51 protein-coding genes, 1 tRNA gene and 3 pseudogenes (1 of these 55 only partly in view) are annotated in these 55,581 nt (G+C 73.3%); 22 read left to right on the top strand and 33 right to left on the bottom strand.

Annotated features, from left to right (window positions below; all coding sequences use genetic code 11):
* A protein-coding gene (locus tag ACLF5H_RS28660; RefSeq protein ID WP_421678887.1) for a hypothetical protein crosses the window boundary here: on the top strand, positions 1 to 510 show its 3' portion. The gene continues 15 nt to the left of window position 1, outside the view; 510 of the gene's 525 nt are visible here — the last part of the coding sequence; its start codon lies off the left edge, out of view; the stop codon is at positions 508 to 510.
* Between the two features lie 22 nt (positions 511 to 532).
* Here the strand turns inward: ACLF5H_RS28660 and hemC are convergent, their stop codons facing one another.
* The 4 genes from hemC to ACLF5H_RS28640 form a co-directional block, all read right to left on the bottom strand.
* The gene (gene hemC / locus ACLF5H_RS28655) at positions 533 to 1,474 is read right to left on the bottom strand and encodes a hydroxymethylbilane synthase (protein ID WP_421678886.1); all 942 of its coding nucleotides are present in this window, start codon (positions 1,472 to 1,474) and stop codon (positions 533 to 535) included.
* Between the two features lie 18 nt (positions 1,475 to 1,492).
* Entirely contained in the window at positions 1,493 to 2,473 is a 981-nt protein-coding gene (locus tag ACLF5H_RS28650) for an ATP-dependent DNA ligase (protein WP_421679145.1), read from the bottom strand.
* Between the two features lie 106 nt (positions 2,474 to 2,579).
* Positions 2,580 to 3,356: a DUF2690 domain-containing protein gene (locus ACLF5H_RS28645; RefSeq protein WP_421678885.1), complete on the bottom strand. Its 777-nt coding sequence runs from the start codon at positions 3,354 to 3,356 to the stop codon at positions 2,580 to 2,582.
* A 191-nt stretch (positions 3,357 to 3,547) separates the two neighbouring features.
* Positions 3,548 to 3,928, bottom strand: a complete 381-nt coding sequence (locus tag ACLF5H_RS28640) for an SH3 domain-containing protein (protein WP_421678884.1) — start codon at positions 3,926 to 3,928, stop codon at positions 3,548 to 3,550.
* 342 nt (positions 3,929 to 4,270) lie between these two features.
* On the opposite strand from ACLF5H_RS28640, the gene ACLF5H_RS28635 reads away from it, so the two are divergent.
* On the top strand, positions 4,271 to 4,738 hold the full coding sequence (locus ACLF5H_RS28635; protein WP_421678883.1) for a peroxiredoxin: 468 nt from the start codon (positions 4,271 to 4,273) through the stop codon (positions 4,736 to 4,738).
* A gap of 57 nt (positions 4,739 to 4,795) precedes the next feature.
* Positions 4,796 to 7,141 carry a SpoIIE family protein phosphatase gene (locus tag ACLF5H_RS28630; RefSeq protein WP_421678882.1) on the top strand — a complete coding sequence of 782 codons (2,346 nt, stop codon included), beginning with the start codon at positions 4,796 to 4,798 and terminating at the stop codon, positions 7,139 to 7,141.
* Between the two features lie 7 nt (positions 7,142 to 7,148).
* Here the strand turns inward: ACLF5H_RS28630 and ACLF5H_RS28625 are convergent, their stop codons facing one another.
* From ACLF5H_RS28625 to ACLF5H_RS28615, 3 genes are all read right to left on the bottom strand, one after another.
* A complete protein-coding gene (locus ACLF5H_RS28625; RefSeq protein ID WP_421678881.1) occupies positions 7,149 to 7,583 on the bottom strand; it encodes a cupin domain-containing protein in 435 nt (144 codons plus the stop codon).
* Between the two features lie 118 nt (positions 7,584 to 7,701).
* Positions 7,702 to 8,337: a DNA polymerase ligase N-terminal domain-containing protein gene (locus ACLF5H_RS28620; protein WP_421678880.1), complete on the bottom strand. Its 636-nt coding sequence runs from the start codon at positions 8,335 to 8,337 to the stop codon at positions 7,702 to 7,704.
* 59 nt (positions 8,338 to 8,396) lie between these two features.
* Positions 8,397 to 9,227 (bottom strand): aldo/keto reductase, encoded by an 831-nt coding sequence (locus ACLF5H_RS28615; RefSeq protein ID WP_421678879.1) that lies wholly within the window; start codon positions 9,225 to 9,227, stop codon positions 8,397 to 8,399.
* A 135-nt stretch (positions 9,228 to 9,362) separates the two neighbouring features.
* Between ACLF5H_RS28615 and ACLF5H_RS28610 the strand changes: the two genes are divergently transcribed.
* Complete coding sequence (locus tag ACLF5H_RS28610; RefSeq protein ID WP_421678878.1) at positions 9,363 to 10,415, top strand: TauD/TfdA dioxygenase family protein; 1,053 nt, start codon at positions 9,363 to 9,365, stop codon at positions 10,413 to 10,415.
* Positions 10,416 to 10,430: 15 nt separating this feature from the next.
* Here ACLF5H_RS28610 and ACLF5H_RS28605 read toward each other — a convergent pair whose 3' ends face one another.
* From ACLF5H_RS28605 to ACLF5H_RS28580, 6 genes and pseudogenes are all read right to left on the bottom strand, one after another.
* Positions 10,431 to 11,462: an LLM class flavin-dependent oxidoreductase gene (locus ACLF5H_RS28605; protein ID WP_421678877.1), complete on the bottom strand. Its 1,032-nt coding sequence runs from the start codon at positions 11,460 to 11,462 to the stop codon at positions 10,431 to 10,433.
* 103 nt (positions 11,463 to 11,565) lie between these two features.
* Positions 11,566 to 13,065 carry a metallophosphoesterase family protein gene (locus ACLF5H_RS28600; protein ID WP_421678876.1) on the bottom strand — a complete coding sequence of 500 codons (1,500 nt, stop codon included), beginning with the start codon at positions 13,063 to 13,065 and terminating at the stop codon, positions 11,566 to 11,568.
* Between the two features lie 53 nt (positions 13,066 to 13,118).
* On the bottom strand, positions 13,119 to 14,099 hold the full coding sequence (locus tag ACLF5H_RS28595; protein ID WP_421678875.1) for an alpha/beta fold hydrolase: 981 nt from the start codon (positions 14,097 to 14,099) through the stop codon (positions 13,119 to 13,121).
* 52 nt (positions 14,100 to 14,151) lie between these two features.
* Positions 14,152 to 14,301: a hypothetical protein gene (locus ACLF5H_RS28590; protein WP_421679164.1), complete on the bottom strand. Its 150-nt coding sequence runs from the start codon at positions 14,299 to 14,301 to the stop codon at positions 14,152 to 14,154.
* Positions 14,302 to 14,307: 6 nt separating this feature from the next.
* Positions 14,308 to 14,478, bottom strand: a pseudogene (locus ACLF5H_RS28585) (serine hydrolase); the annotation flags it as partial.
* A gap of 151 nt (positions 14,479 to 14,629) precedes the next feature.
* Positions 14,630 to 15,097: pseudogene (locus ACLF5H_RS28580) on the bottom strand (serine hydrolase); the annotation flags it as partial.
* Between the two features lie 401 nt (positions 15,098 to 15,498).
* Here ACLF5H_RS28580 and ACLF5H_RS28575 point away from each other — a divergent pair.
* Entirely contained in the window at positions 15,499 to 17,820 is a 2,322-nt protein-coding gene (locus tag ACLF5H_RS28575) for a M4 family metallopeptidase (protein ID WP_421679144.1), read from the top strand.
* A gap of 78 nt (positions 17,821 to 17,898) precedes the next feature.
* Here ACLF5H_RS28575 and ACLF5H_RS28570 read toward each other — a convergent pair whose 3' ends face one another.
* From ACLF5H_RS28570 to ACLF5H_RS28560, 3 genes are all read right to left on the bottom strand, one after another.
* Positions 17,899 to 19,098, bottom strand: coding sequence for a glycoside hydrolase family 64 protein (locus tag ACLF5H_RS28570; RefSeq protein ID WP_421678874.1), 1,200 nt, complete (start codon positions 19,096 to 19,098; stop codon positions 17,899 to 17,901).
* Positions 19,099 to 19,321: 223 nt separating this feature from the next.
* The gene (locus ACLF5H_RS28565) at positions 19,322 to 20,077 is read right to left on the bottom strand and encodes a dienelactone hydrolase family protein (RefSeq protein WP_421678873.1); all 756 of its coding nucleotides are present in this window, start codon (positions 20,075 to 20,077) and stop codon (positions 19,322 to 19,324) included.
* A 99-nt stretch (positions 20,078 to 20,176) separates the two neighbouring features.
* On the bottom strand, positions 20,177 to 20,797 hold the full coding sequence (locus ACLF5H_RS28560; protein WP_421678872.1) for an L-threonylcarbamoyladenylate synthase: 621 nt from the start codon (positions 20,795 to 20,797) through the stop codon (positions 20,177 to 20,179).
* Between the two features lie 351 nt (positions 20,798 to 21,148).
* On the opposite strand from ACLF5H_RS28560, the gene ACLF5H_RS28555 reads away from it, so the two are divergent.
* Complete coding sequence (locus ACLF5H_RS28555) at positions 21,149 to 22,690, top strand: helix-turn-helix domain-containing protein (RefSeq protein WP_421678871.1); 1,542 nt, start codon at positions 21,149 to 21,151, stop codon at positions 22,688 to 22,690.
* 197 nt (positions 22,691 to 22,887) lie between these two features.
* On the opposite strand, the gene ACLF5H_RS28550 is transcribed toward ACLF5H_RS28555, so the two are convergent.
* Positions 22,888 to 23,367 carry a hypothetical protein gene (locus tag ACLF5H_RS28550; RefSeq protein WP_421678870.1) on the bottom strand — a complete coding sequence of 160 codons (480 nt, stop codon included), beginning with the start codon at positions 23,365 to 23,367 and terminating at the stop codon, positions 22,888 to 22,890.
* Positions 23,368 to 23,672: 305 nt separating this feature from the next.
* Between ACLF5H_RS28550 and ACLF5H_RS28545 the strand changes: the two genes are divergently transcribed.
* Both ACLF5H_RS28545 and ACLF5H_RS28540 read left to right on the top strand, forming a co-directional pair.
* Positions 23,673 to 25,022: a transaminase gene (locus ACLF5H_RS28545; protein WP_421678869.1), complete on the top strand. Its 1,350-nt coding sequence runs from the start codon at positions 23,673 to 23,675 to the stop codon at positions 25,020 to 25,022.
* A gap of 22 nt (positions 25,023 to 25,044) precedes the next feature.
* Positions 25,045 to 25,485, top strand: coding sequence for an Lrp/AsnC family transcriptional regulator (locus ACLF5H_RS28540; RefSeq protein WP_361683029.1), 441 nt, complete (start codon positions 25,045 to 25,047; stop codon positions 25,483 to 25,485).
* Positions 25,486 to 25,558: 73 nt separating this feature from the next.
* Here ACLF5H_RS28540 and ACLF5H_RS28535 read toward each other — a convergent pair whose 3' ends face one another.
* The gene (locus tag ACLF5H_RS28535; protein ID WP_421678868.1) at positions 25,559 to 26,671 is read right to left on the bottom strand and encodes a PP2C family protein-serine/threonine phosphatase; all 1,113 of its coding nucleotides are present in this window, start codon (positions 26,669 to 26,671) and stop codon (positions 25,559 to 25,561) included.
* 271 nt (positions 26,672 to 26,942) lie between these two features.
* Here ACLF5H_RS28535 and ACLF5H_RS28530 point away from each other — a divergent pair, with 271 nt between their 5' ends.
* The 5 genes from ACLF5H_RS28530 (at position 26,943) to ACLF5H_RS28510 (ending at position 31,282) form a co-directional block, all read left to right on the top strand.
* Entirely contained in the window at positions 26,943 to 27,851 is a 909-nt protein-coding gene (locus ACLF5H_RS28530) for a GNAT family N-acetyltransferase (protein WP_421678867.1), read from the top strand.
* Positions 27,852 to 28,021: 170 nt separating this feature from the next.
* Positions 28,022 to 28,579 (top strand): EF-hand domain-containing protein, encoded by a 558-nt coding sequence (locus ACLF5H_RS28525; protein ID WP_421678866.1) that lies wholly within the window; start codon positions 28,022 to 28,024, stop codon positions 28,577 to 28,579.
* Entirely contained in the window at positions 28,576 to 29,676 is a 1,101-nt protein-coding gene (locus ACLF5H_RS28520; RefSeq protein ID WP_421678865.1) for an isocitrate/isopropylmalate family dehydrogenase, read from the top strand. Before ACLF5H_RS28525 ends, ACLF5H_RS28520 begins: the two co-directional genes overlap by 4 nt.
* Positions 29,673 to 30,317: a cysteine hydrolase family protein gene (locus tag ACLF5H_RS28515; protein ID WP_421678864.1), complete on the top strand. Its 645-nt coding sequence runs from the start codon at positions 29,673 to 29,675 to the stop codon at positions 30,315 to 30,317. The genes ACLF5H_RS28520 and ACLF5H_RS28515 overlap by 4 nt, the downstream gene beginning before the upstream one ends.
* A complete protein-coding gene (locus ACLF5H_RS28510) occupies positions 30,296 to 31,282 on the top strand; it encodes a class I SAM-dependent methyltransferase (RefSeq protein ID WP_421678863.1) in 987 nt (328 codons plus the stop codon). The genes ACLF5H_RS28515 and ACLF5H_RS28510 overlap by 22 nt, the downstream gene beginning before the upstream one ends.
* Here ACLF5H_RS28510 and ACLF5H_RS28505 read toward each other — a convergent pair.
* The 5 genes from ACLF5H_RS28505 to ACLF5H_RS28485 form a co-directional block, all read right to left on the bottom strand.
* Entirely contained in the window at positions 31,230 to 32,117 is an 888-nt protein-coding gene (locus ACLF5H_RS28505) for a Gfo/Idh/MocA family protein (RefSeq protein WP_421678862.1), read from the bottom strand. The genes ACLF5H_RS28510 and ACLF5H_RS28505 overlap by 53 nt on opposite strands.
* A gap of 35 nt (positions 32,118 to 32,152) precedes the next feature.
* Positions 32,153 to 33,136, bottom strand: a complete 984-nt coding sequence (tgmB, locus tag ACLF5H_RS28500) for an ATP-grasp ribosomal peptide maturase (protein ID WP_421678861.1) — start codon at positions 33,134 to 33,136, stop codon at positions 32,153 to 32,155.
* An 18-nt stretch (positions 33,137 to 33,154) separates the two neighbouring features.
* Positions 33,155 to 33,346, bottom strand: coding sequence for a putative ATP-grasp-modified RiPP (tgmA, locus tag ACLF5H_RS28495; protein ID WP_046416733.1), 192 nt, complete (start codon positions 33,344 to 33,346; stop codon positions 33,155 to 33,157).
* A 118-nt stretch (positions 33,347 to 33,464) separates the two neighbouring features.
* The gene (locus tag ACLF5H_RS28490; RefSeq protein ID WP_421679143.1) at positions 33,465 to 34,256 is read right to left on the bottom strand and encodes a fructosamine kinase family protein; all 792 of its coding nucleotides are present in this window, start codon (positions 34,254 to 34,256) and stop codon (positions 33,465 to 33,467) included.
* A gap of 231 nt (positions 34,257 to 34,487) precedes the next feature.
* Complete coding sequence (locus ACLF5H_RS28485) at positions 34,488 to 35,366, bottom strand: SCO6745 family protein (RefSeq protein ID WP_421678860.1); 879 nt, start codon at positions 35,364 to 35,366, stop codon at positions 34,488 to 34,490.
* A gap of 334 nt (positions 35,367 to 35,700) precedes the next feature.
* Here ACLF5H_RS28485 and ACLF5H_RS28480 point away from each other — a divergent pair, with 334 nt between their 5' ends.
* Complete coding sequence (locus ACLF5H_RS28480; protein WP_421678859.1) at positions 35,701 to 36,342, top strand: hypothetical protein; 642 nt, start codon at positions 35,701 to 35,703, stop codon at positions 36,340 to 36,342.
* A 161-nt stretch (positions 36,343 to 36,503) separates the two neighbouring features.
* Positions 36,504 to 37,166: a class F sortase gene (locus tag ACLF5H_RS28475; RefSeq protein ID WP_421678858.1), complete on the top strand. Its 663-nt coding sequence runs from the start codon at positions 36,504 to 36,506 to the stop codon at positions 37,164 to 37,166.
* A 21-nt stretch (positions 37,167 to 37,187) separates the two neighbouring features.
* Here ACLF5H_RS28475 and ACLF5H_RS28470 read toward each other — a convergent pair whose 3' ends face one another.
* From ACLF5H_RS28470 to ACLF5H_RS28455, 4 genes are all read right to left on the bottom strand, one after another.
* Positions 37,188 to 37,712 carry a MepB family protein gene (locus ACLF5H_RS28470; RefSeq protein ID WP_421678857.1) on the bottom strand — a complete coding sequence of 175 codons (525 nt, stop codon included), beginning with the start codon at positions 37,710 to 37,712 and terminating at the stop codon, positions 37,188 to 37,190.
* A 126-nt stretch (positions 37,713 to 37,838) separates the two neighbouring features.
* The gene (locus ACLF5H_RS28465; RefSeq protein ID WP_421678856.1) at positions 37,839 to 39,002 is read right to left on the bottom strand and encodes a GDSL-type esterase/lipase family protein; all 1,164 of its coding nucleotides are present in this window, start codon (positions 39,000 to 39,002) and stop codon (positions 37,839 to 37,841) included.
* Between the two features lie 34 nt (positions 39,003 to 39,036).
* On the bottom strand, positions 39,037 to 39,606 hold the full coding sequence (locus ACLF5H_RS28460; RefSeq protein WP_346081176.1) for a TetR/AcrR family transcriptional regulator: 570 nt from the start codon (positions 39,604 to 39,606) through the stop codon (positions 39,037 to 39,039).
* Between the two features lie 171 nt (positions 39,607 to 39,777).
* On the bottom strand, positions 39,778 to 41,223 hold the full coding sequence (locus ACLF5H_RS28455) for a glyceraldehyde-3-phosphate dehydrogenase (protein ID WP_421678855.1): 1,446 nt from the start codon (positions 41,221 to 41,223) through the stop codon (positions 39,778 to 39,780).
* A gap of 266 nt (positions 41,224 to 41,489) precedes the next feature.
* Here ACLF5H_RS28455 and ACLF5H_RS28450 point away from each other — a divergent pair, with 266 nt between their 5' ends.
* The 4 genes from ACLF5H_RS28450 to ACLF5H_RS28435 all read left to right on the top strand — a co-directional run bounded on the left by ACLF5H_RS28450 (position 41,490) and on the right by ACLF5H_RS28435 (position 45,253).
* A complete protein-coding gene (locus tag ACLF5H_RS28450; RefSeq protein ID WP_421678854.1) occupies positions 41,490 to 42,698 on the top strand; it encodes a hypothetical protein in 1,209 nt (402 codons plus the stop codon).
* A gap of 106 nt (positions 42,699 to 42,804) precedes the next feature.
* On the top strand, positions 42,805 to 43,125 hold the full coding sequence (locus tag ACLF5H_RS28445) for a hypothetical protein (protein WP_421678853.1): 321 nt from the start codon (positions 42,805 to 42,807) through the stop codon (positions 43,123 to 43,125).
* 151 nt (positions 43,126 to 43,276) lie between these two features.
* On the top strand, positions 43,277 to 44,104 hold the full coding sequence (locus ACLF5H_RS28440; RefSeq protein ID WP_421678852.1) for a PP2C family protein-serine/threonine phosphatase: 828 nt from the start codon (positions 43,277 to 43,279) through the stop codon (positions 44,102 to 44,104).
* 72 nt (positions 44,105 to 44,176) lie between these two features.
* Positions 44,177 to 45,253, top strand: coding sequence for an MASE1 domain-containing protein (locus ACLF5H_RS28435; RefSeq protein ID WP_421678851.1), 1,077 nt, complete (start codon positions 44,177 to 44,179; stop codon positions 45,251 to 45,253).
* Between the two features lie 62 nt (positions 45,254 to 45,315).
* On the opposite strand, the gene ACLF5H_RS28430 is transcribed toward ACLF5H_RS28435, so the two are convergent.
* A complete protein-coding gene (locus ACLF5H_RS28430) occupies positions 45,316 to 45,522 on the bottom strand; it encodes a hypothetical protein (protein WP_421678850.1) in 207 nt (68 codons plus the stop codon).
* Between the two features lie 137 nt (positions 45,523 to 45,659).
* Between ACLF5H_RS28430 and selA the strand changes: the two genes are divergently transcribed.
* On the top strand, positions 45,660 to 47,135 hold the full coding sequence (selA, locus tag ACLF5H_RS28425; protein WP_421678849.1) for an L-seryl-tRNA(Sec) selenium transferase: 1,476 nt from the start codon (positions 45,660 to 45,662) through the stop codon (positions 47,133 to 47,135).
* Positions 47,135 to 47,605: pseudogene (locus tag ACLF5H_RS28420) on the top strand (GTP-binding protein); the annotation flags it as partial. The gene selA and the pseudogene ACLF5H_RS28420, both read left to right, overlap by 1 nt.
* 845 nt (positions 47,606 to 48,450) lie before the next feature.
* Here the strand turns inward: ACLF5H_RS28420 and ACLF5H_RS28415 are convergent.
* Both ACLF5H_RS28415 and ACLF5H_RS28410 read right to left on the bottom strand, forming a co-directional pair.
* Positions 48,451 to 48,738: a hypothetical protein gene (locus ACLF5H_RS28415; RefSeq protein WP_421678848.1), complete on the bottom strand. Its 288-nt coding sequence runs from the start codon at positions 48,736 to 48,738 to the stop codon at positions 48,451 to 48,453.
* A 102-nt stretch (positions 48,739 to 48,840) separates the two neighbouring features.
* A tRNA-Sec gene (locus ACLF5H_RS28410) sits at positions 48,841 to 48,933 on the bottom strand.
* A gap of 34 nt (positions 48,934 to 48,967) precedes the next feature.
* Here ACLF5H_RS28410 and selD point away from each other — a divergent pair.
* Positions 48,968 to 49,987 (top strand): selenide, water dikinase SelD, encoded by a 1,020-nt coding sequence (gene selD / locus ACLF5H_RS28405; RefSeq protein ID WP_421678847.1) that lies wholly within the window; start codon positions 48,968 to 48,970, stop codon positions 49,985 to 49,987.
* 18 nt (positions 49,988 to 50,005) lie between these two features.
* On the opposite strand, the gene fdh is transcribed toward selD, so the two are convergent.
* The 3 genes from fdh to ACLF5H_RS28390 all read right to left on the bottom strand — a co-directional run bounded on the left by fdh (position 50,006) and on the right by ACLF5H_RS28390 (position 55,415).
* Positions 50,006 to 53,266 (bottom strand): formate dehydrogenase, encoded by a 3,261-nt coding sequence (fdh, locus tag ACLF5H_RS28400; protein ID WP_421678846.1) that lies wholly within the window; start codon positions 53,264 to 53,266, stop codon positions 50,006 to 50,008.
* Positions 53,267 to 53,394: 128 nt separating this feature from the next.
* Positions 53,395 to 54,414 carry an NrfD/PsrC family molybdoenzyme membrane anchor subunit gene (gene nrfD / locus ACLF5H_RS28395; protein ID WP_421678845.1) on the bottom strand — a complete coding sequence of 340 codons (1,020 nt, stop codon included), beginning with the start codon at positions 54,412 to 54,414 and terminating at the stop codon, positions 53,395 to 53,397.
* Complete coding sequence (locus tag ACLF5H_RS28390; protein ID WP_421678844.1) at positions 54,411 to 55,415, bottom strand: 4Fe-4S dicluster domain-containing protein; 1,005 nt, start codon at positions 55,413 to 55,415, stop codon at positions 54,411 to 54,413. The genes nrfD and ACLF5H_RS28390 overlap by 4 nt, the downstream gene beginning before the upstream one ends.
* Positions 55,416 to 55,581: the final 166 nt, after the last annotated feature.

The raw sequence follows: 55,581 nt of genomic DNA, 5'->3' as shown, positions 1-55,581 counted from the left end.
GTGGTCGGTGACTGGCAGGAGTACGAGGAGCATGCCGGTCTGCGGGTCCGCGTCCACCGCCTGGAGGCCGCCGAACCCCCGCGCGGACGCGACGACGCCGCGGCCGGTCTGACGTACTTCAGTGTCCGGGTGACGATCGAGAACCGCGGCACGCGGCACTTCGGCATCCACCTGGAGGACGGCCAACTCGACGTGCGGGTCGGACCGGACGGCGAGGGCGCGTTCATCGACTGGCGCAACTCGCAGTTCATCGAGGGCTTCGACGTCTATCCGCTGCGCCGGGCCACCGCCGTCCTCTACGCCGCCGCCCCCGAGGCCGCGCTCACCCATGTGGACATCCAGGTGCAGCTGCGGGTGGACGAGGAGTGGGCCGAGCGCCGGCTGTGGGCGGGCGGCACCGGCGTCCAGGAGGCGGGCGCGCAGCCCGCCCCCGTGGGCTCCGCGCAGGGCGACCTGGCCCACCAGGTCAGCGCCTTCCTGAAGGAGCAGACGGAGCCCGGCACCGCCTGAGCCCCGGCCGCCCCCGCCCCGCTCAGTGCGGGATGCCGTCGATGATCTCCCGCGCGCCCTGCCGCAGCAGCGCCACCGCCACCGAGGTGCCGAGCGTGGCCGGGTCGAGTCGGCCCGCCCATTCGTGGGCGTTCAGCCGGGTCTTGCCGTCGGGCGTGAACACACAGGCCCGCAGGGAGAGTTCACCGCCCGCGTCCACCCGCGCGTACCCGGAGATCGGGCTGTTGCAGTGCCCCTGGAGCACATGCAGGAACATCCGCTCGGCCGCCGCCTCCCGGTGGGTGTCCGGGTCGCCGAGCCCGCTGACCGCGTCGATCAGCGCGGTGTCGTCCTCCCGGCACTGCAGGGCGAGGATGCCCGCGCCGATCGGCGGCATCATCGTCTCCGGGGACAGCACCTCGCTGATCACATCGGTGCGCCCGATGCGCTCAAGACCGGCCACCGCGAGCAGCAGCGCGTCCGCCTCGCCGTCGGCCAGCTTCTGGAGCCTGCGGTTGGCGTTGCCGCGGAACGGCACGCACTCCAGATGTGGGTGGGTGGCGGCCAGTTGGGCGATCTTGCGCACCGCGGAGGTGCCGATCCGGGTGCCGGGCGGCAGCTCGTCCAGGGTGAGACCGCCCGGATGCACCAGCGCGTCGCGGATGTCGTCCCGCTTCAGGAACGCGGCGAACACCGTCCCGGCGGGCAGCGGCCGGTCGGCGGGCACGTCCTTCACACAGTGCACCGCGAGATCCGCCGCCCCGGCCAGCAGGGCCGCGTCCACCTCCTTGGTGAACGCCCCCTTGCCCTCGACCTGGGCCAGATCGCCGAGCCATTTGTCGCCGGTGGTCTTCACGGGAACGACCTCGGTGCGCACACCCGGGTGCAGGGCGGCCAACTCGGCGCGGACCCGCTCCACTTGGGCCAGGGCCATGGGCGAGTCACGGGAGACGATTCGGATCAGTTCGGGAACCGGCATGCGCACACGATAGACCCACGCGCCTCATGCCAGGTCCCGGGGCAGGTCCGCCGCCGAGTCCCGCGGGGAGAGATCGGGCCGCAGCCTTAGCCAGGACGGCTGACGCAGCAGCCCGGACCGGGTACGGGTGCTGTAGGCGACCTCGCCGACCAGCCGGGGCAGCACCCAGCGCGCGCCCGGGACCCGGGGCACCGGCTCGAAGGGGCAGCGCCCGCTCGCCGCGTCCGCGAGCAGTTCCGAAAGCCGGGTCCGCTCCGCCTCGCTCCAGCCGGTGCCCACCCCGCCGACGTACCGCAGCCGCCCGGCCGTGTCCCGCTGGCCCACCAGCACCGCGCCGGGCAGCCCGGCCAGCCGCCCCTTGCCGGGCAGCCAGCCGCCCACGATCACGTCCTCGGCGCGCAGGTTGCGGATCTTGATCCAGGCGCGTGAGCGCACCCCCGGCTCGTACACCGAGTCGAGCCGCTTGCACACCAGGCCCTCAAGCCCGTGCTCCCGGGTGGCCGCGAGCGCCTGCCTGCCGTGCCCGGTCACCGCGCCGGGCGTCGACCAGTACGGCCCGGACAGCCCCAGCTCCAGCAGCCGGGCCCGGCGTCGCGCGTACGGCTCGCGCAGCAGCGGCTCGCCCAGGTACGGCACGTCGAACAGCACCAGATGCACCGGCACCTGCGCGGACCGGCGCGCGGCCCGGGCGGGCGCGTGGGCGAGGCCCATCCGGCTCTGGAGCAGCTGGAAGTCGGCCCGGCCGTCCGCGTCCAGCGCCAGCACCTCCCCGTCGAGGATCGCCGGGGAGGTGCCCAGCGCGGCGCCCAGCGGCGCCAGTTCGGGATACGCCCCGGTGATCTCCTCGCCCGAACGGGCGCGCAGCACCAGCGTGCCGTCCCCGGGCAGATAGACCATCACCCGCTGCCCGTCCTGCTTGGTCTCGTACGCCCAGCGCGCGTCCTGCGCGGCGGGCGGCAGCGAGCCGGGGGTGGCGAGCATCGGCGCGATGAACGGCAGGGCGATGGCGGTCACGGCAGAAGATGTCGACCGATCCGGGCCCCGCCACGCGCCTTCGGCCCCCGGTTCCCCTGAACGGGGTGCCCGGCACAGCCGCCGCCCGGCCGGTGCGTCAGTCCACCGGCGCCGGTGGACCGTCCGCGTCCAGCCCCGTGCATGCCACCTTCCCGCCCACCTCGGCACACGCCTCCACGCCCCGGGGCGAACCCACCGACAGCATCGGGCTGTTGACGCCGGTCACATCATCGGCCGGATAGCTCGCGGAGAGGATGTCGTCGCCCGCGCGCACCGACACCTCCCGGGCCAGCCGCCCGCGCACCCGCACCTCCGACCAGGCGGTACGGCAGGACGGCGAGTAGCGCAGCCGTACGGCATAGGCGTGGTCGGCGACCCTGCTCCTGGTCTGCGCGTCCCGGGCGCACACCGAGGTGTCGGGCAACTCGCCCTGGCAGGACGTCCCGTGGCAGCGCGGCACCTCGCTCAGGGGCTGGACCACCGGCGCGGACCCGGGGCGCCCGGACAGGGCCACGGCCGCGGCCACCGCCGCGGCCGCGCCGAGCAGCGCGAGCACGGACACCGGGATCCACAGCGGGAGCCAGGGTGAGCGGCGGCCGGAGTGCTCCTCGGGCGGCTCCGGGGGCGCGGGCTCGTCGGCCGCCTCCCACAGCGCGAGCACGGCCGTGGCATCGGCCTCGGCCAGCCGGCACAGGGCCTCCACCGCGGGCCGCGGCGGTCGCTTGCCGCTCGAAAGATAGCGGTGCCAGGCGGACTTGCTGTAGGGGGTGCGCGCGGCCAGCGCCGCCAGGCTCAGACCGGTACGGGCCTTCAGCTCGCGCAGTCTCACCGCCAGCGACTCGTCCGGCGCGGTCGATCCTTGGGGGTGCCGCATCGTGCGTTCCTCGACTCCCGTTCCCCTATGGGCGTTTCGCCCCTGATGCCGGGATGGCTTCCCTGTCGGACGGCCGCTGCAACACCGGACGAGGTATGGGCCGGGTCAAGTGCCCTCATGCCGAAGGCCTGTTCGGGACGCGGCTCCCGGACAGGCCCTCGGCGGTCAGTGGGTGGTGCGGCGGACGCCCGTCAGCACCAGGGGACGTACCGGCTGGTGGTCACGTAGTGGGCGGAGACGTAGCCCCGGCGCTGGGGGAGCCGGTACCAGACGTGGTTGCCGTGCACCCGGGAGCCGTAGGTCCGGCAGCTGACCGTGATGAGCCGGTCGGTGTGCCGGCTGCCGACCACCCGGTAGCCGGTGCCCGGGCCGGAGCGGACGTTGAGCCGGATGCCGCGGGTGGCGACCAGGCCGTTGTGGTACGGGTGGGTACGGACGGGATGCTGGGCGGCGACGGCGGCCACCGGATGCGCGGTGACGGTGCTCGCCGCGGCGGCACCGGCCGTCGCGGGGAACAGTGCGAGCACCGCGGCCGCGGCCGGCAGAACGCTCTTGAGGACCCGACGGATCATGGAAACCTCCGGCTGTCGATCTCGTGACCACGAACCGTGATCACGCCGCCCAGCCTTGCCGTGCGAACCCCTCACCATGCTGTTTCCGTGTCCCCTGGGACGGCGCGGGACGTCCCGGGGGCGGCCGCCGGGGCCTGATCTCGCGGGAGGCGCGCGGCCGGGCGGACGTGCCGGAGCGACTCGGTCCGTGCCGTTCGCGCCATCGGGACGAAAGAGTCGGGGGTGCGCTGTCCGCGTCGCGGAGCGGGAGCCGATGCGGCGGAAGCAGTTCCGTGAAAGGGCCACCCGGCGGCATACCGTCCGGTAATATGCGGCGGCAGGCCACCAGAGGAGGAACCGGTCATGAGCGAGCGCGTCGAGGTCGGGGACAAGGTGGAGGACTTCGCTCTCCCCGACGAGTCCGGGACGGTCCGAAGCCTCGGCGAACTGCTCGCCGACGGGCCCGTGGTCCTCTTCTTCTACCCCGCCGCCCTCACCCCGGGCTGCACCGCCGAGGCCTGCCACTTCCGGGACCTCGCCGCCGAGTTCGCCGCGCTCGGCGCCCGGCCCGTCGGGATCAGCGGCGACGGCGTCGACAAGCAGCGGGAGTTCGTCGGACGGCACACGCTCGGCATGCCGCTCCTGTCCGACGCCGACGGCACGGTGCGCGAGCGGTTCGGAGTCAAGCGCGGCTTCACCCTCGCCCCCACCAAGCGCGTCACCTTCGTCATCGCCGAGGACCGCACCGTGGTGGAGATCGTCCGCAGCGAGCTGCGCATGAACACCCACGCCGACAAGGCCCTCGCCGCCCTGCGCGCCCACCGGGCCTGACCCGGCTCGCGGCCCCCGCGCTTGAGGAGCCGCGACAATCGGATCATTCTGGGCCTTATGGACCGTGTCGCCGCCGTGGCGATCATCGACACTCGGGGCTGGGTGACCGGGTGGAGCGAGGGTGCGCGACTGCTCACGGGCCACCCGGCCGAGGCCGTCGTGGGCCGCCCCGCGGCGGACCTGCTCGCCGCAAAACCTCCCGCGGAAGCCCTCGCCGCGCGGACGGGGACGCGGCACGGCACCGTCGCCCTGCGGCACCGCGACGGCCACCGCCTCGACCTCGCCGTCACCGCCTGCCCCCTCGACGGCGGCGACGGGCGGCCCGCGGGCTATGCCGTGACGGCCGAACCGCCCGGGGACACGCTCGCCGCACAGGCCTTCGAGCAGGCGTCCATGTCGATGTCCGTCTTCGACCTCCAGCAGCGCTATCTGCGCCTCAACGACGCCGCCTGCAAGGTCATCGGCGTCCCCGAGGAGGGGCTGACCGGCCGGTTCTTCCTCGACACCGTGGCCGACACCGAGTCCAACCGGGGCTTCCTGCGCCATCTGCGCGAGGTCGCCGAGACCGGTCTGCCCGTGCGCTACGAGAGCTTCGCCGCCGCGCCCGCGCTGAACCGGGAGCACTTCTGGAGCCTGGAGATGTGGCCGCTGCGCGACGCCTCAGGTACACAGACCGCGGTCGCCCTGGCCGCCTACGACAACAACGAGCAGTACTGGGCCAGACGCCGGCTCGCCCTGCTCAACGAGGCCGCCGCCCATATCGGCACCACGCTCGACGTGGTGCGCACCGCCGAGGAACTGATCGAGATCCTCGTCCCGCGCTACGCCGACTTCGCGACCGTCGACCTGCTCGACTGGGTGCTCGGCGCCGACGAGCCCCCCATGGTCGCCGCGGACGACGTCGAGCTGCACCGTGTCGCCTACAAATCCACCCGGCCCGGCAGCCCCGGGGTGGCCGTCCGGGTCGGCGAGACCCAGATCTACCGGCCCCCCGCGCCGCCGGCCCGCGCGCTGCGCGAGGGCCACGCGATCCTCAGCCAGGCGGGCGAACCGGGATTCCGGGCCTGGCTCGCGGACCGCAACGAGCGCGCGCCCCGGGGCGCCCGCTTCCGGGAGGGCGTGCACTCCATGATCGCCGTACCGCTGCGCGCCCGCGGCACCACCCTGGGTGTCGCGGTCTGCGTGCGGCTGCTCCACCCGGAGGACTACGGTCCCGACGACGCCGTCTTCGCCGAGGAACTGGCCAGCCGCGCCGCCGTCTGCATCGACAACGCCCGCCGCTTCGCCCGGGAACGCAGCACCGCCCTCGCCCTCCAGCACAGCCTGCTGCCGAGCGGACTGCCCGGACAGGCCGCGCTCGACGTGGCTCACCGCTATCTGCCGTGCGGCTCACAGGCCGGGATCGGCGGCGACTGGTTCGATGTCATCCCGCTCTCCGGGGGCCGGGTCGGACTGGTCGTCGGCGATGTGGTGGGGCACGGCATCAGCTCCTCGGCCACCATGGGCCGGCTGCGCACCGCCGTGCGCACCCTCGCCGATGTCGATCTGCCGCCCGACGAACTCCTCACCCACCTCGACGACCTGGTGACCCACCTGGCCGCCGAGAACGGCCGCGAGGAGGTCGCCGAGATCGGCGCCACCTGCGTGTACGCCGTCTACGACCCCGTCTCGCGCCGGCTCACGCTCGCCACCGCCGGCCATCCGGCCCCGTTCCTGGTCCTGCCCGGCGGCGACGGCGCCGAACTCGTGCCCATGACCGCGGGGCCGCCCCTCGGCATCGGTGGACTGCCCTTCGAGGCGACGGAGTTGGAGCTGCCCGAGGGCTCCGTGGTGGCCCTGTTCACCGATGGCCTGGTCGCCCACCGCGCCGGGCGCCCGGACGGCGCCGACGACGAACTGCGCCGCGCCGTCGGGGCGTCCGCCGACTCCCTCGACGCCCTCGCCGACGGCATCCTCAAGGCCGTACTGCCCGACCAGCCCGGCGACGACGTGGCCCTGCTGCTGGTACGCACCCGCGCCCTCGGCGCCGACCGGGTCGCCACCTGGGACGTCCCCGCCCACCCCGCCCAGGTCGCCGTCGTGCGGGGGGCCGTCGGCGAGCAACTGGCCGCCTGGGGGCTGGAGGAGACCGCGTTCGTCACCGAACTCGTCGTCAGCGAACTCGTCACCAACGCCATCCGCTACGGCGAACCCCCCATCCAGCTACGGCTGATCCGCGACCGCGCCCTCATCTGCGAGGTGTCCGACACCAGTTCCACCTCCCCGCACCTGCGCCGGGCGCACGCCTACGACGAGGGCGGCCGGGGACTGCTGCTGGTCGCGCAGCTCACCCAGCGCTGGGGGAGCAGGCAGACGGCCGCGGGCAAGACCATCTGGGCCGAACAGCCGCTCCCCGACGCCTGATCGCCCCCTACTGGAAGGCGCAGCCCGGGTTCGGCGCGTCCTCGGCGAACGGGGCGCCGTGCGGCAGCACGTACAGCACATCGAGCACCACCGGGGTGTCCCCGAGGTTGCGGCCTATGTGCACGTTCCCCGCTCCGGCCGGCTCCTGTATCGGCGCGCCCGCTCCGTACACCCCGTCCGGGGCGCAGGAGGAGTCGAAGTGGCTCAGGGTGCCCTGGCGCACCACGCCGTACAGCGGTCCGTCGTGGTAGTGCCAGCCGGTGCTCTGCCCGGGCGGCACGGTGATCTCCCGCAGGGTGTAGTCGGTGTTCCCGACGGTCCGTTCACTGATCGTGCGGGCCGTCACCCCGGGACCCGCCGGGGTCGCCCCCGCGGGCCCGCAGATGAGTACGGTGGCGGCGGTGACGGCGCCGATCAGGGCGCCGCGCGGTGCTCTGCGCATGGGGATGCCTCCGGGGCAGCGAGGGATGTCGGCGCGAACATAGGCTCCTCGCACACCTGTTGGGGCCGGAATCGGGGAATCCGGATTGCCGGCGCTCCTTGGGCCGGCCCTCGCCCGGTCAGCGTGCGCCGCCGTCCGCCGCGACCTGGGCGAGGGTGCGCCCGGTGCGCACCGAACGGGCCCGCCGGGGGTCGGGGGACCCGTGCCCGGCCCGGTGCGCCGCGCCTTTGCGGACCAGCAGCCAGTGATCCTCCCCGTCCCGGCCCCGGAAGCGGGTCAGGGCGTACTCGCCGCGCAGCTTGGTGCCGTGCAGCCGGAACGTGGCGTGTCCGCGCTCCAGCGACTCGGCGAAGTCCACCGGCCGCCCCCGCCGGTCATGGCTCAGCGGCTCGTACGTCCCCCGGTCCCACACGATCACCGTGCCGCCGCCGTACTCGCCCTTCGGGATCACGCCCTCGAAGTCCTCGTACGCCAGCGGATGGTCCTCCGTCGGCACGGCCAGCCGCTTGTCACCGGGATCGGAGGACGGGCCCCTCGGCACCGACCAGGACTTCAGGACGTCGTCCACCTGGAGCCGGAAGTCGAAGTGCATCCGGCGCGCGTCGTGGATCTGCACCACGAACCGCGGCCGCCCGCCGCCCCGGCCCCCGGCGTCCTGTCCGGCCGAGGGTTCCCGGCCCTCGGCCGCGGGTTCCCGGGTCCGCTCGAAGTCGCGCCTGCCGCGGTACGTCCGCAGCCGGTCCTCCGCTGCCACGTGCGGCTCCTTCCGTGCGTCCGCCTCACCGGACCCCGGGTACCCCGCTCACCCCGGTCTCAGAACTCCTCGTGCGTCTCCGGGTCGCCGCCGAGCCGGGTCGGGGCGTGCCGGGCGATCGCGGCCATCTGGTCCGAGTCCAGCTCGAAGCCGAAGACGTCCAGGTTGGCGCGCTGCCGCTCGGGGTCCGCGGACTTCGGGATGGGCAGCGCGCCCAGCTGAACGTGCCAGCGCAGCAGCACCTGTCCGGGGCTCACCCCGTGCTCGTCGGCGATCCGGCCGACCCGCGGGTCGCCCAGCAGATGGCCGCCCCGGCCCAGCGGGCTCCAGCTCTCGGTGAGGATGCCCTGGTCCGCGTGGAAGGCGCGCAGCTCCTCCTGCGGGAACAGCGGGTGCAGCTCGATCTGGTTCACCGACGGCAGCACCCCGGTCTCCTTCTCCAGGCGCACCACGTGCTCCGGGGTGAAGTTGGAGACGCCGATCGAGCGGATCAGACCGTCCTCCCGAAGCTTGATCATCGCCTTCCAGGAGTCGACGTACTTGCCGACCCGGGGGTTCGGCCAGTGGATCAGGTACAGATCCACGTACTCCACGCCGAGCCGCCGCCTGGACTCCTCGAAGGAGGCCAGGGTCTCCTGGTAGCCGTGGTGGCGGCCCGGCAGCTTGGTGGTCACCACCAGCTCCTCGCGGGGCACCCCGGCGGTCGCGAGGGCGCGGCCCACGCCGGTCTCGTTGCGGTAGTTCACCGCGGTGTCCACCAGCCGGTAGCCGAGGCCGAGCGCCTCGCGTACGGCCCGCTCGGCCGCGGTGTCGTCCAGCGGCCAGGTGCCGAGGCCGAGGGCGGGGATCGTCGTTCCGTCGTTGAGCGTGTGCACCGGTATGCCGTTCACGAGGAGACCTTTCGCTCGACAGTGTCGTGCCACCAGCCTCACGGATAGGGTGAGTGGTGATCAACCGGACGGGCGCGACATGGCCGGCGGACGGCACGGGCCCCGGGGCCGGTACGGACGAGCAGCGGAGCGCGCATGACGACGGACAGGGCCGCCGCGCGGCAGCGGAAGGCGTCCACGGCGGGGCCGGAGCGGCGGGAGCGGCGGCCACGGACGGAACGGCCGGATCCGGCCGGCGGTGTGGACCTGCGGGCCGGGGGCGTCGAGGTGCGGCCGGTCGCCGGGCACATCGGCGCCGAGATCACCGGCGTCGACCTCGCCGCACCCCTCGACGACGCGGTGGCCGACCTGATCCGGCGGGCCGTGCTGCGCTGGAAGGTGGTGTTCTTCCGGGAGCAGCGCCTGGACCACGCCGGGCATGTCGCCTTCGCCCGCCGCTTCGGCGAACCGGTGGTCCTCGGCCGCCGCGGCGGCGCCTCGCCGCAGGGCTTCCCCGAGGTGGAGACCACGGCCGACCGGCTGGAGCTGGGCGGCCGCTACGGCATGGACCACGAGGAGTGGCTCGCCCGCCGCCGCCCCACCCTGCTGCGCGGCTGGCACTGCGACCACGGCGCCCGCGTCGACCCGCCCGCCGCGACGATCCTGCGCGCCGAGTCCGTCCCGCCCTACGGCGGCGACACCACCTGGGCCAACCTGGCCGCCGCCTACGCGGGCCTCTCCGCGCCCGTGCGCGCCTTCGTGGACGGGCTGCGCGCCGAGCACCGGCTCGGCGTCGGCTACCAGCCACGCCCCGGCGACGACGCCTATCTGCGCCATCTCCTGGACCACCAGGTGGCCTCCGAGCACCCCCTGGTGCGGGTGCACCCCGAGAGCGGGGAGCGGGTGCTGTTCGTCAACGGCTACTACATCGAGCAGATCACCGGCGTCTCCCGCCCGGAGAGCGCCGCCCTGCTCCAGATGCTCCTCGACCAGGCGGTCCGCCCTGAGTACACGGTCCGCTTCCGGTGGGCGCCCGGCAGCGTCGCCTTCTGGGACAACCGGGCCACCATCCATCTGGCACCCAGCGACCACACTCAGGTCGACGCGCCCCGGATCATGCACCGGGTGATGCTGCACGGCGAGGTGCCGGTCGGCGTGGACGGCAGGCCCTCCACCCCGCTCACCGGCACCGAGGCGGGCCGCTGGTAGCCGCCGGTACGACGGTCAGACCGCGGGGCGCCAGCCGAGCGCGGGACCGAGCTTCGTCGCCATGTCGGTCAGGATCTGTACATAGTCCTCGTGCGCGAAGGTGAACGGCAGCGCGAAGGCCACCTCGTCCACCTCCCGGAACGCCGGGTCCGCCCGCAGCCGCTCCGCCAGCTCCGCCGAGGGGCCGACCAGGTCCGGCGCGAACAGCAGCCGCGCCGGGCCCTGCGGGGCGGTGGTGCGCGGCAGCCTCCTGGCGGCGAACTCTGCGTACCGGGCGCGCTGTTCGGGGCTCGCCGAGTCGGTGGGTATCACCACCAGGCCCTGCGAGACCCGGGCCGCCGCACCGTCGGGGTGGTGCGCCCGGAACTCCCGGACGAGGGACCGCTGGATCTCCGCGAAGTCGTACGGCTCCTCGCCCGGGCCCGCCGCCTTGACGACGCTGCTGGTCAGGAAGTTCATCCCGTGCTCGCCCGCCCAGCGCGCGGAGCCGAGGCTCCCGCCGCCGTACCACAGCCGGCCGCCGAGCCCGGGGGAGTGCGGCTGCACCACATCGCTGAACACCTCGAAGCCCCGGGCTCCGCTGAAGCCGCTGGCGGGTTTGCCGCGCACGAGGTCCAGGAGCCGCCGCACCCGCGCGTAGCCGAAGTCCTCGCTGTCGCCGGTGTCCGGGTACAGGGCGTCCCTCACTTGGTCGTAGTGCATCGGCGGGCCCACGCTGAGCCCCGGGTTCAACCGGCCGCCGGACAGCAGGTCGACGGTCGCCAGGTCCTCGGCGAGGCGCAGCGGGTTCTCCCAGCCGAGCGGGATGACCGCGGTGCCCAGTTCGATACGGCGGGTGCGCTGGGAGGCGGCGGCGAGGACGGCGACCGGGGACGAGATGCCGTACTGGAGGTGGCGGTGGCGGACCCAGGCGCTGTCGAAGCCGAGCCGCTCGCCCAGTTCGATGATCTCCAGCGTGGACTCGTGCCCCCGGGCCGGGTCCGCCGGGTCGAACAGGCCGATGGTGAGGAAGCCCAGCTTGCGCAGGGGGCGTGGGGTGGGCGGCACGGGCTCCTCCAGCGGTCGTACTCCGGTTCCGCATCGAGTGTGGCAGCCGAGTGTGACAACTGTGTGATCGGTTTTCGGCGCGGGGCCCGGCCGTCCGGCAAGGTCACTTCAGCGGGATGACGACCTCGTCCTCCACCGGCGGGTCCAGTTCCTGCGGGCGGTTGCCGGTCGCCGCGAAGCAGCGGACGCGGATCTCCCGCGCGTCGACGTCCAGGCGCAGGAAGGACTTGAAGAAGGGCGGGGTGTAGGTGACGGAGGACGGCGAGAACAGCTGGGTGTACATCTTGCGCACCGGCAGCCGGACCCGTGAGGTGCGGTCGGGGCGGCCACCGGCGCCCAGCAGGCTCGCGACCAGCCGGGTGCGCCGGGTGACACGGGTGTCGGGACCGGGGGCGCGCCCGGGTTCGATGCCGAGGCGTTCGGCGATCACGGCCGTGGCCTCCGACTCGCTGAGCCCGAGGCGGGGCAGGCGCAACCGGCGCGCGTAGAGGTGGCTGTAGAACGCGAGCGAGTCGCCGCGCAGCGGGTAGCAGAGGAAGTCGCGTTCGCTGACCCCGCCGATCGACACCCGCGGGATGGTGTGGGTGGCGTGCATGAACGCACCGCCGCCGCCCGAGACGATGTACTGGAGGGTGCGGCCGTCCACCTGGACCGGATAGCGCTGGTAGTTGTGGATGTCACCGCCGATCGCGGCCACGTAGTGGTGCTCGGCGTCCCGGACGATGTCGTCCACGGTGCCGCCGCCGTCGATGGGGCACGGGTGGTGCTCGCCGTCGACGTACAGCGGTGACCCGGTGATCAGGATCTTCGGGCGCGGGCCCTTGGACACCTCGCGCAGCCAGGCCCCCTGTTCGGCGTCGAGGGTGCCCAGCAGCCCGGTGTCGATGCCGATCAGGCGCACGGGTCCGGCGTCCAACGCCCAGTAGGGGCCGGGCTGTTCGGCCTGCTGCCAGGGCTCGGACCGCAACTTCCGTGCCTCGTCCAGGTGTTGCCCGTCCGTCGGGCGCGGCCGGTGCCACAGCAGCGCCCGCCACCAGGCGCGGCCGAGCGGGCGGGGCCGGGGCGCGGGGCCGAGCGGCGGGGTGTCGGCGCAGAAGACCCGCATGAAGGCGCCGAGATCCTCGTACCAGTCGTGGTTGCCGGGTATCGCGTAGATCGGCGCCGGGTAGTCCCGGTACGGCCGGAAGAACTTGTTCTCGTAGTCGTCGGCGCTGCCCACCGGGTAGATGACATCGCTCGTGATCACCGCGAACTCGGTGTCCTGACCGCTCTTCAGAAACCCTGGTACGGCGGCGTACTGGGACTCGCCGCCCTCCCCGGGGTCGCCGATGACCATGAAGGAGAACCGGTCCGGCACCTCCCGCCGGAACACCTGGTCGGCGGGCGCCCCGGCGGACCGCCGCCGGGCCACCCACCGGCTCCGGGTGCGGCCGGTGGGGTCGCCGAACCAGGAGGCCAGCACGCCGTTGCGGGCCGCCCACAGCGTTCTGGGGTTCAGCCAGGACACCTTCCGGACGTGGGGCGGCATCAACTGCTTGTAGGCACCCGGCTCGGCCGAGCCCCAGCCGGCGCCCTGTGCGGTATCGCGTGAGGAGTCAGACACGCGGAGCACCGTAACAACGCGCCGGCCGGCGCCGGGAGACCGGGGCTCGGGCCTCAGCCGGGCAGCTCGGCCAGCCAGTCGATGAGCAGGCGGTTGGTCTCCTCGGGGCGCTCCTGCTGGATCCAGTGGCCGCAGTCGTCGAGCAGATGCGAGGAGACCAGGCCCGGCAGGGTGTGGGGGAACGCCTTGACGGCGTCCGACAGCCAGGACGTGGTGACGTCCAGGGCGCCGCCGATGAACAGGGACGGCTGGGTGAGGGGGGCGCCCTCATGGGCGGCGAGGTCCGCCCAGTCGCGGTCCATGTTCCGGTAGCGGTTGAGCGGTCCGGTCAGCCCGGTCCGCTCGAACTCGCCCGCGTAGTAGTCGAGTTCGGCCTCGCCGAGCCACCCGGGCGGCGGTCCGTCGGGGCACCGGTCGCGCAGGGTGCCGCCGGGGCTGACGAAGTACGGGACGGGGTCGCCGGGTCCGGCCATGGTCCCGGCGGACAGGGCCCGGTAGAAGGCCGCGAGCCAGCCGCGTACATCGGGCTCGATCTCGGCCTCGGCGCGGCCCGGCTCCTGGAAGTAGGAGATGTAGAACTCGTCCTCCCCGCCGCCCATCCGGGCGAAGACCTCGGTGGGCCGGTGCCTGCCGCGCGGGGTGTACGGCACGCTGAGCATGCCCACCGCCCGGAAGACCTCGGGGCGGAGCAGGCCCGAGCCCGAGGCGATGGCGGAGCCCCAGTCGTGGCCGACGACCACGGCCGACTCCTCGCCGAGCGCGCGCACCACCGAGACGTTGTCCGCCACGAGTTCGGTCAGCCGGTACGCGTCCGTCGCGGTCGGCTTGGAGGACCGGCCGTAGCCGCGGACGTCGACGGCCACCGCCCGGTATCCGGCCGCCGCGAGGGCCGGCAACTGATGGCGCCAGGAGTACCAGGACTCCGGGAAGCCGTGCACCAGCAGCACCAGCGGCCCGCTGCCCTGCTCCACGAGATGGATCCGCCCGGCCTCGGTGGGCACCAGGCGGTGCGTCGGTTCGGTGGCGTGTGTCATGAGCCCTCCCATGGGCTGTCGAGTGAACATGGTCCGTCGGGTGAAGGGGATTTCAGGCCGTCTCGCGGTGCAACGAGGTGACGGCGTACGCGGTCGCGGCGCCGATCGCGGCATTGATCGCGGCGTCGTCCGCGCCCGGCCGCGAGCGGGTGAAGACCGCGGCGGCGTACTGGCGGCCGTCCGGATACGAGACGACGCCCATCTCATTGCGTACGATCCCGGCGAGCCCGCCGCTCTTGGCCGCCACTCGCACGGGAGTGCGGAACCCGCTCGCGATCCGGTGCCGGGTGAGCTGGTGGCCCATGACCGCCCGCACCCGTGCGCAGGCCGCCGCCGGCCCCGCCTGCCCGCTCCAGAGGAGCCGCAGCAGCCGCACCATGTCGCGCGCCGTCGTGCTGGTGCCCGCGCCGGGGGTCAGCGCGCGAGATCGGAAGAGCACACGTCTCGGGGGTCAGCGCGCGCGCCCCCGGCAACCGCGCGTCGGCGTCCGCCGATTCGGCCGCCGAGGCGCGGCCCGACCAGTCGGCGAGGTCCGCCCAGCCCGCGCGGCCGAGGTCCTGGCCGATGGAGTCCAGCATGGTGCGCAGATCGGACCGGACGACCGTGTTCCGCAGCCCGAGCCGCACGGCCGTCGCGTTCAGGGTGTCGACACCGAGCCGGTTCATCAGCGCGTCGGTGCACGGGTTGTCGCTGATGGTCAGCATCAGGACGACCATGTCCCGCCAGGACAGCGCGACCTCGTCCTCGAACAGCGACACCCCGACCGGACCGGGCGTGCGTTCGGCGGCGCCCAGCACCACCCGCTGCCGCGGATCCAGCCGGCCCTCGGCGAACCAGGTCTCCGCCGCCAGCGCGACCAGCACCTTCATCACCGAGGCGGGCACCACGAGTTGATCGGCATCAAGCTCGAATTGCCTTTCCCCGTCGAGGGGTTGGACGAGCAGCGTGCCCGTGCATCCCGCCCGCTCGAAGATCGTCCGTACCTTGTCGACCGTCATGAAGACGATCTTCCCAGGGCGGTCCCTGCTGTCACAGGCGCCCCAACAGTTGTTTCGTGAACGTGAATTGGCCTCTGGGGAAGCACACAGCGACGTCATAGGGAAAACCCTCGATTGACCCCCGCGCTGGTGACATGGACGGTTCAAGACTGTCATTCTCCCAGCGCACGCTGATCCCCCACGAGCGCACCACGGATCACGGTCCCGCACCGCACCACCCACCGGACAGCAGACCCGGCTGTCCGGTCCCTCACCGGCCGCGACCCGGCGGCCTCCGCAGAGGAGTAAGAGTGAGACCCCACAGACCCCTTTCTCACGGACGCCTTCCCCAGGGACGTCTCTCCAAGCGGGCCACGGTCGGAGCCGCGCTGCTCTCCACCGCGGCCCTCTTCGCCGTCGGCATGCAGGCCGGCCCGGCGACGGCCGCGCCCACCGCGCACCACCTCAGCCCCCTGCGCGTCGGCGCCCTTGAGGCCAAGCTCAGCCCGGCCCAGCACAAGGCCCTGATCCAGAGCGCCCAGGACAGGACGACCGACACCGCCCGCACCCTCGGCCTCGGCGCCAAGGAGAAGCTGGTCGTCAAGGACGTCACCAAGGACGCCGACGGCACCCTGCACACCCGCTACGAGCGCACCTACGAGGGTCTGCCCGTCCTCGGCGGCGACCTGATCGTGCACACCCCGCCCGCCTCGCTGGCGGCCGGCACCGTGAGCGCCACGTACAACAACAAGAACAAGATCCAGGTCTCCTCGATCACGGCGACCTACACCAAGGCCGCCGCCGAGGGCAAGGCGCTGAAGGCCGCCAAGGCCCTGGACGCCGCGAAGCCCGCCGCGGACAGCGCCCGCAAGGTGATCTGGGCCGGCAGCGGCACCCCGAAGCTCGCCTGGGAGACCGTGATCGGCGGCTTCCAGGACGACGGCACGCCGAGCAAGCTGCACGTCATCACCGATGCCACCACCGGCAAGGAGCTGTACCGGTACCAGGGCATCGAGACCGGCGTCGGCAACACCCGCTACAGCGGCCAGGTCTCGCTGACCTCGACCCAGTCGGGTTCGTCGTACAACCTGACCGACGGTACGCGCGGCGGTCACAAGACGTACAACCTGAACCACGGCTCCTCCGGCACCGGCACCCTGTTCTCGCAGAGCAGCGACACCTGGGGCGACGGCACCAACTCCAACGCCGCCACCGCCGGCGCGGACGCCGCCTACGGCGCGCAGGAGACGTGGGACTTCTACAAGAACACGTTCGGGCGCAGCGGCATCAAGAACGACGGAGTCGGCGCCTACTCCCGGACGCACTACGGCAACTCGTACGTGAACGCGTTCTGGGACGACAGCTGCTTCTGCATGACGTACGGCGACGGCTCCGGGAACAACGACCCGCTGACCGCGCTGGACGTCGCCGGCCACGAGATGAGCCACGGTGTCACCTCCAACACCGCGGGCCTCGACTACTCCGGCGAGTCGGGCGGCCTGAACGAGGCCACCTCCGACATCTTCGGCACCGGCGTGGAGTTCTACGCGAACAACAGCTCGGACCCCGGTGACTACCTCATCGGCGAGAAGATCAACATCAACGGCGACGGCACCCCGCTGCGCTACATGGACAAGCCGAGCAAGGACGGCGGTTCGGCGGACAGCTGGTACTCGGGCGTCGGCAACCTCGATGTGCACTACTCCTCGGGTCCGGCGAACCACATGTTCTACCTGCTCTCCGAGGGCAGCGGCACCAAGGTCATCAACGGTGTGACCTACAACAGCCCGACCTCCGACGGAGTCGCCGTCACCGGCATCGGCCGGGACGCCGCCCTCCAGATCTGGTACAAGGCGCTGACGTCGTACATGACGTCCAGCACCAACTACGCCGCCGCCCGCACCGCGGCGCTCAACGCCGCCGCCGCGCTCTACGGCGCCAACTCCGCGCAGTACGCGGGTGTCGGCAACGCCTTCGCGGGCATCAACGTCGGCAGCCACATCACCCCGCCGAGCAGCGGCGTGACGGTCACCAACCCGGGCAGCCAGTCCTCCACCGTGGGCACGGCGGTCAGCCTCCAGGTCCAGGCGAGCAGCACCAACAGCGGTGCCCTGACCTACAGCGCCTCCGGCCTGCCGACCGGCCTGTCGATCAACAGCTCCACCGGTGTGATCTCCGGTACGCCGTCCGCGGCCGGGAGCTACAGCACCACCGTCACGGTGAAGGACTCCACCGGCGCGACCGGTACCGCGACCTTCTCCTGGACCGTCAGCACCAGCGGTGGCGGCGGCTGCACCTCGACCCAGCTGCTGGCCAACCCGGGCTTCGAGTCGGGCAACACCGGCTGGACCGCCTCCAGCGGTGTCATCACCAACGACACCGGTGAGGCCGCGCACGGCGGCTCGTACAAGGCGTGGATGGACGGCTACGGCACCTCGCACACCGACAGCCTCTCCCAGTCGGTGACGATCCCCGCGGGCTGCAAGGCGACCCTGTCCTTCTACCTGCACATCGACTCCGCCGAGACCACCACCAGCACCGCGTACGACAAGCTGACGGTCACCGCCGGTTCGACCACCCTGGCGTCGTACTCGAACCTGAACAAGGCGACGGGCTACGTCCAGAAGACCTTCGACCTGTCCTCGCTGGCGGGCCAGACGGTCACCCTGAAGTTCAACGGCGTCGAGGACTCCTCGCTGCAGACCAGCTTCGTCGTGGACGACGCGTCCCTGACCACCGGCTGATCACCCGCACCGGCTGAACGCGCCATCTGAACCGAAGGGTCCCGCTCCCCGGCAGGGGGGCGGGACCTTCTCATGCGGTCAGTTCAGCGGACCCAGCGTGAGGTACGCCTGCTGCGGATCGCCGTCGTTGACCAGCGACTCCTGGTTGCCGACGTCGTCGAAGGCGAACGCGTAGGCCTTGCCGTCGGACATCCGCGCGTGCACCGCCTTCGCGTACTGGTTGGTCACCGCGTCCTGGTAGAAGTCGCCCGGCGTGTTGTCCGGCGCCTGCGAACTCACCAGCAGCGTCGAGCGGTTGAAGCCGGCGCACAGCGTGCGCGAGATGGGCCCGCGCACGGCGTCGTTGGGCGCGTCGAGCAGCTTGTGGCAGCCGAACACGCTGTCCGCGTCCGGCTTCTGGAAGCTGGTGACGACCGCGCCGGAGGTGTCGGTGAAGTTCATGACGTTCCCCGAGACCCGGCCGTAGAACTTCTTGTCCGGCTGATCGGCGAACGGTGTGACGGTCAGCGTCGACGACGCGTACTTCTGCCAGACCCGGTTCACGTAGTCGTCCATCGCGCTCGCGGGCAGCGCGCCGGTCTCCACTCCGTACAGCGGCGACAGCGCGCGCAGCACCGAGCCGTCGGAGCCCGTCTGGATCAGCCCGGACCAGCCGCCCGGCTGGGCGCGCAGGGCGTCGAAGAACCCCGACCAACCGCCCTGCTTGAGCTGCCCGGTGGTGCTGGTGCTCCCGTCGGCGCGGCGCACCCCGACGGAGTACGGCGCCGAGAACATGTCCACCTGGGTGCTGTTGAGCCACAGCCCGGAGTCGTTGAGCGTGTACTCGGACCAGTTGAAGAGGATGTCGTGGTTGGGGTCGGACGGGTTCTGCACGGCGGGCTGCACCAGACCGCCGGTGGTGAGCTTGAAGACGAGCTTCTGGCCGTAGGAGAAGTAGATCCGGCCGGAGAACTTCGGGATGCGGATCGTGGTCGACTGCCCGGCGGCCGGTCCCGCGATCGCCGCGTCCGGCGCGGGAGTCGGCGGATTGCCGCCCGCCGGCCAGGCGTGGAAGGCGCCGTTCGCGTCCGCCCAGCCCTGCTGCCCGGAGGACAGCTGGGTGCCGAGGTCGTAGAGGTAGACGGGCTGGGTGCGGCCCGAGTTGTTGGTGATGGTCAGCGCGATGGTGTCCGGTACGGCCGCCCCGGCGTGTTGGGGGACGCCGAGGGCGAGCGCTCCGCCGACGAGGGCGGTGGCGGCGACTAACGGCAGCGCGCGTCGAGTTCGAGTGTGCGGCACTCTCCACCTCCGTGTGGGGGTCGGGGTCGTACGGACCTCGGATCTCTGGTCCGTACCCGTCTGAGAGCGCTCTCAGACTGGTGCCGAAGTCGTACCCGTGTCAACGATTCCGGCGTGACTTCCCGTGCCCCGGAGGCCGCGCCGCACCCGCCCGGCGCCCCTCGCGGGGCGGGCGCCGCGGGCCGGTGCCGAGCGGTTCGGAAGGGTCAGAAGGCTCGAAGGCTCAGAAGGTGCGGTCGAGCAGGGCCAGCAGCGCCGCCCAGTGGCGCTCGTCGGCCTCCCGGTCGTAGGCGGGGGTGTCGGCCTGGGTGTAGCCGTGCTGCGCGCCCGGATACACCTCGCAGGTGTGGCGCACCCCGGCCGCGTCCAGCGCCCGCTCCAGCTCCCGGATCCGCTCGGCCGGCATGGACGCGTCCTGGTCGGCGAAGCCGAAGTACAGCTCCGCGGTGACGTCCCCGGCACCGCGGTGCGGGCTGTCCGGGGCGTCGGTGACCAGCTTGCCGCCGTGGAAGCCGGCCGCCGCGGCCACCCGGTCGGGGTGCGTGGCGGCCGTGCGCAGGGCGAGCCGGGCACCCATGCAGTAGCCGGTCAGCGCGACGGGACCGTCGGTGACGAACGGGTTGTCCGCGAGGAAGCCCAGATAGGCGTCCGCGTCCCGCCGGGACTGCTCGGGGGTGAGGGAGCCCATCACCGGGCCGATACGCCCCCAGATGCTCGGGTCGGCCGCCGGGTCGATGAACTCCGGCAGCTCGCCGAGCGGGGTGGTGCCGTGCCGGTAGAAGACGTTCGGCACCAGGACCGTGTATCCGGCGGACGCCAGCCGGTCGGCCATCGACCGCAGCTGGGGGCGCAGTCCGTAGGCGTCCTGGTACAGCAGGACCCCCGGGTGCGGCTCGCCGTCCGCGGGATGGGCGAGGTAGGCGTCGGCGGTGCCGTCCTCGGTCGGGATGTCGACGGATGCTCCCTGTACGTCGGTCATGGTGACGGGCCTCCTGGGGGGAAGGGATGGCGGGCGGATCTCATGCTGCCACGCAAGATCGGGACCCTCGCGGGCGGTCCGCCGAACCGCCCCCCGCCGTCACTCGAACCGTGCGGTGTCGCCCGCGCCCCGCCGGACGATCTCCGCCTCGCCGCTGGAGAAGTCGACCACCGTGGTCGGCTCGGTGCCGCATTCCCCGGAGTCGACCACCGCGTCCACCACATGGTCGAGGCGGTCCTTGATCTCCCAGCCCTGGGTCATCGGCTCCTCCTCGTCCGGCAGCAGCAGCGTGCTGGACAGCAGCGGCTCGCCCAGCTCGGCCAGCAGCGCCTGGGTGACCACATGATCCGGGATGCGCACACCCACGGTCTTCTTCTTCGGGTGCATCAGCTTGCGCGGGACCTCACGGGTGGCCGGGAGAATGAAGGTGTAGCTGCCGGGGGTGGACGCCTTCACGGCCCGGAACACATCGTTGTCCACCCGGACGAACTGCCCGAGCTGCGCGAAGTCCCGGCACATCAGCGTGAAGTGATGGCGGTCGTCCAGCTGGCGGATGGCCCGGATCCGGTCCACGCCGTCCTTGCTGCCCAGCCGGCAGCCGAGCGCGTAGCAGGAGTCGGTCGGGTACGCGATCAGCGCCTCCGACCGGACCGCGTCGGCGATCTGGGCGATGCTGCGGGCCTGCGGATTCTCGGGGTGCACATCGAAGTACTTCGCCATTCACCGAGCTTATGCCGTCCCCGGGGGCGACGCGGACAGCAGGGGGCGCGGCCTGTCGCACGAACCCCCCGAGCACGGCACGTACCCGGCCCGCCGCCGCCCCCGGATCCCCGGGAATCCCCCGATACACCCCCGGAAAATTCCCTGGTGTATCCCCGGAACGCGCGGGCACCCGGACCCTGAGCCATCCGGAGCCCTCCCCCCGGCCCCGGAGGCGTTGCCTCCGTCGGCGGCCCCACCCCCCCCGGGCCGCCGGCGGAGCCATGTCCGGCCGGAGGGGACGCCCCGGTGAACCGTCGGGTAACGTCCCGCTGCGAACATCGGCCGACAGGGAAGACAGGAGAGGGACACGTGGCCCGCCGAGCGGAGGAGGAGCCGGTGTCCCGGCCGTCGTACGGGAGCGAGGGCGCCTGGGCGCGCGAGCTGCTCGACCAGCTGCGCCCCGCGGGACGCGATCTGAACCGGCTGGTCGCCTGGCTCGCCCGCCGCACCGGGTCCGCCGTGAGTCTCCAGGACGCGCGCGGCGGCCTCCTCGCCGAAGCCGGGGAGCGGCCCGCGCCGGACCCCGCCGTCGTCGCCGACGTGGCCGCGGGCCGGGTCTCCGCCGCAGCGCTGGAGGACGGCACCCGGCATGTGCGCCTGGTCGGGATACGGCACCCCGGCCCCGGCCCGGCCGCCTCCGCCGTACTGGCCGTGGCCCGCCCCGAGCCCTTCGACCGGCAGAGCACCGACATCCTCGGTCACACCGCGGGCGTCCTCGAACTGCTGCTGCGCGAGCGCGAGTTGACGCACGCCGGTTACCGGCTGCGACGGGCCACCGCCGATCTGCGCCTCGCCATCCTGCAACTGCTGATGGTGGAGGACATCGTCTCCGCCCGCCGGGTCGCCGCGGGACTGTGGCCCGGTCTGCTGGAGAACGACACCGCCCGGGTGTACGTCATCGAGGGCACCGCCGCCGAACGCGACCGGCTCGCCGAGGAGTGCGGGGCGGTCACCGGCGGCGGCGCCCTCGTGGTGCGCTGCCCGGCGATGGACGAACACGTCATCGTGCTCGGCCCGGCCACCGAGGTGGAGGAACGGCTGCGCTCCGTGGTCGCCGTGCGGCCCGGCAGCTACCTCGGCGGCAGCCCCCGCCAGCGCCTCGCCCTGACCGCCACGGCCTACGGACAGGCCGTCACCGCCCTCGCCGTGGCCCGCTTCAGCCCGGAGCGGGCCGCCGTGTACGCCGAACGCACCCGCCCCGCCCGCCTGATGGACCCGGCCGCGCTGCACGCCTGGTCGGCCGCCGTGCTGCGCCCGCTCGACACGCTGCCGTACCACGTGCGCGCCGAACTGCTCGCCACCACCCGGCTCGGCCTGGAGTTCACCGCGGTCAGCACGGCCAAGGTGCTCGGCGTCAGCCGCAACACGGTGCGCGCCCGCATGGACCGGGTCGCCGCGCTGCTCGGCGCCGACTTCTCCGCGCTGGCCGTGCGCGCGGTGGCGCACATCGCGCTCAACACCGAGGCGGCGCACGGCCCGTACGACATCGAGGGCAACGGCCCCGCCGCGCCGCCGAGGTTCGCGGACCTGCTCGGCGGGGACCCGCTGCGCTCCTGGGCCGAGGGCCTGCTCGGGCGCCTGGACGCCGACGGGCGGGATCTGCGCGGCACCCTGCGCGCCTGGCTGGCCGCCGACGCCAACGCCGGGCCCGCCGCGACGGCGCGGGGGGTGCACGCCCAGACCGTACGGGAGCATGTGCGGGCCGCCGAACCCGTCCTGGAGCGCCGGCTGCTGGGCGGGGGCACCGATCTGTACGAGGTCGTCCTCGCCCACCTCGTCACCGGTGAACTCCCCGTCCCCGCCCTCGACCCGGCGAACCGGGATCAAGCGGACGCGGCTGTGCACCGGTGAGTGCTCCGCGCGGGGCGCCGGGCACCGGTGCGCTGGTACGGACCGGGCGTCGCACGTAAGTTCACTTTCAGCGGGGCACGACCGGGACGGGGGGCCGGTCGGGGCCCCGCGCTTCTTTTGGGCTCTCCTGTTCGTCCGACCGACGGGAGACCCCGTTCGAGCGATGCCGTCAGGTGCCGTGGACCCCGCTCGCCGTCCTACGGCTCCCGCACTCCGCGCGGCGGTGCGGCGAGGATCGTCAGGGTGCCGTTGGCCTGCCGCAGCGCGTCCTCCAGGGTGCCGGGGGAGTGCAGGGTGCCGGTGCCGTCGGGCGGTACCAGCCACTCCAGGGAGCGGGCGGGCCGGTAGGGCGGCGGTACGGCGACCCAGGAGCCCCTGGTCGCATAGCGCAGCCCCGCGCCGACCCAGCCCCCGTCCGGGTCCGGCGGCAGGAAGAAGCCGACCCGGCCGGCCGTGAGGTCCACCAGGGTCGGGCCCGGCACCGGCAGCGCGGACCGCCACAGCAGGTCGAGGGTGAGCAGCCCGAGCCGCTCGGGGACGCTGAGCACATCCCAGAAGCGCCCCGCCTCCAGCAGTGCGATCCCCTCCCCGTGGTCCCACTCCCATTTGCACGCGCGCGGGTCGGCCGCCGAGGCCGCCAGCCACTCCACGCCCCGCATCCACATCGTGTTCGTCATGCACTGCTCCGCGTTCTCGGGCACTCGGTGCGTTCGCACAGCAACCCGGCATATGCATGCTCGTAGATATTTCTATGCGGCGGAAGGGGTGGCGCGGCCTGGCGTTTCTGGCGACGCGTTCGAACTCCGCGTACCGGTTCGTCAGTTGACCCAGGGGGGAGACGTCACCCCTTCGAGGGGGGCGAGGCGATGGGGCGCGTGATTCGAGCGCTAGCGCGATCGATTCATGCGTGAACCCTTGAGAAGGACACGATTCCGGTCGTAGCCTCACGCCGTCCCGTCGTCCGATTCCAGCGAGGTTTTCCATGGACCGCACCCGTCTGCGCACCCTCCTGGCCCGGGAGAGCGCCGAGGCCGAGCGTCGTAACCCGCGCTCGCGCGCCGCGTACGCCGGGGCCGACCATCTCTTCGGCCGGGTGCCGATGACCTGGATGAACAAGACGGCCGGGGCGTTCCCCCGGTATCTGGCCGGGGCCCGCGGCGCCCGGGTCAGCGATGTGGACGGGCACGAGTACATCGACTTCTGCCTCGGCGACACCGGCGCGATGGCGGGCCACTCGCCCGCGGCGGTCACCGAGGCGGTCCAGCGGCGCTTCGCCGGTCTCGGCGGGGCCACCGCCATGCTGCCCACCGAGGACGCCGAGTGGGTCGGCGCCGAGCTGACCCGGCGCTTCGGCCTGGCCCGCTGGAGCTTCTCGCTCACCGCGACCGACGCCAACCGCTGGGCGATCCGGCTCGCCCGCGCCGTCACCGGGCGGCCGAAGATCCTGTTCAACAGCTACTGCTACCACGGCAGCGTGGACGAGTCGCTGATCGTCACCGGCCCGGACGGCGCGGGCAGGGCGCGGCCGGGGAACGTCGGCGCGCCCTGCGAGGTGACCCGCACCAGCAGGGTCGCCGAGTTCAACGACCTCGCCGCGCTGGAGCGCGAACTCGCCCACGGCGATGTGGCCGCGGTCCTCATGGAGCCCGCCCTCACCAACATCGGCATCGTGCTGCCCGAGCCCGGCTACCTCACCGGCGTCCGCGAGCTGACCAGGCGCCACGGCACGCTGCTGATCAACGACGAGACGCACACCTTCTCCGCGGGGCCCGGCGGCTGCACCGGCGCCTGGGACCTGGCACCGGACATGCTCACCATCGGCAAGGCGATCGGCGGCGGCATCCCGGCCGGTGCCTACGGCCTCTCCGCCGAGCTGGCCGACCGGCTGCTGGCCCGCGGCGACCTCGACCTCGTCGACATGGGCGGCGTCGGCGGCACCCTCGCGGGCAACGCCCTGTCGGTCGCGGCCACCCGCGCCACCCTCGAACACGTCCTCACCGACGAGGCGTTCGACCGGATGGGCAAGCTGTGCGCACGCTTCGAGGCGGGCGTGCGCGCCGGCATCGAGGCGCACGCCCTGCCCTGGACGGTGAGCCGCCTCGGGGCGCGGACCGAGTACCGCTTCACCGCGCCCGCGCCCCGCACCGGCACCGAGTCCGCGGCGGCCGCCGACGCCGACCTGGAGGACTTCCTGCACCTGTACCTCGCCAACCGGGGCATCCTGCTCACCCCGTTCCACAACATGGCCCTGATGTGCCCCGCCACCACCGAGCGGGACGTCGACCGGCACACCGAGGTGTTCGCCGCCGCCCTCGCCGACCTGGCGGGATGAGGGGAGGGGCATGATGACCGCCATGGACGACATCGACCGGGCCATCCTGCGCGAGCTGCAGACCGACGGCCGTATCGCCTACGCCGACCTCGGGCCCAAGGTGGGCCTGTCCGCCTCCGCGGCCCGGCAGCGGCTGCAGCGGCTGCTGGACTCCCGGGCCGTCCAAGTGGTCGGCGTCACCGACCCGATGGCGATGGGCGGCCAGGCCATGGCCCTGCTCGGGATCGGCGTGGACGGTGACCCGCGCGCCGTCGCCGACGCGCTGGCCGAGCGGCCCGAGGTCGTGTACTCGGTGCTCACCTCCGGCGGCTTCGACCTCTTCGCCGAGGTGGTCGCGTCCGGCCCGAAGGCCCTGCTGGACCTCGTCAACGACGTGGTCCGCCCGATCGAGGGCGTCCGCGAGATCCGGTCCTTCCCGTACTTCGGGATCCACACCCACCGGTTCTTGTGGGACGTGGGGTGACGCAGTCCTTACGTGCCGACCGGTTCCTCCGGGCCGACCCGGTTCCTCGTGGGACGCGGGCCGGTCGCGGCGGTCAGGCGGGCCGGTCGTCCGGGGCCGGGGCCAGGACCAGCATCGTGGCGTCGTCGCGGACCTCGTAGCGCAGCCGCGCGAGGTCGGCCCACACGGCGGTGGGCAGTTCGCCGTCCCGGGTGTCCGCGAGGGCGGCCAGCCGGTCCGGCAGCGGGTAGAAGACCCCGGAGCGGTTCCGTGCCTCCCAGACGCCGTCGGAGGCCAGCAGCAGCCTGTCGCCCGGCTCCAGCGGCACCGTGACCTCCTTCGGCGGATCGGCCCCCACCAGGCCGATCCCCAGCGGGGTGCCCGGCATCACGGTGACCTCCCGGGCGTCGCCCTCGCGCAGCAGGACCGGCGCCGGATGACCGCAGGCCACCACCCGCATCGTGCGCGCACCGGCCGGGAACTCCACCAGCACCGCCGTCGCGAACAGCTCTCCGTCCGGCGTGCCCGCCGCGTCCGTCGCCAGCCGCCGGTCCATCCGCGCCGCCACCGACTCCAGGTCCTGCTGGTCCAGGACCGCCTCCCGGAACGCGCCCAGCAGGGACACCACGGTCGAGACCGCCGTCAGCCCGTGCCCCCGCACATCGCCCATCACCGCCCGCACGCCGTACGGCCCTTCGCGCACGTCGAAGAAGTCCCCGCCCACCAGCGTGCCGTTCTCCGCGGCCCGGTAGAAGCCCGCGCAGCCGACACGCCCGACCCGCTCGGGCAGCGGCGGCATCACCGCCTGCTGCACGGCCTCGCCGATCGTGCGCTCCACCTGGAGCTGGGCGTCGCGGCGGCTGCGCACGAACGACACGAACACGCTGAGCAGGGCGACGAAGACGATGGTGAGCAGATCGGTGTTGCCGGGCCGGTTCAGATGCGTCTCCGGCACATTCAGGGCCACCACCACAAGGAATCCGAGCAGGGCGGTGACCAGCGGGCCGTACGACAGGACGGCCAGCGGCGGGATCGCACCGAGCAGGAAACCCAGGTCGCTGGCGTGCGGGGTGACGGTCGAGGCGACGGTCACCGCGACCAGCAGCAGTACCGGCAGCAGCCGGATCCACCACGGCGGCGGCGCGCCCCGCAACCAGCCGCGATCCTCCTGGCTTCCGCGCGACGACCATGCGCGCACCGATCGCACAAGCCCACGCTACGCCGCCCCCGTCAGGAGGGCCCGTCGGTCGCTTCCCGGGCGCCGGTGACGCCCACCGCGCGCGGTACGGAAATCCGATGGACGCCGGTCGAGTGGTCCGGTTAGCGTACAAGCGCACATCCGAGACGGACGAAGGAGGCGAGTGTCATGACCGCAGTCACCATGCGCTCCCCCCTCCCCGTCGCACGGATGTGCAAGGTCTGACCGGGAGCGCGTTCCCGCCGCGAGGTCGCTCGCGGCACGTATCCCGGAGGAATCCTTGACCGATCTGGTCATGCGCACGCTCGATGCGAACAGTGCGCACCTGTTCCACACCATGCCCGACCCGCTGGCCCTCGCCGAGAAGCACCGGCGGACCGCCTTCCGCCCTGAGTGGCAGCGCATCGCCCTGCGCGACGGCCGCACCGTGGCCCGCGCCGCCTGGTGGGGGCGCGCCGAGGACACCGAACCGCTGCTGATCAACTGGCTGGACGTGGCCGAGGGCGAGGAGGCGGCCGGCGCCGAACTGCTGCGGACCGCGCCCTGGCGTCCCGATGAGATCGACCTCGACCTGCCCGGCGGCTGGCGTGACGATTCCCGGCTGCGGGCCGCCGCCGAGACCCGCGTCACGGCCGCGCGCCTGGCCGGTTACACACCCCTGGTGGAGCGCTTCCTCTACCGCTGGACCCCGGAGCGCGGCCTGCCCGACCGCCCCGGCCGTCTGCTCTTCACCCCGGAACCGGACGACGCCGTCTTCCTCGACCTGCTGCGCCGCATCCACTCCGCCACCCTCGACGCGCACGCCCGCCGGGCCATCGCGCAGGGCGGCGTCGAACAGGCCGCCCAGGAGGAGCTGGACATCTTCCACTGGATGCCCTCCCCGCGCTCCTGGTGGCAGATCGCCCGCACCCGCGCCGGTGACCCGGTCGGCATCCACATCCCCGCCCGCAACCCCTCGGGCCCCTGCGTCGGCTTCATCGGCGTCGTCCCGGAGCATCGCGGCCACGGCTACGCCTACGACCTGCTCGTCGAGTGCACCCGCTTCCTGGCCGCCGAGGGCGCCGAGTCCATCGCCGCCGCCACCGACCGGTCCAACTTCCCGATGGCCGCGCACTTCGCCGAGGCGGGCTATCCGGTCGTACGGGAGCGGGTGAACCTCTGCGCCGACGGCGCTGTCAGTGCCGGGTGACAGGGGCGGAGACGCGGCACTCTCCAAGATCGGCGGGTTCATGCCTCCGGCGGGGAAATTCCCTCCTTCGGGGGCACCTGGCCGTCTTTTCCTCACCGGGTGCCGCCGGTGAGCCGATAGTGGAGCCGCCGCCGGGCCCGCGAGGACCGGCGGCGGTTCTTGAGCACCGTATGACCGGAGGGGAAAACACCATGGCCACCACCGAGGCGAACAACCGGGTCGAACTCGTCTTCTCACTGTTCGACGCCAACGGCAACGGCGTTCTGGACCCCGGGGACTTCGAGCTGATGGGCAGGCGGGTGGTCGAGGCCGTGCCCGAGGCCGGGGACGGCGCGAAGCACCGGATGGTCAAGGCCTTCCAGGGCTACTGGGACACCCTGCGCACCGAGCTGGACGCCGACGGCGACGGGCAGGTCAGCCCCGAGGAGTTCAACGCCATCGTGCTCGACCCCCAGCGATTCGACGTCACCGTCAACGAGTTCGCCGAGGCCCTCGCCACGCTGGGCGACCCGGACGGAGACGGCTACGTCGAACGCCCCCACTTCGTCGCCCTGATGACGGCCATCGGCTTCCAACGCCCCAACATCGAGGCCCTGTTCGACGCCTTCGAGCCGGTCCACGGCGACCGCGTCCCCGTGGTCACCTGGGCCGACGGCATCCGCGACTACTACCGCCCCGAGAAGTCCGGCATCCCCGGCGACCACCTCACCACGGGCACCGCCCAGTGACCCACGACCCGAACGCCCCCGTCATCGGACTGGCCGTGGGCCGGGGCACCGGCCCCGAACTCGCCGACGTCTTCGAGCGGGTGCTCGGCGCGCTGACCGCCGGGCACCCGGGCACCGTGACGATCGAGCGCTCCCCGCGGCTCTACCACTCCTACCACTCGCTGCGCGGCGAGCCCGGCACCGCCCGGATCCGTGAGCTGACCGCCGCGGACGCCGACCACTACGAACGGTTCTGCCGCACCCGCGCCGAGCGGGGCACCACGGCGATCTTCCGGACCGCCGTCAACGCCCAGTCCCTGTACCTCGTCCGCGAGCGGCTGCGCGCCGTCAAGGTGGACCTCCTCGGCGCCGACGGCCGCTCCCTGCTGCTGGTGCGCGACCAGGCACAGGGGTTCTACACCGGGGAGAACCAGCACACACCCGGCGAGATCACCCGCACCATGACCTTCGGCCGGGAGATCACCGCGAGCGTCGTCCGCTACGCCCTGCGCCGGGCCCGGCAGGAGTGGCCGGACGGGCGGATCGGCCGCATCGTCATGGCGTACAAGTTCCATCTCCTGGACGGCGCGCTGGACGCCTGGGTGAGCGAACTCGCGGCGGAACTCGGCGTGGAGATCGGCCTGTTCCAGCCGGACACGGTCAACCGCAACCTCATCACCCACGGCCTGCCCGACCGGACGCTGCTGATCGCCGGGAACGAATGGGCCGACATCATGCACGTCATGCTCCTCGACCGGTTCGGCTCCGACCGGCAGGAGAATCGTTGCACCGAGAATGTCTTCCTCGACCCCGCGCTCGCCGGACTCACCGAGTACCAGACGGTGCACGGCTCCGCCGACGACATCGCGGGCCGGGGCCTCGTCAACCCGGTGGCGACCATCCGCGCGGCCGCGCGCGTCGCCGAGGGGCACGCCGGACGCACCGGTGCGGTGGAGGCCGTCGAGAAGGCGCTGCGAATCCTGGAGGAACGGGGCATATCCACCCCCGACCTCGGCGGGCGGCACTCCACCACCGCCGTGGCCGACGCCGTGCTCGACGCCCTCGACGCGCCCGGAGCCGGAACACCCGCGGACGCCGCCCTGGTCGGCGGCTCATGACCGGCCCGACGGGGGAGCGCACGGCCCTGGTCGTCGTGGACGTGCAGAACGACTTCTGCACCGGCCCGACCGCCCTGGCCCGCTTCGGCGGCGACCCCACCGTCCTGGACGCGGCCGTCACCGGCACCGTCCGGGCGGTGGCCGCCGCCCGCGCGCGCGACGTGGAGGTGGTCTTCGTACGGTTCACCGGCGACCTCGAACACCAGGGCGCGGCCTGGCGGTCGCGGAACCACGCCCTCGGCAAGCGGCCGAAGTGCCTGGAGGGCTCCTGGGGCGCCGAGTTCCACCGGGTCGCCCCGGCCCCGGGCGAGCGCGTCTTCACCAAGCGCGCCCGCTTCGACGCCTTCCTCGGCGAGGGCTTCGAGGAGCACCTCGGCGCGCGCGGCGTCGGCCATCTGGTCTTCGCCGGGGTGTACGCCGACGTGTGCGTGGACACCACCGCCCGCACGGCGTTCCAGAAGGGCTTCCATGTGACCGTCCTGACGGACTGCACCGCGGCCCTGCATCTGCCGTACGACGACGTGCTGCGGTTCATGCGCGTGGTCTACGGCGCCCGCACGACCACCGCCCGCGACCCGGCGGCCTGGACCGCGCCGGCCCTCGGGTCCGAGGAGGTGCCGTGCATACGGCCGGGGGCCTGACCGCCGGGGTGGCCCGGGGCGTGGGCCGTACCGCCCTGCTGGTGGCCGCGGCCCGCGCGATCGAGACGCATCGCCCCGACGCGCTGGCCCGGGACCCGTTCGCCGAGCACTTCGTGCGCGCGGCGGCGGCCTCGGCGAGCTGGCCGGTACGCCCGGGTCAGGTGCCCGACGGGGACGCCGATCCGCTGTGGGGCAGGCTCGGCCGGTACTTCGCCCTGCGCACCCGCGTCCTGGACGACCATCTGCTGCGCTCGGCACATCTGGGCCTGCGCCAGGTGGTGCTCCTCGGCGCGGGCCTGGACAGCCGGGCGTACCGGCTGGACTGGCCGCCGGGGTGCGCGGTGTACGAGGTGGACACGGCGGAGGTGCTGGCCTTCAAACAGAAGGTCCTCGACCGGCTCGGGGCCGCCCCCGCGACCGAGCGCCGGGCACTCGCGGCCGATCTGCGCGACGACTGGGCCGAGGTCCTGCTGTCCGCGGGCTTCGACCCGGCCGAGCCCACGGCGTGGCTGGCCGAGGGGCTGCTGCTGTATCTTCCGGCGGCGGCCGAACGGCGCCTGGTCGCCACGATCGACCGGCTCAGCGCGGCGGACAGCACCCTGGCGTACGAGATCAAGGACCTCGCCGAGTCCCCGCAGGTGCGCTCCAGCCCCGTCTACACCGACACCCACCGGCGCATCGGCATCGACCTGCTCGCCCTCTTCGACGGCGAGCCCCGCCCCGACTCGGCCGCCGAACTCGCCTCCCAGGGTTGGACGGTGACGATCCGCACCCCCTACGACTTCACCCGCCGCCATGGCCGCGGCCCCCTCCCGGAACCGAACGACGCCCTGGCCGCCAACCGCTGGATCTTCGCGGCGGCGTCGAGGGACGGGGTGACCACGAGCGGAGTGCGGACCAGGGCGCCCGGGGTCACTCCGGGTCCGCCGACAGCCGGGCCTCCGCCGCCGCCAGGATCTCCGTGACCCGGAGTCCGAAGGACGCGTCGCAGGGGTGCGGACGGCCGGTCCCGGCGGCGGCCAGAAGGGCGTCGGCGGCTCGGGTGAGCGCGGTGACGGCGTCCTCGGAGGCGGCGGGCATGACGGCGACGCCGGATTCGCCGCGCAGTTCGTACGCGGTTCCCGCAGCCGCCGGTGGAACCGTCTGGCTGAGGGTGACCGTGCTGGAGGCCCCGGCGGCGTGGCCGAGGACCAGGTGCACGGTGTCTCCCGGGCCGCGGCCCGCCGCCACCACCCGGGTGACGTCGCCGAGGATCGGCATCAGCACGGACAGCGCGTGCGGGCCCAGGTCCCACAGCGGGCCCTTCTCCTGGCGCCACGGAGAGGCCGCGAAGGGGCTGTCGGTCGTGAACACCGCCCCCAGCCACTGCGCCCGCGCCGTGAACCAGCCCGCGAGCGCGCCCTGTTCCTCGATCCACGCCTGCGGTTCCTTCTGGAAGCGCGCGGTGAAGAACACCACCGACGCCACCTGGGCCCGCTCCGCCTCCTCGGCCACCGCACGCGCGTCGGCGACCGACAGCGCGAGCGGCTTGTCCAGGAGCAGATGCCGTCCGGCCCGCGCCGCCCGCACCGCCAACGGGGCCTGCACGGACGGCGGCAGGGCGACGGCGACCGCGTCCACATCGGCCAGCAGCGCGTCCACATCGGCGTACGGCGCCCCGCCGTACCGCTGTGCGAGTTCGGCGGCGGCCTCGGGGCGGCGGCCCCACACCCCGGCGAACTCAAGGCCGGGGTGCCCGGCGAGGGCCGGGGCGTAGACCGACCGGGCCCAGGGTCCCGTTCCCAGCAGTCCGATGCGCATATGACGTTCCTCTCTCCGAACCGGTCCCCGGGCCCTCAACAGCCCGCGCCCGTGGCCGCGTTCGTACAGTCGCCTTCCGAGAGCCCGGCCCCCGCGAGCCATGCGGCGATGGTGGCGGCGATCGGCTGCCCGGTGTCCATCTCCACGAACCCGAACTGGCCGGACTGGTTGCACTCCAGGAACCACCAGACGCCGTCCGCGTCCTCCGCGAAGTCGAAGGCACCGTACGCCAGTCCGGCCGCCCGTAGATAGCGCAGGACCCCCTCGGCTACCCACGCGGGCACCGTCACCGGCAGCCACGGCGACACGGACGGGGCGAACCGGACGTCCACGTCGTCCGGGTGGGCGTCCGGATCCACCGGCTTGCGGGCCGCCAGCAGGGTGTCGCCGACGGCGGTGAGCCGGATGTCGGCCTGCTTCACCACGCGTTGCTGGAGCAGCGTCGGCCCGTAGGCGACCGCCGAGAAGTCCGCGTCCGGCGCGACCCTGCTGGTCGGCACCGCCCGCGGCGGCTCCTGCGGATGCGCTCCGGAGACCGGCTTGACCACCAGGTCCGGGTGGCGCTCCGCGAACTCCCGCGCCGCCTGCGGGAACGTGGTGATCAGGGTGGCCGGCACGGTCAGTCCGCTGCGCTGGGCGTGCCGCAGCTGCCAGGGCTTGTACCGGGCGCGGCGGGCGGCGTCCGGATGGTTCATCCAGCGCGCGCCGGTGCCGCGGAGCATGCCGTAGAGCGCCTGCGCGGACTCCTCGGTCAGCCAGGCGGACGGCTGGGCGGCGCGCGCAGCCGCCGCCCCGGGCCTGCGCACCCAGATGGAGCGCAGGCCGTCCAGGTCCACCAGGCGCCCGCCGACGGACAGTTGCCCGTGGCAGGCGCCGTGCGCGTACTCGCCCGACAGCGCGACCCCGTCGGTCAGATCGGCGGGGTCGAGCCGGACGACGGGCACCTGGGCCTCGCGGAGGCGGAGGACCACCATGTCCGCCGTCACGTCTTCTTCACTGGTCAGGATGAGCACGGTCATCGTCTGCGGGTCCGTGGCTCAGTCGTCGAAGTGCGTCTTGGAACCGGCGGTCGAGGTCGTGGTTCCCAGCGCGCGCAGGGTCGCGTGGTCCGTCGCGGCGATCCGCCCGTCCGGGAGGACGTTCAACTGCAGTCCGGAGTCGTACGCGTACGGAACGGTTACTTCCAACTGCACAGCCGGGCGCGCGTAGTTGAGCGTGAACGGTTGCATGGTCTCTCCCTGGTTCGGCTTTCACGTCCTTATACGATTCGAACGGGTGATTGGTTTCCTTACGCTGCGTGACCATGGCGCGGACGGGTGCGTTCCGCCGCGGCGTTGGACGCCCCGCTCACACAGCGAGTGCCCCGCGCGCCACGGACAGTGCCTGCTCCGCGTATCCGCGTCCGAACAGCACCGCGTGCACGAGCAGCGGGAAGAGCTGGTGGACGCCGACGCGCTCGCGCCAGCCGTCGGCGAGCGGCGCCGACTCCCGGTATCCCGCGAGGACACGGTCCAGCTGGGGGCAGCCGAAGAGCTGAAGCATCGCCAGATCGGTCTCCCGGTGTCCGCCGTGCGCGGCCGGGTCGATGAGCCGCACCTCGCCGTCGGCGCCCCACAGCACATTGCCGTTCCACAGGTCGCCGTGCAGCCGCGCGGGCGGCTCCGCGGGCCCCGCGAGCTCCGGCAGCCGCGCGCAGACCCGCTCGAACACCGCCGCCTCGCCCGGCCGCAGCGTCCCGCGCTCGACCGCCCCGCGTACATACGGCAGCACCCGGTGCTCGGCGTACCAACCGGGCCAGTCGGCGCCCTCGGCGTTGCGCATGGGCGCGAGGCCGATGTACGCGTCCTGCGGCCCGCCGGGCGGCGCCGACCCGAAGCGGGGCGCGCCGGACGCGTGCAGGGCCGCCAGGGCCTGACCGAAACGGAGCGCCGCCTTCGCGTCGGGGTCCCCGGTCGCCACCCGCTCGGTGACCATCCAGCGCTCGTCGTGCCCGAGCACCGCCGGCACCCGTACGGCGCCCGACGCGGCCAGCCAGCGCAGCCCGGCCACCTCCGCGCGGACCGCTCCGGGGGCGTCGGCGCGCTTGACCATCACCGGGGTGCCGTCGTCCAGCAGCACCTCCACGGGCGACCCGGACATCCCCCGCGCCGCGTCGACCGGGCGCCCGGTGAGCCGGGACGCCGCCTGTCCAGGATCCTCGTCTCGCGTGACCACGGCTTCAGAGTACGGCCGACAACACCAGGTCAGGAGAGGCTACTTCGACCGTTTATACGACGCTTTTCGGCCGTTCGGCGGGGCCTTGTGCGCGGGTCGGCGCCGCGCGGGCGGCGGGAGTGCGCGAAGTGGCCACACGAGGCGCCCGCCGTACCGTCAGTCGCCGACCGGGGTGGAACGCGGCGGCAGGCCCACCGGGTTGCCGGGCGGCAGCAGATCCGAGTCCTCCACCGCGCGGGCCAGCGGATCCAGCAGCGCGGCCAGCCGGGCGGTGCGGTCCTGGCCGAGGGCGCGCCAGGGGCTCTCGGCCGCCGCGTCGGTCCGCGCCTCGACCTCCGCGCGTGCCGCCACCCCGGAGTCGGTGAGCGAACCGTCCTCGGCGAGCAGTCCGCGCTCCCGCAGCCGGACCCCGGCCGCCGTCCAGTCGCCCGGCTCCCACTTGCGGGTCTCCCGCAGGAACCCCTCGTCCGACTCCCCGGCGGCCGCCTTGAGCACCATGGCCTCGACCGGCCCGAGCCCCTGGCCCACCAGCACCGCGACATGCCCGTCGCCGCGGTGCTCGCGCAGGGTGGTCACCGCTTGCCACAGCCGGGCCGTGGGCCGCTCCGGGCGCTCCAGCGCCTGGTTGGCGGCGGCCAGCACCCGGCCCGTGGTGTCCGCGGCCGCCGCGGCCTCCCAGGCGAGATCGGCGGCCTCGGTGAACTCGGCGGAGCCGGTGACCTCCGGTCCGTACAGCCCGGTCATCGCCGCGTCCATGGCCTCCGCGCGGGCCGCGAGGATTCGCGCGGGAGCCGCGTGCCCCCAGGCGTCCGGCAGCGCCCTGGCCACCCGGGCGGGGTGGAAGACGTAGAAGCTGCTCGCCACGACGGCGGGGGAGACCGGGCCGAGCGGGGCGGCCCGCAGCGCGAAGTAGCCCATCCAGTAGCCGCGCATCCCGAGCGCCTCGGCCGCGCGGTGCGCCTGCGGCGCGAAGTACACGAGGTCGTGCACCGGTTCGTAGCGCTCCCACAGGGCCCGCGCCATTCCGTCCGCCACTGCCGCCTCCCACCGCCTCGGCCGCCACCGGCCGTGTGCCGTCGTACCGTCCGGCACCAGACTGCGCTATGACCACTGTCATAACAAGGGCGGGTGACGAACCTCTCCTCGGCCGCTTTCCGGGCGGGCCGGTGTGGAGTTCGGCGGTGGCCCGGATTGGACCGGACGAGGGGCGCGGGGGCGGGCGCACTGGGGCAGACGGGTGGGCCGTTGACACGGCTGGACGGCCCGGATGGTGGGAGCCGGGGGCCTCACTGACGGTGGTTCATGTCGAGACCGGGTCCATCCAGCTGATGAGGCGTCCGCTGCCCGGTCACGGCGGAAGGACTACACGATGCGTTCTGCCCGTACCCTCCTGGCCACGGCAGCCGCCGCGGCCGCCCTGGCCTTCGCCACGCCCGGCGCCGCGTTCGCGGTCCCGGCCGGGCACGACTCGGGCCGTGGGGACTCCTCGCACAGCAGTGACTCCGGCGGTGACCGCGACAAGGGCTCCGACCAGGACCAAGACAACGGCAGCGGAGGCGACAACGACCGCGGACACGACCGGCCCCGCGGCGGAATGCACACGGGTGGCGGAGCGCTCGCCACCGTGTTGCGCACCGACAGCAGCGGCGACATCCGGTTCGACCCCGAGTCCTACAAGGAGGACGGCGGGGGCAAGGGCGGCAGCGACGACGGCGGCGGCAGCGGCGGCCGGGGCAAGGGCGGCGACGACGACAGCGGTGGCGGCGGTCGCGGCAAGGGCGGTGACGACGACAGCGGTGGCGGTGGTCGCGGCAAGGGCGGCGACGACAGCGGCAGCGACTGGGGCGGCGGCTCGGACAGCGGCGGCGGCAAGCCGCGTGGCGGCATGCACACCGGTGGCGGGGCGCTCGCCGACCCCGGCGTCACCACGGGTGGCCTCGCGGTCCTCGGTGTGGGCGCGGCCGGCCTGTACGCGCTGCGCCGCAAGAAGGCCGCGCAGCCGGCGTCCTGACCGGGGCCACGGACGCCGCCGGCGCGCTGACAGCGCCAGATCGGAACCACGGACGCCGCCGGCGCGCTGACAGCGCCGGCGGCGCGTGCCCCGCGCGGGGCGGGCGCGACCCCCGCCGACACCCATACCCGTACCGCCGTGTCCCAGTGAGGTGATGTCCGATGGCAGCGGATCCGTCCTCCGCGCAGCCCCCCGAACCGGAGCCGGACGCGTCAGGTGCCGCTCGTGGCGGGCGGCTGGTGCTCTGGGGGGTGGCGATCCTCTTCCTCGCCGTCAGCATGTTCGGGGGGCATCACGGATCGTTCCCGGCGCCGCGGGCGACCCCGGCCTCCGGGGCCAGCTCCACCGGGCGGCCCCCGGCGGGCATCGGGCTGCCCCGGTCGGAGCCGACCCGGCTGGTCATCCCGAAGATCGGCGTCGACGCCCCCTTCACCCAGCTGACCCTCGGCCCCGCGGGAGCGCTCCAGCCGCCGCCCGCGGCGAACACCAATCTCGTCGGCTGGTACGCCAAGGGCGCGGCGCCCGGGGAGAAGGGCACCGCCATCATCGCCGGGCACGTGGACACCAAGGTCTCCGCGGCCGTCTTCGTCAACCTCGACCAACTGGACACCGGCGACCGGTTCTCGGTGGAGCGCGCCGACGGACGGACCGCGAACTTCGTGGTCGACAGCGCCGAGACCTTCGCGAAGGACGACTTCCCGAGCGACCGCGTCTACGCCGACGCGTCCCGCCCCGAGGCGCGGCTCATCACCTGTGCGGGCGACTACGACCACACGGCCAAGGACTACACCGACAACCTGGTGGTCTTCGCCCACCTCGTGTGACCCGCGCGGAGCAGCGGGCGCCTATGGACGGTAGAGGGCGCGGGCGAGTGTCAGGTCGGCCGGCCCGTCCTGACCGAGGTCGAAGAAGTGATCCACCTGCCATGCCTGCGTGCCGCGGGCCTGCCGGTTGGTCGTGGTCACCCACGGCGGGTAGACGCGGAATCCGCGCTTCCCGCCGGAGCCGTCGCGGGAGACGATGCCGCGCTCGCACAACACCTCGCGCGGGAACACGAACTGTCCGAAGCCGTCGTCGTCGCGGCTGCTGATGACGAAGAGGTCCACTCCGTCGTCGGCGTCGAAGGGCCGGATCGGCCCCTGTTCGGACCGCTGCCACACGGTGACGAACTGGCCCACCTTCGTCGGGGTGGTCTTGGCCACGCGGAACCGGACCGAACGGTCGTCGAGCGTGAACGCGCAAGCCGCGTACTCGGCGCTCTCCGGTTCCGGCACCGGCAGTGAGCAGGCGAAACCGCTCGGGTCGTACACCGATGCCTTCGCTGCCACCAGGTCACCGTGAAGGCCCGTCCACGGCTGATTCATCACCATGCCACCATCCTGCCACCGCCCCCGCGCGCGCCCCTTCGGCCCCCCTGGGGGCGCGGGGAACTGCGCGACCGGCCATGGCGCAGCCGCAGGCGTTCACGCACCGCGGCCCAACGGCGCACACCCCCGTCAGCGCCGGGACGAGAACGCACCGCCCCCGCCGAAGGCCACCGCCGCGAACCGTTCGCCGATCCTGCGATGCGCGGCGGCGTCCGGGTGGAGACCGTCCGGCAGCGGAAGCTCCGCGAAGTCGGCCTCGCCGTACAGCTCGCGGCCGTCGAGGTGGAACAGCCGGTCGTCCTCGGCCGACCGCTCCCGCACGATCCGCGCCAGCTCCGCCCGTACGACGCCCAGCGTGAGCTTGCCGGCGGCCGTCTCCGCAGGGTCGCCGGAGGCCCGGAAGGCGAGCCGGCCCTCGGCGAGCGCGGTGAGGTCCCAGGCGGTGGGTCCGGGCGTGTCCTCGTGCATCGGGCACAGCACCGGCGACACGACGAGCAGCGGGGTGTCCGGGTGCCCCTCGCGCACGGTGTCCAGGAAGCCGTGCACCGCGGGCCCGAAGGCGCGCAGCCGCATCAGGTCGCCGTTCACGATGTTGATGCCGAGCTTGAGGCTGATCAGATCGGCCGGGGTGTCCCGCAGCGCCCGGGCGGTGAACGGGTCGAGCAGCGCGCCCCCGCCGAGGCCCAGATTGATCAGCTCGGCCCCGCCGAGAGCGGCGGCCAGCGCCGGCCATGTGGTGGTGGGGCTCGCGGCGTCGGAGCCGTGGCTGATCGAACTGCCGTGGTGCAGCCAGACCTTGCGGCCCCGGTCCGGTACGGCCGTCACCGGGGCGTCGGTGCGCAGCGCGACCAACTCGGTCCGCTCGTTGTGCGGCAGCCAGATCTCCATGTCCTTGGCCGTGTCCGGCAGCCCGGAGAACCGTACGGTGGCGACCGGACCCGGCGTGTGCTCCGTGCTCCCGGTGGCCATGTCGATGGTGAGGACGTCGCCCCCGGCCGCGCTCGCGCTGCCCGCCGGGCGCCCGTCCACCAGCAGGTCGTACACCCCGTCGGGGCGCGGCGGGACGCCGGTGTAGACCCGCTTGGTCGGCAGGGTGTCCAGCTCGACGGTGGTGGCCCGGGTGCGGAACGCCAGCCGTACCCCGGCGGGCTGGGACTCGGCCAGGGCGAGCTGCGGGTCGGCGCACTGGGCGCGGGCCCGGGCGGGCAGCCGGTGCGGCAGCAGCCCGCGCTCGGTGCGTTCGAGGTCGAGGGCGCCGCGTACGAGGTCGGGGGTGAGGGCGGTGGTGTGCATGATGTCGGCCTGTGTTTCGTGTGGAGACGTCGGCTCAGCGGGTGGGCCAGTTGCGCAGCAGGGAGTCCAGGGCGTCCACGATCCGCGTCCAGGACTCCTGGGAGTCGGGGGCGCTGTGCGCGAAACCGCCGGCCGTCTCCAGGCTGACGTAGCCGTGGAAGACGCTGCCCAGCAGGCGCACCGCGTGGGTCTGGTCGGGTTCGGGCAGGTCGTAGCCGCGCAGGATCGCCCGGGTCAGCTGGGCGTGCCGGGGGCCCGCGCTCGCGGCGGCGGTCTCGGGGTCCAGCGGGTACCGGGCCGCCGTGTAGCGGCCGGGGTGGGCGAGGGCGTAGTCGCGGTAGACGTCCGCGAAGGCGCCGAGCGCGTCCTTGCCGGAGCGTCCGGCGAGCGCCTCGGCGGCGCGGTCGGCCAGCTCCGCGAGGGCGAGCAGCGCGATCCGCGTCTTGAGGTCCTGGGAGTTCTTCAGGTGCGAGTACAGGCTCGCGACCTTGACGTCGAACCGCCGGGCCAGCGCCGACACCGTCACCTGTTCAAAGCCCACCTCGTCGGCCAGCTCCGCGCCCGCGCGGACCAGCCGCTCCGTGCTCAGCCCCGCACGTACCATCAGCTTCCTCCCTCTTGCCGATAAGGATTATGCGGCTTCCTAAAGCCTTTAGGCAAACTGCTAAGCAACGAAGGGGGCTGGAGGCCGCCCGGGAACGCGAACGGCCGCCGACCGGAGACTCCGGTCGGCGGCCGCGAGGGCGCCAGGGGCTGGGGGCTGGGGGTTGGGGCGTCAGACCGCCGTCGCCGGGTACGTCGGGTACTCCACGCCCGACACGTACTGCACGACCCGGACGACCTGGCACGAGTAGCCGAACTCGTTGTCGTACCAGAGATAGAGGATCGCGTTGTCGCCGTCGACCTTCAGCGCGCCGGCGTCCACGATCGAGGCGTGGCGCGAGCCGATGAAGTCGCTGGAGACCGCGTCGGGCGCCGTGGTGAAGTCGATCTGGCGCTTGAGCGGCGAGGTCAGCGAGACGTCGCGCAGATAGTCGTGGACCTCCTCGCGGGTGGTCTCACGGGCCAGCTGGAGGTTGAGGATCGCGATCGAGACGTCCGGCACCGGGACGCGGATCGAGCTGCCGGAGATCGGCGCCTTGAGGTCGGGCAGCGCCTTCGCCACGGCCGAGGCGGCACCGGTCTCGGTGATCACCATGTTCAGCGGCGCGGACCGGCCGCGGCGCTCGGCCTTGTGATAATTGTCCAGCAGGTTCTGGTCGTTGGTGAACGAGTGGACCGTCTCCACATGGCCGCGCAGCACGCCGTACTCGTCGTCCATGGCCTTCAGCGGCGGGACGATCGCGTTGGTGGTGCAGGAGGCGCAGGACAGGATCTGCTCGTCCGGCTTGATGGTGTCGTGGTTGACGCCGTGCACGATGTTCGGGACGTCGCCCTTGCCCGGCGCGGTCAGTACGACCTTCTCGATACCGGGGCGCAGGTGCTCGGACAGGCCCGCGCGGTCACGCCATTTGCCGGTGTTGTCGATGAGGATCGCGTCGCGGATGCCGTAGTCGGTGTAGTCCACCTGCGAGGGGTCGTCGGCGTAGATCACCTTCACGGCATTGCCGTTGGCGATGATCGTGCTGCTCTCCTCGTCCACCGTGATGGTGCCCTGGAACTGGCCGTGGATCGAGTCGCGCCGCAGCAGCGAGGCGCGCTTGACGATGTCCTGGGCGCCGCCGCCGCGCACCACGATGGCCCGCAGCCGCAGACCGTTGCCGGAGCCGGCCTTCTCGATCAGCAGGCGGGCCACGAGGCGGCCGATGCGGCCGAAGCCGTACAGCACGACATCGCGCGGCTCACGCCGGTCGATCTTGTTGGCGCCGGTGGCACCGGCGACCGCCTCGGCGGTGAACTCCTCGACGCTCAGGCCGCGTTCGTCGGCCTGGTGGAGGGTGGCGAGCATGCCCAGGTCGATCTGGGAGGGACCGAGATCCAGGGCGGTCAGGGCCTTCAGGAAGGGCATCGTCTCGGTGACGGACAGCTCCTGGCCGGCGATCTGCCGGGCGAAGCGGTGCGTCTTGAGGATGCTGACCACCGACTTGTTCACCAGGGAGCGGCTGTGCAGCAGGACGGTCACGTCCTGCTCGCGGTGCAGCTTCCCGATGAGCGGGATCATGGACTCCGCGATCTCCTCGCGGTGCTTCCAGTTGGTGAACGAGTCGTCGTTGACAGTCACAGGTCCGGTCCATCTTTCGAGCTAGGCAGCGCTCATATGATAACCACACCCTACGTGGGTCCTTTCGGGGGTCCGCAGGGGGGTGCCCGGAGGGGTGGCTGGAGGGGTGGCCGGAAGGAGTGACCGAAGGGGGTTCGACTCGTTGAGCAAGGGACCGTAAGGGACTTACACCCGTTTCTTGACCAATTCCTGATTCAGGGTGGAAGTTCGTAAGAAACCCGAGTCGTGGATTGCACGTCTTACCCGGCGTGCCCAAGGTCAGCAGCGTGAGCACCTCCTCCGTTCCCCGGCCCGAACCGGCCGCCCCGTCCCGCCCCGCGGGCCGCTTCGATCTGCCCCGGATCGTCCGCCGCGGGATCCCCGAAGGGGCGGTACCGGCCCTCGCGCTGTTCGCGGGCGTCCGGCTCGCCGGGATACTCGCGGTGATCCTGACCAACGCCCTGCGCGGACACCCGCTCGTGCGGACCCTCGCCCACTCCTGGGACTCCCGCTGGTACCTGCACATCGCGGCCCAGGGCTACGGCCACAAGATGTGGATCACCCCGCAGGGCGCCGTACAGACCGACTGGGCCTTCTTCCCCCTCTACCCGGCGCTCATCCGAGCGCTCACCACCGTGCTGCCGCTCACCCCGGGCCAGGCAGCGCTGCTCATCGCCTGGCTCGCGGCGGGCGTGGCCGCGTACGGCGTCTACGTCATCGGACATCTGCTGTACGGCCGGGGTGTGGCCACCGCGCTGGTCGGCCTGTGGGCGGTCATGCCGCACGCCGTCGAGCTGACCATCGCCTACACCGAGTCGCTGTTCGCCGCGCTCGCCATCTGGGCCCTGTACGGCGTGCTCAAGGGCCGCTGGCTGTGGGCCGGGACGCTGGCCGCGCTCGCGGGCCTCGCCCGGCCCAGCGGCTTCGCGGTGGCCGGCGCCGTCGCCCTCGCGGCCGGGTGCGAGGCGTGGCGCGGGCGCGGCCGGGTCTCCTGGCGGCTGTGGGCCGGCGCCGTCCTCGCCCCGCTGGGCTTCCTCGGCTATGTGCTGTGGGTCGGCACCCAGGTCGGCAATCTGTTCGGCGGCTACTTCAAGGTGCAGAGCGCCTGGGACTCCCGCTTCGACTTCGGCGTCGGCGCGGCCCGCTTCGTCAAGGCACTGCTGCTGCACGGCGGCGGCGTCGTCTACACGGTCGCGCTGCTGGTCGTGGCCACCGGGGTGCTGCTGTTCGCGCTGCTGTGCCTGGACCGCCCCCCGCTGGTCCTGGTCGTCTTCTCCGGGGTGCTGATCCTGCTCGTGCTCGGCGGCTCGGGGTCCTTCTCCTCCAAGCCCCGCTTCCTGCTCCCGGCCTTCCCCCTGCTCATCCCGATGGCCCGCGCCCTCGCCCGGACCTGGCGAGTCCGGCCCGGCCAGGCGGTCCTCGTCTACGGCGCGCTCACCCTGGTGTCCCTGTTCTTCGGTGCCTACGTCACGGCGGTGGCCCACTCCCCGCTGTGAGCGCGTGACCCCGGTGAGGAGTCCGTAAGAAGCCGATCACCCCGAGCAGCCCGTGCGAAGGCCGGGAAACGGGGTAGTCGAGGGGACGCCCGAGGAAAGGACCGTCATGACGACCTACCTGATCAGCGTCCCCGGCACCTTCACCGCCGGGGTCGGCGCGGACACCCGGACCCGGCTGACCCGGGCACTGCGCCCCGTGGACCCGCACGGCACCCGGATGGGCAGCAGCGAGGACCTGGATGTGCTCAACGTCAACGACGACAACACCTTCACCCTCCGCCTGACCGTCGAGGCCGACACCGGTCCGCACGCCGAGGAGGAGGCCCGCAGGCTGGCGGACTCCGCGCTGCGCGGCGCGGGCCTGGACGAACGCAGCGCGCCGCTGGGGCCCGCCGTGATCACCGGGATCGACTCCGACGCGGGCTGAACCGACGCGGACACCGGCTGAGCGGCCCGCCCCGGCGGGCCGCGCCGAGTTCGGTCAATCTAGGTAAAATCTAGGCGTTTGCCAATGATTCAGGCAGCCGTGCCCGCAAAGGCGGCCGTCTCCCAGGGCACCCTCCGCCGGAAGTGAACCGATGCCCCGCAAGCGCCCCACCGACGACGGCGACGAACTGCTGGCCAGACTCGGTTCGCTCACCGCGCAGGCGCGCGAGCGCGCGGAACTCCAGCGCACCCAGGTCGAGCTGGCCATCGCCCTGCAACGCGGCATGCTGCCCCGGGACCTGCCCACCGCCCCCGGACTGCATCTGGCGGTCCGCTACGCGCCCGCCTGCTACGGCCTGAACGTGGGCGGCGACTGGTACGACGCCTTCCCGCTGCCCGACGGCCGGATCGGGCTGGCCATCGGGGACGTACAGGGGCACAACATCGAGGCCGCCGCCTTCATGGGCCAGGTCCGCGCCGGACTGCGCGCCCTCGCCTTCGCCACCGGCGAGCCCGGCGAACTGCTCGCCCGCACCAATGACCTGCTCCTCTCCCTCGGCAGCGAACTCTTCGCCACCTGCACCTTCATGCGCCTCGACCCGGCGACCGGCGCGATGGAGAGCGCCCGCGCCGGTCACATCCCCTTCGTCTGGGCCACGGCCGACGGCAAGTCCGGTGTCGTCGACGACGAGGGCGGGCCGCCGCTCGGCATCCAGCGGGGCATCGACTACCCGGTGACCCGGCACCGGCTGACCACCGGCGGGCTGTTCGTGCTGCTCACCGACGGTGTGGTGGAGGGGCCCTCGCTGGCCGTGGAGGACGGGCTGGAACAGGTGACGCGGCTCGCCGGGATCGCCGCCGTCGCGGGCCTGGAGAGTCACGCCCTGGCCGCCGCCGTGATCAAGGGCGCCGAGAGCGTCGGACATGAGGACGACGCCGCCGTACTCGTCGTCGGCCTCGACGGGCCCGCACGGCCGTAGCGTCCCGCATTTCAGCCAGAGGGCCGGACCCCGGCCGCTCTCGCCTCGCCGAGCCGCGCCGGGCGGTGTGAGATGGCTGCTGTGGTGGGTATCGCGGAACTGCGCCGGCCGGGCGGCTATGTCGTCCAGGTGCTGGCCGTCGCGGCCCTCTACTACGGCTCCGCCCGCCTCGGCCTGCTGCGCGAGCTGTCCGTGGGCAGCGCCGTCTTCACCCCGATCTACCCGCCGACCGGCGTCTCCGTCGCCGCCCTGCTGATCCTCGGCATCGGCTGCTGGCCCGGCATCACTCTCGGCGCCCTCGCCCTCATCCTGACCATCTCGCCGCCCGGCCCCGATCTGGTCGGCATCCTCTTCGGCAACACCGCCGCCCCCGTGTGCGCGGCGATCCTGCTGCACTGGGCGCGCTTCCGCCCCGACCTCGGCAGATTCCGGGACGGACTCGCCCTGGTGTTCCTCGGCGCGCTGGCCGCCATGACGATCAGCGCGACCGTCGGCGTGGGAATGCTGGTGCTCACGGACAAGCTGGCCGTACACGCCTTCTGGCCGGTGTGGCTCGCCTGGTGGGTCGGCGACGCGATGGGCGTCCTGCTCGTCACCCCGCTGCTGCTGATGCTGGGCAGGCTGCGCCGGCCGCTGCACCTGGGCCGATGGCGGGAGGCGACCGCGCTCACCGTCATCACCTGCGTGCTCGTCCCGCTGGCCACCTACAGCTCGATCAGCCTGCTCTTCCTGGTCTACCCGCTGATCATCTGGGCCGCCCTGCGCTTCCAGCTCGCGGGCGCCGTGCTGTGCGCGCTGTTCACCTCCGTGATGGCCACCATCGCCGCCACGGACGGGAGCGGCGCGTTCCAGGGGCTGAGCCCGGTCGAGATCATGGCCAAGCTCCAGGCGTTCAACGGGACGATGGCGCTCACCGCGCTCCTGATGTCTGCCCTGATCACCGAGCAGCGCAACACGCGGCGCTCGGTGGAGCGGGCATGCCAGGAACTGGTGGAGGTCCTCGAACACCTGACCGCCGGTGATGTTCCGCTGCCCCGGCCCCAGACGGACACCGACGCCGACGGGACGGCCGACGCCGACAGGACGGGGGACAGCGACAGGACGGGGGACGGCGACGGCACCGGGGGCCGGTCGTCGCCGGCCCCGTGAGGCGCGCCGCCGGTCCGGTTCCTCGGTTTTCTTCCTCGGTTTTTTCGGCTTCCTCGGCTTCCTCAGTGCGGCCGATGCGGCTCCTGGTCGCCGCCCCGTTCCTCGGCGTCCCGGCTCCGGGAGCTGCGTTCGGCGATGTCGCGGGGTGTGGGTGTGGGCGTCGGCGAGTTGCCGGACTCCTCGGCGGCGTGACGGCGCTCCGCCTCGTTGCGACGGTTCGCGTCCCGCTGTTCCTGTCGGCTCTGACGCTGGTCATCACGTGCGTTCATACGGCGCCGAGTACCCCCACCCCGGCCACCGCAACGTCCCGCACGGCGTGTCGGACGGCCGCCCCGGGGCACTGGGAGACGATGGACGGACCCCGCCAGGGGCGGCGCGGACCGGAGGGAAGGGCGGCAAGGGCGCGATGGAACAGCGGGTGACCGCGCGGGCGGCGGACACGGAGGACGGCGCCGCCGGTGCGGGACATGAGGCGGCCCCTGCGGACGACACGACCGGCGCGGCGCGCGCGACCGGTACGGCGGATACGGCGCCGCCCGCCGACCGCGACCCCGGCGCCCCCGACCCCCGCCGCCGTGTCCCCCGTACCGACGACCTCCTGCGCGACCCCCGATTGGCCGAGGCCATGGACCGGCTCGGGGCCGCGGTCGTCAAAGGGGCCGTACGGGAGGCGCAGCAGCGGGCCAGGGACGGGGAGCTCGCGCCCGAACACGTGCCGGACACGGTCCTGAGCCTGCTCCCCGACACCGCGAGCGGACTGCGCCCCGTGCTCAACGCCACCGGGGTGCTGCTCCACACCAACCTCGGCCGCGCCCCCCTGTCGGACGCCGCCCGGCGGGCCGTGACCGAGGCCGCGGGACCCACCGACGTGGAACTGGACCTGGCGTCCGGCGTCCGGGCCCGCCGGGGCCGTTCCACCCTCGCCGCCCTGCGCGCCCGGGTGCCCGCAGCCGGGGACGTCCATGTCGTCAACAACGGCGCCGCCGCCCTCGTCCTCGCCGCCACCGCGCTCGCGGCCGGCAAGGAGATCGTCGTCAGCCGGGGCGAGATGGTGGAGATCGGCGACGGCTTCCGGCTGCCCGACCTGCTCGTCTCCACCGGCGCGCGGCTGCGCGAGGTGGGCACCACGAACCGTACGACCGCCGCCGACTACGCCGAGGTCATCGGCCCCGAGACCGGGTTCGTGCTCAAGGTGCACCCGTCCAACTTCCGCGTCACCGGCTTCACCCGCGCGGCGCAGACCGGGGAACTCGCCTCTCTGGGCGTCCCGGTCGTCGTGGACATCGGCTCCGGGCTGCTCGCCCCGCACCCGGGCCTGCCCGCGGAACCCGACGCCGACACCCAGCTGCGCGCGGGCGCCGCCCTGGTCACCGCGAGCGGCGACAAACTGCTCGGCGGACCCCAGTGCGGACTGCTGCTCGGCGACGGCGACCTGGTGCGCGCCCTGGCCCGGCATCCGCTGGCCCGCGCCCTGCGCGTCGACAAGCTGACCCTGGCCGCCCTGGAAGCCACCCTCACCGGACCGCCCACCCCCACCGCCCACGCCCTGACCGCCGACCCCGTCGCCCTCAGGGCCCGCGCCGACCGGCTCGCCGCCGAACTGGGCGCCCACGGGATCGACGCCCGCGCCGTCGGCAGCACCGCCACGGTCGGCGGGGGAGGGGCACCCGGGGTCGGGCTGCCCAGCGCCGCGCTCTCCCTGCCCGAGCCGTACGCCGCCGCGCTGCGCACCGCCCGTACGCCGGTCGTCGGACGCCTGGAGGCCGGGCGCTGTCTGCTGGACCTGCGCTCCGTGCCCCCGGCCGACGACGAACGGCTCGCGGGAGCCGTGCGCGCGGTGCGCACGAGCGACGATCCGGCCACCTTGCGGGGACGGCCCTGATGCGGGTCCTCGCCACCGCCGGGCATGTCGACCACGGCAAGTCCGCCCTGGTCCGGGCGCTCACCGGGATGGAACCCGACCGGTACGAGGAGGAGCGCCGCCGGGGCCGCACCCTCGATCTGGGCTTCGTGTGGACCCGGCTCGACGCGCTCGGCGACCACCTCGCCTTCGTGGACGTGCCCGGCCATGAGCGGTTCGTGCCGACCATGCTCGCCGGGGTCGGGCCGGTGCCCGCCGTGCTGTTCGTGGTCGCCGCCGACCAGGGCTGGCAGCCCCAGTCGGGGGAGCACCTCGCCGTCCTCGACGCGCTCGGCGTCCGGCACGCCGTCCTCGCGGTGACCCGCGCCGACCTCGCCGACCCCGAACCGGTGCGCGCCGACGCCGCGGCACGACTGGCGGGCACCTCCCTCGGCACGGTGGCATCGGTCGCGGTGAGCGCCGTCACCGGCAGCGGACTTGGCGAACTGCGCGCCGAACTCGCCAGGCTGGCAGGGGAGTTGCCCGATCCCGACCCGGACGCCGACGTACGCCTGTGGCTGGACCGGGCGTTCACCGTCCGCGGTCACGGCACCGTGGTGACCGGCACGCTCGGCGCGGGCACCCTGCGCGTGGGCGACCGGCTGGCCACCGGGGACGGCCCGGCGGTGCTGCGGGTGCGCGGGCTGCAGAGCCTCAACCAGGACCGGGAGACCGTCAGCGGGGTGGCCCGCGTCGCGGTCAATGTGCACGGGCCGGGGGACACCGGACTGCGCCGGGGGCAGGTGCTGCTGAGCCCCGACCGCTGGCGGGCCACCGAGGTGCTCGACGCGCGGATCGACGGCGAGCCGGTGGCCGAACTGCCCCGCCAGGTCACCCTGCACCTCGGGACCGCCGCCGTGCCGGTCACCGTCCGCCCGCTCGGCACCGACACCGCCCGGCTCACCCTCGCCCGGCCCCTGCCGCTGCGGATCGGCGACCGCGCGGTGCTGCGCGCGCCGGGCGGAGATCGCGTCCGGGCCCGCGCCGCCGAACTCGCCGCCCTGCGGGGCCGCCCCGACCCGGCCGCCGAACTCCGCCGCCGGGGACTGATCCGCCGCACCGATCTCACCGCGATGGGCGCCCCGGCCCCCGACACCCCCGTCACCGGCGACTGGCTGGCCGACCCGGCACACTGGAGCGAACTGCGCGACCGGCTCACCGCCGAGGTCGAACGGCACGCCCGCGCCCACCCGTTGGACCCCGGCCTGCCCACCGAGGCCGCCCGCCGGCTGCTCGCCCTGCCCGACCGCGCCCTCGTCGACGCGCTGGCCGAGACGTCCCCCCGACTCCGCGCCGATCAGGGCAGGTTGTTCGCACCGGACCACTCCCGCCCCGCCCTCCCCCCGGCCGTGGACGCCGTACGCCGGGACCTGGAGCGGGCGCCGTTCCGCGCGCCCGAGGCCGGGCGGCTCGCCGAACTGGGCCTGGACCACAGGGCGTTGGCCGCCGCCGTGACCGCCGGGGCGCTGCTGCGGATCGCCGACGGGATCCTGCTGCTGCCCGGCGCCGACACCGAGGCCGCCGCCGTGCTGCGCGCCCTGCCCCAGCCCTTCACCCTCAGCGAGGCCCGGCGCGCCCTGGACACCACCCGCCGGGTGGCCGTACCGCTGCTGGAGTTCCTGGACGCACAGGGACACACCGAACGCGTCGACGACCAGCGCAGACGCTGCCGCGGTGGGCCGGGGAGCGGAGGCGGACGGGAATCGAACCCGCCTGCCCGAGATCCTCGGGCACCTCGGTTTTGAAGACCGGGAGGGCCACCAGGCACCCGCACGCCTCCACCGCTCGCCAGGCTAGTGCCCGAGGAGACCGCGATGACACCGACCCGCCAAGCGACCGTCCGACTCACACAGTTCGCCCATGGCGGCGGCTGCGCCTGCAAGATCCCGCCCGGTGAGCTGGAGGAGGTGGTCAGCGGGCTGACCGTGCCCCAACTCGCCGGGGGCGACACCCCGTTGCTGGTCGGCCTCGCCACCGGCGACGACGCGGCCGTCGTCACGCTGCCCGGACAGCCGGGCACGGCCGTGGTGTGCACGGCCGACTTCTTCACCCCGGTGGTGGACGACCCCTACGACTGGGGGCGCATCGCCGCCGCCAACGCGCTGTCCGACGTGTACGCCATGGGCGGCCGCCCGGTGCTCGCCGTCAATCTGCTGGCCTGGCCGCGCGACCGGCTCCCCTTCGAGCTGGCCCGCGAGGTGCTGCGCGGCGGCCTGGACATCGCCACCGAGGCGGGCTGCCATGTCGGCGGCGGCCACAGCGTGGACGACCCGGAACCCAAGTACGGCATGGCCGTCACCGGCATCGCCGACCCCGGGCGGCTGCTGCGCAACGACACCGGCCGCCCCGGGCTGCCGCTGTCCCTGACCAAGCCGCTCGGCCTCGGCGTGCTCAACAACCGGCACAAGGCCACCGGCGAACGCTTCGCACAGGCCGTCGCCACCATGACCGCCCTCAACCGGGACGCGGCCGAGGCCGCGCTCGCCGCCGGGGCGGACTGCGCCACCGATGTCACCGGGTTCGGGCTCCTCGGCCATCTGCACAAGCTCGCCAAGGCGTCCGGGGTGACCGCCGTGCTCGACACCGCCGCCGTGCCCTACCTGGACGGCGCCCGCGAGGCCGTACGGGACGGCTTCGTCAGCGGCGGCACCCGGCGCAACCTCGAATGGGTCGCCCCCTGGACCGGGTTCGGCACCACCGACGCCGACACCCGGCTGCTGCTGGCCGACGCCCAGACCTCCGGCGGACTGCTGGTCGCCGGGGAGGTGCCGGGCGCGCCGGTGGTGGGGGAGCTGGTGCCGTACGACGGCTCCCACACCATCGTGCTCGAATGACCCACCGGCACAAGGGAGTTACGGCTCGGTGCCCGTGTGCGCGTCGATGCCCGCCCGTGCCCGGTAGGCCCGCACCAGCTCCGCGGCCGCGGGCCCCCGCGGCCTGCGCCCCGGCCGGATGTCCACCGCGATCGCCTTGGCCTCCTGGATATGGGTGTTGGGATCCAGGGACAGATGCAGCAGCTCGTTGGCCGCGTCGCCGGTCGTGTAGCCGTTGGGGCCCCAGTGGTAGGGCAGGCCCACCTGGTGCAGCCGGCGGCCGTGCACGGTCAGCGGGGCCATCCGCTCGGTGACCAGCACCCGCGCCTCGATCACCGCGCGGGCGCTGACGATCGTCGCCCAGCCGGTGTGCTCAAGACCCCGCTCGGCCGCCAGCTCCGGGGAGACCTCGCAGAAGAACTCCGGCTGGAGCTCGGCCAGATAGGGCTGCCAGCGGGACATGCCGCCCGCCGTGTGGTGCTCGGTGAGCCGGTAGGTGGTCGCCACGTACGGATAGACCTCGGAGCCGCGCTCGTCGCCGCTCGGCTGGTAGCGGTTGTCGGGCAGCGTGGGCAGCAACTGCCGTACGGGATTGCGCTGCTGGTCGTGGAGCAGGTTGGGGAACGGCGAGTCCTGCGGCTCGTAGTGCACGGGCAGCGGGCCGTCCGTGAGCCCGGACGGCACGTACAGCCACGCCTTGCCGTCGGCCTGCATGATGAACGGGTCCCGGCCGGACAGCGCCGCGGGCCCGGTCGCGTCCTCGTCCGGTTCGTAGCCCGGCGCCTTGTCCTTCGTGAAGTCGGGGACGTCGTGCCCGGACCACTCGCCCTTGTCCGCGTCCCACCACACCAGCGCCTTGCGCTCGCTCCACGGCCTGCCCTCGGGGTCGGCGGAGGCACGGTTGTACAGCACCCGGCGGTTGGCGGGCCACGCCCAGGCCCACTCGGCGGCCACCCAGTCCTGCTCCCCGCCGGGCCTGCGGCGCGCGGCCTGGTTGACGCCGTCGGCGCGCACCCCGCAGTAGATCCAGCAGCCGCAGGTGGTCGAGCCGTCGGACTTCAACTGCTCGTACGAGGACAGCGGTTCGCCGTTCGCGTCATGGCCGTTGATCTCGGCGAGCACCGCCTCGGCGTCCGGCTCGACGAGCGGACCCTTCGTCGGATAGTCCCAGGCGAGGTCCAGCACCGGCCGGTCCATCTCGTCGGCCGACCCGGCGAGCTTCTCCCGGATGATCCGCCCCAGATGGAAGGCGAACCACAGGTCGCTGCGCGCCTCCCCGGGCGGCTCGACCGCCTGGTGGTGCCATTGCAGCAGCCGCTGGGTGTTGGTGAAGCTGCCGTCCTTCTCGGTGTGCGCGGCGGCCGGCAGGAAGAACACCTCGGTCCGGATGTCCTCGGTGCGCAGCTCCCCGGTCTCGATCTCCGGGCCGTCCTTCCACCAGGTCGCCGACTCGATCAGCGAGAAGTCGCGCACCACCAGCCAGTCCAGGTTGGCCATGCCGAGCCGCATCAGCTTGGTGTTGGCGTTGCCCACCGCGGGGTTCTCGCCCATCAGGAAGTAGCCCTTGCAGGTGCCCTCCAGCTGGGCCATCGTCGTCTCGTACGTCGAGTGCGAACCGGTCAGCCGCGGCAGGTAGTCGAAGCAGAAGTCGTTCTCCTCGGTCGCGTTCTCGCCCCAGTACGCCTTGAGCAGGCTCACCAGGTACGCGCGCATGTTGCCCCAGTAGCCCTTGTGCGCCGCCTCCGCCGCCACGAACGCGGCCAGGTCCTGGTTCTGGTGCGCGTGCGGCATCGGGATGTAGCCCGGCAGCAGGTTGAACAGGGTCGGGATGTCCGTCGAGCCCTGGATGGAGGCGTGCCCGCGCAGCGCGAGGATGCCGCCGCCCGGCCGGCCGATGTTGCCGAGGAGCAGCTGGAGGATGCAGGCGGTGCGGATGTACTGCACGCCCACCGTGTGCTGGGTCCAGCCCACCGCGTAGGCGAAGGCCGTCGTGCGCTCCCGCCCGGAGTTCTCCGTGACCAGCTCGCACACCTGCGAGAACAGCTCCCGCGGCACCCCGCACACCTGCTCCACCAGCTCCGGGGTGTAGCGGGCGAAGTGCCGCTTGAGCACCTGGAAGACACAGCGCGGATGCGTCAGCGTCTCGTCCCGCTCCGGCTCGCCCTCGCCGATCACCGGACCGCCGGCGCCGTGCGCCTCGCCGCGCGCCGCCTCGGTCACCGAACTGCCGCCCCCGGTACGCTCGTCGTACTCCTGGTCGCGCTCGCCGGAGGCCGCCTGCGTCTCCGTACCCTCGTACTGCCAGCTGGAGTTGTCGTACGAGCGGGTCTCGCTGTTCAGGCCGGAGAAGACGCCGGAGAGGTCCTCGGTGTCACAGAAGTCCGCGCGCAGGATCATCGGCGCGTTGGTGTACGCCACGATGTAGTCGCGGAAGTACTTCTCCTTCTCCAGCACGTAGTTGACGATCGCGCCGAGGAAGGCGATGTCCGAGCCCGCGCGCAGCGGCACATGCAGATCGGCGAGCGCGCTGGTGCGGGTGAACCGCGGGTCGACATGGATCACCTTCGCGCCCCGCGCCTTGGCCTCCATCACCCACTGGAACCCGACCGGATGGCACTCGGCCATGTTCGAGCCCTCGATGACGATGCAGTCCGCGTTCTGCAGGTCCTGCTGGAAGGTGGTCGCGCCGCCGCGTCCGAACGAGGTTCCCAGACCGGGAACGGTGGAGGAGTGTCAAACGCGCGCCTGGTTCTCGATCTGGATCGCGCCGAGCGCCGTGAACAACTTCTTGATGAGGTAGTTCTCCTCGTTGTCCAGCGTCGCCCCGCCGAGGCTCGCGATGCCCATGGTGCGCCGGGTGCGGGTCTGGTCGACCTCCCACTCCCAGCCCGCCCGGCGGGCCGCGATCACCCGGTCGGCGATCATGTCCATCGCGGTGTCGAGATCGAGGCGCTCCCAACCGGTCCCGTGCGGGCGCCGGTAGAGCACCTGGTGCTCGCGGGCGTCGCCGGTCGTCAGCTGGAGGCTCGCCGAGCCCTTGGGGCACAGCCGGCCGCGGGAGACGGGGGAGTCCGGGTCGCCCTCGATCTGGGTGACCTTGTCGTCCTGGACGTACACGTTCTGGCCGCAGCCCACCGCGCAGTACGGGCAGACGGACTTCACCACCCGGTCGGCCGAGGCCACCCGGGGCGTGAGCCGCTCACTGGCCCCGCTCTTCGCGGCGGCCCCCCGGCCCAGCGGATCCGTCCCGGTGAGCTGGCGGTAGACCGGCCAGGAGTCGATCCAGGTGCGTACGCCCACGGCCACTCCTCCCACTCGTCGTCCCGATTGTCCCGTGCCGATGCCGCCGCGGCACCTTGTGCGGCGCCGGGGTACCCCCGCCGCCCGGAGGCAAACGGTGTCGGCAGGTGCGAGGGGCTGCGCCGCGCCTACGCGCCCTCCCCCTCGACCCGGCGTGCCGCGTTGAGCCTCTCCCGCTGTGGTACGACCGTGTAGCGCGGGTCCTCCGCCGAGGCCACGCCGGCGTGGAAGACGCCGAAGCGCAGGGCGGCCGAGCCGGTGAGGAGGGCGGCTCCTGCGGCCAGGGCCACGCGGCGGTCGCGCAGGCGGCCGGAGAGGAGGGCCAGGGCGGTGCCGGTGACGGTCAGGGCCTCGGAGGCGCGCAGCAGGATCCGGGGCCTGCTCCGGTCGAAGGGCTCGGCCGTGATGCCCATCCGGCGCTTCATCAGATGGAAGGCGCCCAGCTCCAGCCCGGCGCCGAGCAGTGCCGTCCGGCGGGCCGGTCCCGCCTGTGCGGTCGGCGCGGTGGCCAGGGCCAGACCGGAGGCGGCGGCCGCGGCGGATCCCGCGAAGACGAAGGGGAGTTGACGGTAGCCCTCGTGCCAGGAGGGGACCGCCGTGTCCGAGAGCAGGACCGCGGTGTACGTGGCCACCGCGGGGCCCAGCACCGCCGCCGAGAGGGTGGCGGCCGAGCCCAACAGCCGGTATCGGCACGCTACTTCGGCGGCGGCGGAGCCCAGCAGCCGGTAACGGCCCGCGGCTTCGGTGACCGCGGCCGCCATGGTCAGCGGCGCGTACGCCACGAGGATCCAGGAGCCCACGCTCATCGGCGAGGTCGGCTTGAACACCCGCAGCATGTTCAGGAACCGCGCCGGGCGGCCCAGGTCGTGCACCAGCGCGGCCAGCGACAGCGAGATCGCCCCGGCCGCCCCCAGTTTCGCCGGTGCCGCGAGCCCCGGCCGCCCCGTCAGCTCACCCCCCGCCGCCAGCAGCGAGGAGGCCCCCGCGAGCCCGCCGAGGTACAGGTACCCGGCGATGTCCAACGCCTTCCAAGTGGGCTTGTTCAGCACGGGTTTGCCGTAGTACGACGAGAACGACGCGTCCGGCACCATCGGCCGCTCGCCCCGCCCGCGCCGCCGGCGCCTGCGCCCCGCAGCGGAGCCGCTCATCGCGCCCTCCTCGGGCGTCCGGCGAAACCGCCCACCGCGAGCCCCACCAGCGTCACCGCGGCCAGCGCCGCGTGCCGCCACATGGCGGGCAGGTCCCGGGTGGTGACCACCGGGTCCGGGGGCAGACCGTAGACCTCGGGCTCGTCGAGCAGCAGGAAGAACGCGCCGTCGCCGCCGACCCCGTCCGCCGGGTCCGCCCCGTACAGCCGGGCGTCCGCCACCCCGGCCGCGTGCAGCCCCGCCACCCGCCCCGCCGCCCGCTCCCGCAGCTCCTCCAGCGGCCCGAACTGGATGGAGTCCGTCGGGCACGCCTTGGCGCAGGCGGGCTCCATGCCGACGCCCAGCCGGTCGTAGCACAGCGTGCACTTCCACACCCGGCCGTCGTCCTTGCGCTGGTCGATGACGCCGTACGGGCAGGCGGGCACGCAGTAGCCGCAGCCGTTGCAGACGTCCGACTGCACGACGACCGTCCCGAACTCGGTGCGGAACAGCGCACCGGTGGGGCACACGTCGAGACAGGCCGCGTGCGTGCAGTGCTTGCACACGTCCGAGGACATCAGCCAGCGCAGCTCGGTGCGGCCGTCGGGGGAGAGCGGGGAGATCGGCCCGGCGGGGGCGCCCTCGGGAGCCTGCCCCGGCGGGGGAGCGGTGGCGCCGGTGCCGAGCCGGGAGGCCGCCGCGAAGACATCCGTGTCCTCGTGGCCGACGCCGGGCTCCTGCCCGCCGAACGGCCCCCGCTGCTCGATGAAGGCCACATGCCGCCAGGTGTCCGCGCCCAGGGTCCCCGTGTTGTCGTAGGACATACCGGTCAGTTCGAGGCCGTCCTCGGGGACCGCGTTCCACTCCTTGCAGGCCACCTCGCACGCCTTGCAGCCGATGCACACCGAGGTGTCGGTGAAGAACCCCATCCGCGGCGGCGCGTCGGGATAGCCGGAGGCGCCGGCCACGTCCGGCTGGGGGCCGTACCACTGGTTCCCGTGCACCTCAGGGCCGTCGCCCATGGCATGCCTCCTCGCTCACGCGTGACTTCTCATGAGGACCGGCACCAGCGGACTGGGGAGCGCCGGTTCCTCCAGGGGGACCCATGGTCTTCCCCGAGCGTGGCACGGGCGCCCGCACTCCGCGCGCCCGGAGTGGCGCCGCCCGCCGTTCGCTTTGGTGTGGGGG

Source organism: Streptomyces sp. LaBMicrA B280 (genome assembly GCF_049222185.1).
In the GTDB taxonomy this organism is placed as follows: domain Bacteria; phylum Actinomycetota; class Actinomycetes; order Streptomycetales; family Streptomycetaceae; genus Streptomyces; species Streptomyces murinus.
Note: the sequence above shows the minus strand (reverse complement) of the source record. Positions and strands in the feature narration are given on the sequence as shown.

What these genes read in the sequence shown, in the direction of transcription:
- ACLF5H_RS28645 (WP_421678885.1), bottom strand. Translation starts at nt 3,356, where the DNA reads ATGCGGCACCCCCAAGGATCGACCGCGCCGGACGAGTCGCTGGCGGTG.
- ACLF5H_RS28640 (WP_421678884.1), bottom strand. Translation starts at nt 3,928, where the DNA reads ATGATCCGTCGGGTCCTCAAGAGCGTTCTGCCGGCCGCGGCCGCGGTG.
- ACLF5H_RS28635 (WP_421678883.1), top strand. Translation starts at nt 4,271, where the DNA reads ATGAGCGAGCGCGTCGAGGTCGGGGACAAGGTGGAGGACTTCGCTCTC.
- ACLF5H_RS28630 (WP_421678882.1), top strand. Translation starts at nt 4,796, where the DNA reads ATGGACCGTGTCGCCGCCGTGGCGATCATCGACACTCGGGGCTGGGTG.
- ACLF5H_RS28625 (WP_421678881.1), bottom strand. Translation starts at nt 7,583, where the DNA reads ATGCGCAGAGCACCGCGCGGCGCCCTGATCGGCGCCGTCACCGCCGCC.
- ACLF5H_RS28610 (WP_421678878.1), top strand. Translation starts at nt 9,363, where the DNA reads ATGACGACGGACAGGGCCGCCGCGCGGCAGCGGAAGGCGTCCACGGCG.
- ACLF5H_RS28595 (WP_421678875.1), bottom strand. Translation starts at nt 14,099, where the DNA reads ATGACACACGCCACCGAACCGACGCACCGCCTGGTGCCCACCGAGGCC.
- ACLF5H_RS28590 (WP_421679164.1), bottom strand. Translation starts at nt 14,301, where the DNA reads ATGGGCGTCGTCTCGTATCCGGACGGCCGCCAGTACGCCGCCGCGGTC.
- ACLF5H_RS28575 (WP_421679144.1), top strand. Translation starts at nt 15,499, where the DNA reads ATGCAGGCCGGCCCGGCGACGGCCGCGCCCACCGCGCACCACCTCAGC.
- ACLF5H_RS28565 (WP_421678873.1), bottom strand. Translation starts at nt 20,077, where the DNA reads ATGACCGACGTACAGGGAGCATCCGTCGACATCCCGACCGAGGACGGC.
- ACLF5H_RS28560 (WP_421678872.1), bottom strand. Translation starts at nt 20,797, where the DNA reads ATGGCGAAGTACTTCGATGTGCACCCCGAGAATCCGCAGGCCCGCAGC.
- ACLF5H_RS28550 (WP_421678870.1), bottom strand. Translation starts at nt 23,367, where the DNA reads ATGACGAACACGATGTGGATGCGGGGCGTGGAGTGGCTGGCGGCCTCG.
- ACLF5H_RS28545 (WP_421678869.1), top strand. Translation starts at nt 23,673, where the DNA reads ATGGACCGCACCCGTCTGCGCACCCTCCTGGCCCGGGAGAGCGCCGAG.
- ACLF5H_RS28540 (WP_361683029.1), top strand. Translation starts at nt 25,045, where the DNA reads ATGGACGACATCGACCGGGCCATCCTGCGCGAGCTGCAGACCGACGGC.
- ACLF5H_RS28525 (WP_421678866.1), top strand. Translation starts at nt 28,022, where the DNA reads ATGACCGGAGGGGAAAACACCATGGCCACCACCGAGGCGAACAACCGG.
- ACLF5H_RS28515 (WP_421678864.1), top strand. Translation starts at nt 29,673, where the DNA reads ATGACCGGCCCGACGGGGGAGCGCACGGCCCTGGTCGTCGTGGACGTG.
- ACLF5H_RS28505 (WP_421678862.1), bottom strand. Translation starts at nt 32,117, where the DNA reads ATGCGCATCGGACTGCTGGGAACGGGACCCTGGGCCCGGTCGGTCTAC.
- tgmB (WP_421678861.1), bottom strand. Translation starts at nt 33,136, where the DNA reads ATGACCGTGCTCATCCTGACCAGTGAAGAAGACGTGACGGCGGACATG.
- tgmA (WP_046416733.1), bottom strand. Translation starts at nt 33,346, where the DNA reads ATGCAACCGTTCACGCTCAACTACGCGCGCCCGGCTGTGCAGTTGGAA.
- ACLF5H_RS28490 (WP_421679143.1), bottom strand. Translation starts at nt 34,256, where the DNA reads ATGTCCGGGTCGCCCGTGGAGGTGCTGCTGGACGACGGCACCCCGGTG.
- ACLF5H_RS28480 (WP_421678859.1), top strand. Translation starts at nt 35,701, where the DNA reads ATGCGTTCTGCCCGTACCCTCCTGGCCACGGCAGCCGCCGCGGCCGCC.
- ACLF5H_RS28475 (WP_421678858.1), top strand. Translation starts at nt 36,504, where the DNA reads ATGGCAGCGGATCCGTCCTCCGCGCAGCCCCCCGAACCGGAGCCGGAC.
- ACLF5H_RS28470 (WP_421678857.1), bottom strand. Translation starts at nt 37,712, where the DNA reads ATGGTGATGAATCAGCCGTGGACGGGCCTTCACGGTGACCTGGTGGCA.
- ACLF5H_RS28465 (WP_421678856.1), bottom strand. Translation starts at nt 39,002, where the DNA reads ATGCACACCACCGCCCTCACCCCCGACCTCGTACGCGGCGCCCTCGAC.
- ACLF5H_RS28460 (WP_346081176.1), bottom strand. Translation starts at nt 39,606, where the DNA reads ATGGTACGTGCGGGGCTGAGCACGGAGCGGCTGGTCCGCGCGGGCGCG.
- ACLF5H_RS28445 (WP_421678853.1), top strand. Translation starts at nt 42,805, where the DNA reads ATGACGACCTACCTGATCAGCGTCCCCGGCACCTTCACCGCCGGGGTC.
- ACLF5H_RS28440 (WP_421678852.1), top strand. Translation starts at nt 43,277, where the DNA reads ATGCCCCGCAAGCGCCCCACCGACGACGGCGACGAACTGCTGGCCAGA.
- ACLF5H_RS28435 (WP_421678851.1), top strand. Translation starts at nt 44,177, where the DNA reads ATGGCTGCTGTGGTGGGTATCGCGGAACTGCGCCGGCCGGGCGGCTAT.
- ACLF5H_RS28430 (WP_421678850.1), bottom strand. Translation starts at nt 45,522, where the DNA reads ATGAACGCACGTGATGACCAGCGTCAGAGCCGACAGGAACAGCGGGAC.
- selA (WP_421678849.1), top strand. Translation starts at nt 45,660, where the DNA reads ATGGAACAGCGGGTGACCGCGCGGGCGGCGGACACGGAGGACGGCGCC.
- selD (WP_421678847.1), top strand. Translation starts at nt 48,968, where the DNA reads ATGACACCGACCCGCCAAGCGACCGTCCGACTCACACAGTTCGCCCAT.
- nrfD (WP_421678845.1), bottom strand. Translation starts at nt 54,414, where the DNA reads ATGAGCGGCTCCGCTGCGGGGCGCAGGCGCCGGCGGCGCGGGCGGGGC.
- ACLF5H_RS28390 (WP_421678844.1), bottom strand. Translation starts at nt 55,415, where the DNA reads ATGGGCGACGGCCCTGAGGTGCACGGGAACCAGTGGTACGGCCCCCAG.